This is a genomic window from Alistipes communis (genome assembly GCF_006542665.1).
In the GTDB taxonomy this organism is placed as follows: domain Bacteria; phylum Bacteroidota; class Bacteroidia; order Bacteroidales; family Rikenellaceae; genus Alistipes; species Alistipes communis.
In genome coordinates, this window is the sequence record NZ_AP019735.1 from 1,037,394 (window position 1) to 1,095,064 (window position 57,671).

The 57,671-nt window shown below is 59.5% G+C and carries 41 protein-coding genes, 3 tRNA genes and 3 rRNA genes (2 of these 47 cut by a window edge); 31 read left to right on the top strand and 16 right to left on the bottom strand.

All coding sequences use genetic code 11. From position 1 onward, the window contains the following. The 8 genes from FMF02_RS04160 to FMF02_RS04195 form a co-directional block, all read left to right on the top strand. Positions 1-52 carry the final stretch of a rod shape-determining protein gene (locus tag FMF02_RS04160; protein ID WP_019131593.1) on the top strand. The gene continues 968 nt to the left of window position 1, outside the view, so only the last 52 of its 1,020 coding nucleotides appear in the window; the start codon falls outside the window, past its left edge; its stop codon occupies positions 50-52. A 115-nt stretch (positions 53-167) separates the two neighbouring features. Continuing rightward, positions 168-992 (top strand): rod shape-determining protein MreC, encoded by an 825-nt coding sequence (gene mreC, locus FMF02_RS04165; RefSeq protein WP_141412304.1) that lies wholly within the window; start codon positions 168-170, stop codon positions 990-992. A 40-nt stretch (positions 993-1,032) separates the two neighbouring features. Then, on the top strand, positions 1,033-1,551 hold the full coding sequence (locus FMF02_RS04170; RefSeq protein ID WP_141412305.1) for a rod shape-determining protein MreD: 519 nt from the start codon (positions 1,033-1,035) through the stop codon (positions 1,549-1,551). Continuing rightward, complete coding sequence (gene mrdA, locus FMF02_RS04175; protein ID WP_141412306.1) at positions 1,548-3,383, top strand: penicillin-binding protein 2; 1,836 nt, start codon at positions 1,548-1,550, stop codon at positions 3,381-3,383. Before FMF02_RS04170 ends, mrdA begins: the two co-directional genes overlap by 4 nt. Further along, positions 3,373-4,809 carry a rod shape-determining protein RodA gene (rodA, locus tag FMF02_RS04180; RefSeq protein WP_141412307.1) on the top strand — a complete coding sequence of 479 codons (1,437 nt, stop codon included), beginning with the start codon at positions 3,373-3,375 and terminating at the stop codon, positions 4,807-4,809. Before mrdA ends, rodA begins: the two co-directional genes overlap by 11 nt. Positions 4,810-4,915: 106 nt before the next feature. Beyond that, complete coding sequence (locus FMF02_RS04185; protein ID WP_019131598.1) at positions 4,916-7,507, top strand: calcium-translocating P-type ATPase, PMCA-type; 2,592 nt, start codon at positions 4,916-4,918, stop codon at positions 7,505-7,507. Between the two features lie 121 nt (positions 7,508-7,628). Beyond that, the gene (locus FMF02_RS04190; protein WP_141412308.1) at positions 7,629-8,996 is read left to right on the top strand and encodes an MATE family efflux transporter; all 1,368 of its coding nucleotides are present in this window, start codon (positions 7,629-7,631) and stop codon (positions 8,994-8,996) included. A 157-nt stretch (positions 8,997-9,153) separates the two neighbouring features. Continuing rightward, positions 9,154-11,745 (top strand): hypothetical protein, encoded by a 2,592-nt coding sequence (locus tag FMF02_RS04195; RefSeq protein ID WP_141412309.1) that lies wholly within the window; start codon positions 9,154-9,156, stop codon positions 11,743-11,745. Positions 11,746-11,926: 181 nt separating this feature from the next. Here the strand turns inward: FMF02_RS04195 and gdhA are convergent, their stop codons facing one another. The 3 genes from gdhA to FMF02_RS04210 all read right to left on the bottom strand — a co-directional run bounded on the left by gdhA (position 11,927) and on the right by FMF02_RS04210 (position 17,097). Further along, positions 11,927-13,261 carry an NADP-specific glutamate dehydrogenase gene (gene gdhA, locus FMF02_RS04200; protein WP_141412310.1) on the bottom strand — a complete coding sequence of 445 codons (1,335 nt, stop codon included), beginning with the start codon at positions 13,259-13,261 and terminating at the stop codon, positions 11,927-11,929. 99 nt (positions 13,262-13,360) lie between these two features. After that, on the bottom strand, positions 13,361-14,023 hold the full coding sequence (locus FMF02_RS04205; RefSeq protein WP_019131602.1) for a nitroreductase family protein: 663 nt from the start codon (positions 14,021-14,023) through the stop codon (positions 13,361-13,363). Between the two features lie 77 nt (positions 14,024-14,100). Further along, on the bottom strand, positions 14,101-17,097 hold the full coding sequence (locus FMF02_RS04210; protein WP_141412311.1) for a PEP/pyruvate-binding domain-containing protein: 2,997 nt from the start codon (positions 17,095-17,097) through the stop codon (positions 14,101-14,103). A gap of 497 nt (positions 17,098-17,594) precedes the next feature. On the opposite strand from FMF02_RS04210, the gene FMF02_RS04215 reads away from it, so the two are divergent. The 6 genes from FMF02_RS04215 to FMF02_RS04240 all read left to right on the top strand — a co-directional run bounded on the left by FMF02_RS04215 (position 17,595) and on the right by FMF02_RS04240 (position 22,297). Continuing rightward, positions 17,595-18,803: a hypothetical protein gene (locus tag FMF02_RS04215; protein ID WP_141412312.1), complete on the top strand. Its 1,209-nt coding sequence runs from the start codon at positions 17,595-17,597 to the stop codon at positions 18,801-18,803. A gap of 23 nt (positions 18,804-18,826) precedes the next feature. Beyond that, positions 18,827-19,921, top strand: a complete 1,095-nt coding sequence (gene gcvT, locus FMF02_RS04220; protein ID WP_141412313.1) for a glycine cleavage system aminomethyltransferase GcvT — start codon at positions 18,827-18,829, stop codon at positions 19,919-19,921. 477 nt (positions 19,922-20,398) lie between these two features. Continuing rightward, complete coding sequence (rplS, locus tag FMF02_RS04225; protein WP_019131606.1) at positions 20,399-20,767, top strand: 50S ribosomal protein L19; 369 nt, start codon at positions 20,399-20,401, stop codon at positions 20,765-20,767. 150 nt (positions 20,768-20,917) lie between these two features. Further along, the gene (locus FMF02_RS04230; protein WP_019131607.1) at positions 20,918-21,298 is read left to right on the top strand and encodes a VOC family protein; all 381 of its coding nucleotides are present in this window, start codon (positions 20,918-20,920) and stop codon (positions 21,296-21,298) included. A 10-nt stretch (positions 21,299-21,308) separates the two neighbouring features. Next, positions 21,309-21,896, top strand: coding sequence for an L-threonylcarbamoyladenylate synthase (locus FMF02_RS04235; protein ID WP_141412314.1), 588 nt, complete (start codon positions 21,309-21,311; stop codon positions 21,894-21,896). 2 nt (positions 21,897-21,898) lie between these two features. Next, positions 21,899-22,297, top strand: a complete 399-nt coding sequence (locus FMF02_RS04240) for an acyl-CoA thioesterase (RefSeq protein WP_019131609.1) — start codon at positions 21,899-21,901, stop codon at positions 22,295-22,297. A 21-nt stretch (positions 22,298-22,318) separates the two neighbouring features. Here FMF02_RS04240 and FMF02_RS04245 read toward each other — a convergent pair whose 3' ends face one another. The 3 genes from FMF02_RS04245 to FMF02_RS04255 all read right to left on the bottom strand — a co-directional run bounded on the left by FMF02_RS04245 (position 22,319) and on the right by FMF02_RS04255 (position 25,494). Further along, positions 22,319-23,242, bottom strand: a complete 924-nt coding sequence (locus FMF02_RS04245) for a DMT family transporter (protein WP_141412315.1) — start codon at positions 23,240-23,242, stop codon at positions 22,319-22,321. Positions 23,243-23,359: 117 nt separating this feature from the next. After that, the gene (locus FMF02_RS04250) at positions 23,360-24,781 is read right to left on the bottom strand and encodes a CCA tRNA nucleotidyltransferase (RefSeq protein ID WP_141412316.1); all 1,422 of its coding nucleotides are present in this window, start codon (positions 24,779-24,781) and stop codon (positions 23,360-23,362) included. Next, a complete protein-coding gene (locus FMF02_RS04255) occupies positions 24,778-25,494 on the bottom strand; it encodes a pyridoxine 5'-phosphate synthase (RefSeq protein WP_141412317.1) in 717 nt (238 codons plus the stop codon). Before FMF02_RS04255 ends, FMF02_RS04250 begins: the two co-directional genes overlap by 4 nt. 131 nt (positions 25,495-25,625) lie before the next feature. Between FMF02_RS04255 and FMF02_RS04260 the strand changes: the two genes are divergently transcribed. The 5 genes from FMF02_RS04260 to FMF02_RS04280 all read left to right on the top strand — a co-directional run bounded on the left by FMF02_RS04260 (position 25,626) and on the right by FMF02_RS04280 (position 31,260). Next, positions 25,626-26,507 carry an NAD(+)/NADH kinase gene (locus FMF02_RS04260; RefSeq protein WP_019131613.1) on the top strand — a complete coding sequence of 294 codons (882 nt, stop codon included), beginning with the start codon at positions 25,626-25,628 and terminating at the stop codon, positions 26,505-26,507. Between the two features lie 257 nt (positions 26,508-26,764). After that, positions 26,765-27,484 (top strand): polyprenyl diphosphate synthase, encoded by a 720-nt coding sequence (gene uppS / locus FMF02_RS04265; protein ID WP_141412318.1) that lies wholly within the window; start codon positions 26,765-26,767, stop codon positions 27,482-27,484. A 25-nt stretch (positions 27,485-27,509) separates the two neighbouring features. Next, complete coding sequence (bamA, locus tag FMF02_RS04270; protein WP_141412319.1) at positions 27,510-30,095, top strand: outer membrane protein assembly factor BamA; 2,586 nt, start codon at positions 27,510-27,512, stop codon at positions 30,093-30,095. Between the two features lie 68 nt (positions 30,096-30,163). Then, entirely contained in the window at positions 30,164-30,667 is a 504-nt protein-coding gene (locus FMF02_RS04275; protein ID WP_141412320.1) for an OmpH/Skp family outer membrane protein, read from the top strand. 29 nt (positions 30,668-30,696) lie between these two features. After that, on the top strand, positions 30,697-31,260 hold the full coding sequence (locus FMF02_RS04280) for an OmpH/Skp family outer membrane protein (RefSeq protein WP_019131617.1): 564 nt from the start codon (positions 30,697-30,699) through the stop codon (positions 31,258-31,260). Positions 31,261-31,346: 86 nt separating this feature from the next. Here FMF02_RS04280 and FMF02_RS04285 read toward each other — a convergent pair whose 3' ends face one another. Both FMF02_RS04285 and FMF02_RS04290 read right to left on the bottom strand, forming a co-directional pair. After that, complete coding sequence (locus tag FMF02_RS04285; RefSeq protein WP_141412321.1) at positions 31,347-32,207, bottom strand: alpha/beta fold hydrolase; 861 nt, start codon at positions 32,205-32,207, stop codon at positions 31,347-31,349. 85 nt (positions 32,208-32,292) lie between these two features. Beyond that, complete coding sequence (locus FMF02_RS04290; protein ID WP_019131619.1) at positions 32,293-32,502, bottom strand: hypothetical protein; 210 nt, start codon at positions 32,500-32,502, stop codon at positions 32,293-32,295. 145 nt (positions 32,503-32,647) lie between these two features. Between FMF02_RS04290 and dapF the strand changes: the two genes are divergently transcribed. The 4 genes from dapF (at position 32,648) to FMF02_RS04310 (ending at position 37,763) form a co-directional block, all read left to right on the top strand. Next, positions 32,648-33,670 (top strand): diaminopimelate epimerase, encoded by a 1,023-nt coding sequence (gene dapF, locus FMF02_RS04295; protein ID WP_141412322.1) that lies wholly within the window; start codon positions 32,648-32,650, stop codon positions 33,668-33,670. Further along, on the top strand, positions 33,663-34,409 hold the full coding sequence (locus FMF02_RS04300; RefSeq protein WP_141412323.1) for a nitroreductase family protein: 747 nt from the start codon (positions 33,663-33,665) through the stop codon (positions 34,407-34,409). Before dapF ends, FMF02_RS04300 begins: the two co-directional genes overlap by 8 nt. Positions 34,410-34,415: 6 nt before the next feature. Continuing rightward, on the top strand, positions 34,416-36,791 hold the full coding sequence (gene tamL / locus FMF02_RS04305) for a translocation and assembly module lipoprotein TamL (RefSeq protein WP_019131622.1): 2,376 nt from the start codon (positions 34,416-34,418) through the stop codon (positions 36,789-36,791). Positions 36,792-37,217: 426 nt separating this feature from the next. Then, on the top strand, positions 37,218-37,763 hold the full coding sequence (locus tag FMF02_RS04310) for a hypothetical protein (RefSeq protein ID WP_141412324.1): 546 nt from the start codon (positions 37,218-37,220) through the stop codon (positions 37,761-37,763). A 77-nt stretch (positions 37,764-37,840) separates the two neighbouring features. Here FMF02_RS04310 and FMF02_RS04315 read toward each other — a convergent pair whose 3' ends face one another. The 8 genes from FMF02_RS04315 to FMF02_RS04350 form a co-directional block, all read right to left on the bottom strand. Then, complete coding sequence (locus FMF02_RS04315) at positions 37,841-39,061, bottom strand: MFS transporter (RefSeq protein WP_141412325.1); 1,221 nt, start codon at positions 39,059-39,061, stop codon at positions 37,841-37,843. Positions 39,062-39,419: 358 nt separating this feature from the next. Next, positions 39,420-39,533 (bottom strand): 5S ribosomal RNA (gene rrf, locus FMF02_RS04320). Positions 39,534-39,636: 103 nt separating this feature from the next. Continuing rightward, positions 39,637-42,510 (bottom strand): 23S ribosomal RNA (locus FMF02_RS04325). Between the two features lie 91 nt (positions 42,511-42,601). Continuing rightward, a tRNA-Ala gene (locus tag FMF02_RS04330) sits at positions 42,602-42,675 on the bottom strand. Between the two features lie 9 nt (positions 42,676-42,684). Beyond that, positions 42,685-42,758: transfer RNA gene (locus FMF02_RS04335), tRNA-Ile, on the bottom strand. A 90-nt stretch (positions 42,759-42,848) separates the two neighbouring features. Continuing rightward, positions 42,849-44,390 (bottom strand): 16S ribosomal RNA (locus FMF02_RS04340). Together the 16S, 23S and 5S rRNA genes with 2 tRNA genes alongside form the textbook arrangement of a ribosomal RNA operon. Positions 44,391-44,425: 35 nt before the next feature. After that, positions 44,426-44,695 carry a hypothetical protein gene (locus FMF02_RS04345; protein WP_141412326.1) on the bottom strand — a complete coding sequence of 90 codons (270 nt, stop codon included), beginning with the start codon at positions 44,693-44,695 and terminating at the stop codon, positions 44,426-44,428. Between the two features lie 239 nt (positions 44,696-44,934). Beyond that, a complete protein-coding gene (locus tag FMF02_RS04350; RefSeq protein WP_162502269.1) occupies positions 44,935-46,971 on the bottom strand; it encodes a S8 family serine peptidase in 2,037 nt (678 codons plus the stop codon). A gap of 424 nt (positions 46,972-47,395) precedes the next feature. Here FMF02_RS04350 and FMF02_RS04355 point away from each other — a divergent pair, with 424 nt between their 5' ends. The 8 genes from FMF02_RS04355 to FMF02_RS04385 form a co-directional block, all read left to right on the top strand. Further along, complete coding sequence (locus FMF02_RS04355) at positions 47,396-48,001, top strand: signal peptidase II (protein WP_141412328.1); 606 nt, start codon at positions 47,396-47,398, stop codon at positions 47,999-48,001. 102 nt (positions 48,002-48,103) lie between these two features. Continuing rightward, positions 48,104-49,489: a hypothetical protein gene (locus FMF02_RS13640; RefSeq protein WP_019130949.1), complete on the top strand. Its 1,386-nt coding sequence runs from the start codon at positions 48,104-48,106 to the stop codon at positions 49,487-49,489. Between the two features lie 65 nt (positions 49,490-49,554). Next, positions 49,555-51,675 carry a TonB-dependent receptor plug domain-containing protein gene (locus tag FMF02_RS04360; protein ID WP_162502270.1) on the top strand — a complete coding sequence of 707 codons (2,121 nt, stop codon included), beginning with the start codon at positions 49,555-49,557 and terminating at the stop codon, positions 51,673-51,675. Between the two features lie 7 nt (positions 51,676-51,682). Beyond that, entirely contained in the window at positions 51,683-52,561 is an 879-nt protein-coding gene (locus FMF02_RS04365; protein ID WP_141412330.1) for a DUF4249 domain-containing protein, read from the top strand. Between the two features lie 287 nt (positions 52,562-52,848). Next, a tRNA-Leu gene (locus FMF02_RS04370) sits at positions 52,849-52,933 on the top strand. Positions 52,934-53,202: 269 nt separating this feature from the next. After that, positions 53,203-53,802, top strand: coding sequence for an RNA polymerase sigma factor (locus tag FMF02_RS04375; RefSeq protein ID WP_019130946.1), 600 nt, complete (start codon positions 53,203-53,205; stop codon positions 53,800-53,802). A gap of 69 nt (positions 53,803-53,871) precedes the next feature. Continuing rightward, positions 53,872-54,903 (top strand): FecR family protein, encoded by a 1,032-nt coding sequence (locus FMF02_RS04380; protein ID WP_141412331.1) that lies wholly within the window; start codon positions 53,872-53,874, stop codon positions 54,901-54,903. Positions 54,904-55,017: 114 nt separating this feature from the next. After that, positions 55,018-57,671 carry the 5' portion of a SusC/RagA family TonB-linked outer membrane protein gene (locus tag FMF02_RS04385; RefSeq protein WP_141412332.1) on the top strand. It continues 913 nt past the right edge of the window, so the window shows 2,654 of its 3,567 coding nt (coding positions 1-2,654); the start codon lies at positions 55,018-55,020; its stop codon lies beyond the right edge, outside the window.

The window sequence follows — 57,671 nt, forward strand, 5'->3', positions numbered from 1 at the left end:
AACGGGCATCGCACTGAAAAACATCGACCGCTTCTCGTTCCTGATGAAATAAGCGGTCCGCGGCGACCTCCGGAACAGTTCCCGTTTGCGGGCGGAGGCTGAGGCCCCTGCCGGAAACGGGAATCTTCGTCCGCCGGAGCTCCCGCCGATAAACCCTGACCGGAGAGGTGTACAAACTACTCGAATTCCTGCGGAGCACTTATGTAGCGCTTCTGTTCGTCATCATCGAAGTGGTGGCGATCAATTATTATGCGCACTCCTCCCACTTCACGCAGGCACGTATCCTCACGCAGTCGAACCGGCTGGCGGGCGGAATCCACAGCGCTTTCCGCGGCGTGAAACGCTTCTTCGCCCTGCCCGACGAAAACCGACGCCTGCTCGAACGGGTCGCAGCGCTCGAAAACGAACTGTCGTTCTATCGCGAGCAGGCGCTCTTCGCCGCCCTCGACACGGTGGGATCGCCCTTGGCGGGTCCCTACCGCTACACGACCGCCCGCGTCGTGGCCAACTCGATCAACAAGCAGGAGAACCTGCTGACGCTCAACAAGGGACGCGATTTCGAGGTATCGCCCGAAACGGCCGTCGTCACCCCTTCGGGCGCCATGGTGGGCTACATCGTCAGCTGTTCGGATCGTTATTCGGTGGCCGTGTCGATCCTCAATACCTCGTTCCGCGCCAGCGGCGAGGTGGCGGGCGACGGCCATTTCGGCTCGATCTACTGGGACGGTTTCGACGCGGAGCACGTCCGTATGCGCGATCTGTCGAAATATGCCGCCGTGGAGCGGGGCGACACGATCGTATCGACGAGTTTCTCGCGCTACTTCCCGGCCGGCATCCTGATCGGCACGGTCGAGGAGTTCGAACTCAACGAGACCCGCACGGCCTACGACGTGCGCATCCGCCTGGCCGCCGACATGACGGCGCTGCACGACGTGGTGCTCGTCAAGAATCAGGACTACAACGAACAACGGCAATTGGAAGAGGGAATTTAACACAAACCGGAGGGGCACGCCCCGACTTTTCGACCGAGCTATGTACCGAACCCTACAATACGCACTTCTGTTTCTGGTGGCGGCGCTGTTGCAGATCTTTCTGTTCAACAACCTGTCGCTGAGCGTCTACCTCAACCCGCTGGTCTACGTGGTTTTCATCGCGCTGCTGCCGATGGAGACCACACCGATCCGGATGCTTCTGGCGGGGCTCGCGATGGGGCTCGCGATGGACTGGACGATGGGTGCCGCCGGCGTGAACACGATCGCCACGGTCTTCGTCGCCTTCGTGCGTATCCACCTTCTCAACTTCGTCTGCGGCAAGGAGAACGTCCACGACGGCGGTGTGCCCTCGGCACGGCGGCTGGGCGAAAAGTCCTTCACGGTCTACCTCGCCCTGACGGTCGTCCTCCACAACGCGATCTTCTTCTACATGGAGGCGCTCTCGTGGTCGCACGCGCTGCTGACGCTGCTGCGGCTCGGCGTGAGCGCCGCGGTCGGCGTCTTCTTCTGCTGGCTGATCGCACAGGTATTCACCTCCCGACTCTCGCCGCGCATATGACCGACTCCCGCAAAGGATACGTGCGGATGCGCACGCTGCAAGCGGTGGTGCTGCTGATCTTCGGCGTCATCATCCTGCGGCTGGCCTACATCCAGCTCATCGACCCGAAATACGAAAAACTGGCGCGCGGCAACGCGCTGCGGCACGTCGTCCAATACCCACCGCGCGGAGAAATCTTCGACCGCAACGGCGAGTACCTGGCGCAGAACCGCGCCTGCTACGACCTGATGGTCATCTACCGCGAGCTGCCGCGCGAAGGATTCGACACGCTGCAAATGCTCGACCTGCTGGGAATCTCCCGCACCAAACTCGAACGCGCGCTGCGCAACGCCCGCATGAGCCCCCGCATCCCCTACATGGTGACCAATTTCATTTCCAGCGAAGTGAAACTGCGCTTCGACGAAAACAACTTCCCGGGGTTCTACACCGTCTACCGCACCATACGCAGCTATCCGCGCAAGATCGGCGGCAACCTGCTGGGCGACGTAGGCGAGATCAACGAGAGGCAGTTGAAGATGAAGCGCTATGCCGACTATCGTTCGGGCGACTACGTCGGCCAGAGCGGCGTCGAAAAGGCCTACGAGGAGGAGCTGCGCGGCAAGAAAGGGGTGAAGATCATGGAGAAGGATACGCACGGCGTGGTCAAGGGCTCCTACATGGACGGCATGTTCGATTCACTGCCCGAACCGGGCAGCTACATCGTCACGACGATCGACGCCCGCCTGCAAGCCTTCACCGAAGAGCTGATGCGAGGTAAGGTGGGAGCCGCCGTGGCGATCGAGCCTTCGACGGGCGAGATCCTGATGATGGTCTCCTCGCCCACGTTCGACCCCGATGAAATGGTAGGCCGCCACAGGGGCAACAACTACATGAAAATGCTCTATAACAAACGTCAGCCGATGTTCAACCGCGCCGTGAAGGCGAAATATCCTCCGGGGTCGACCTTCAAGCTGGTGCAGGGGCTCATCGGACTGCAAGAGGGCGTGCTCACGCCGGCGGACCGCTACTCCTGCAACGGCGGATTCCGCTACGGCCACCGCATGATGAAATGCCATGCCCACGCCTCGCCGCTCGACCTGCGCGGGGCGGTGGCCAACTCGTGCAACGCCTACTTCTGCTACGTGCTGCGCAACATCCTCGAAAACCGCCGTTACGAAGACGTCGAACACGGCTTCGACATGTGGAAAACCTACGTCAACAGCCTCGGCTTCGGCCGCAAGCTGGAATCCGACTTTCTGGACGAAGGGGCGGGCTACGTCCCGTCGAGCGAATACTACGACCGGGTCTATCACGGTTCGTGGAACGCACTGACGGTCATCTCGCTCTCGATCGGGCAGGGCGAACTGGGCTGCACGCCGCTGCAAATGGCCAACTTCGCGGCTATCCTGGCCAACCGGGGCTACTACTACATCCCCCACATCGTCAAGCGCATCGAAGGGCGCGATTCGATCGACCGCCGTTTCTACGAAAAGCAGTATACGATGATCGACCCCAAGCACTTCGAACCGATCGTCGAGGGAATGTGGCGCGGCGTGAACGTCGGCGGCACCTCGACCGTGGCGCGGCTCGACGGCTGGGACGTCTGCGGCAAGACGGGCACGGCCCAGAATCCGCAGGGACGCGACCATTCGACCTTCCTGTCGTTCGCACCGAAGGACAATCCCCGCATCGCGATCTCGGTCTACGTCGAAAACGGCGGATTCGGCGCCACGATCGCCCTGCCGATCGCCTCGCTCGTCGAGGAGTACTACCTCACCGACACGATCACCCGCCCGTGGCTCGTCGATAGGGTGAAGAACATGCAAATCTATTATCCCTCCTATGCAAAGTAGAATCAAAGGCGGTCTGTTCCAGGGGGTCGATTTTCTGGCCGTCCTCTACTACCTGCTGCTGGTCGCGGCGGGCTGCATCTGCATCACCGCCGCTTCGTTCGACGAGGAGACGGCCGATTTCTTCGCTTTCTCGCACTTCTACATCAAGCAGTACATGTGGGTGACGGCCGTACTCGTCGTAGCGCTCGTCGTCCTGCTGCTCGACGTGCGCTACTACCACATGTGGGCCTATCCGCTATATATAATAGGTATCGTGGTGATGATCTGCGTATTGATCGCCGGCAAGGAGGTCAACGGCGCCAAGTCATGGATCGAACTGGGGTCGCTGCGCATCCAGCCCGTCGAGTTCGTCAAGATCGCCACGGCGCTGGCGCTGGCGCGCGTGATGAGCAACTACTCCTTCTCGATCAACCGCTTCGGCGATCTGCTGCGCGTGGGTGTGATCGTCGGCATCCCGATGCTGCTCACCATTCTGCAAAACGACACCGGTTCGGGCATCGTGCTGGGTGCATTCCTCTTCGTCCTCTACCGCGAAGGACTCAACAAGTGGCTCTGCATCCCGATTCTGCTCATCGCTGCGCTCTTCATCGTTTCGTTCCTGCTGACGCCCATGACGCTGCTGGTGCTGCTGATCCTGATCTGCGTGGCGTCGGAGGCGATGATGAACGGCCGATGGCGTTCGCGCATCGTCTACCTCGCCTCGCTGGCGCTCTCGGCCATCGTCCTCTCGTCGTTCATGGGACTCATCGCCCCCGGCACGATGGACATCTACCGCAGCCTGCTGACCGTGACGCTCGCTTCGCTGCCGATCGTGGCGGTCTACGCCTACCGCACGCGGCTGATGAACATCCTGCTCATGGCGGGACTCTTCGTCGTTTCGATGGCCTTCGTCCCGGCGACCGACTATATCTTCGAATCGGTGCTCAAACCGCACCAGCAGGAGCGCATCCTGAGCTACCTGGGCATCGTCGACAAACCGCAGGGGATCGACTACAACGTCAACCAGTCGAAAATCGCCATCGGCTCGGGCGGCCTCTTCGGCAAGGGGTTCCTGCAAGGAACGCAGATCAAATACAACTTCGTGCCCGAAAAACACACCGACTTCATCTTCTGCACCGTCGGCGAGGAGTGGGGGTTTCTGGGCGCCGTCGCGGTGCTCGGCGTCATGTGCCTGCTGCTGTTGCGGCTGATGAAAATGGGCGAACGGCAGGAGGAGCCTTTCGGGCGGGTCTACTGTTACAGCGTGGCGGCGATCCTGCTCTTCCACGTGCTGGTCAACGTGGGCATGACGATCGGGCTGATGCCCGTCATGGGTATTCCGCTCCCCTTCATGAGCTACGGGGGATCGTCGCTGCTGGCCTTCACCATCCTGCTCTTCATCGCCATCCGCCTCGATGCTTCGACGCGGCAGTTCCCGTCGACTTAACGATTCGTTAACATACGGCGGATATTAACGAACCGTTAAATCTCGCCCCATGCCGCGCGAATGCACGACGGATCGATTATTTTTGCAAGTCAGAAAACAACCGGATATGATCCCCTACAACCCGCAAGGTCTCACCCCCGAAGAGGTGGCCGCAAGCCGCGCCGCCCACGGCGAAAACATCATCACGCCGCAACGCGACGATTCGGCGTGGCGGCTGCTCGCGGAGAAGTTCCGCGACCCGATCATCATCGTGCTGCTCGTCGCCGCAGCCCTGTCGCTGGCCATGGCCTTCATGGAAGGCAACTTCACCGAAACCATCGGCATTCTCTGCGCCATCCTGCTGGCCACCTGCGTGGGATTTCTCTTCGAGTGGGACGCCATGCGGCGGTTCCGCCGGCTCAACCGTGTAAACGACGAGCAGCCCGTCAAGGTACGCCGAGGAGGCGTGATGCGCGAGATTCCGCGCCGCGAAGTCGTCGTCGGCGACCTCGTAAGCCTCGAAGCGGGCGAGACGGTGCCGGCCGACGGCGAACTGGTCGAAGCGGTATCGCTGCAAATGGACGAGTCGACGCTCACGGGCGAACCCGAAACGGCGAAGTACGTCGACGAGGAGCTCTTCGACCCCGAAGCGACCTACCCCTCCAACCGGCTGCTGCGCGGCACGACCGTGCGCGACGGATACGGCCGCATGGTCGTCACGGCCGTCGGCGACGCCACCGAAGCGGGCCGCGTCACCGAACAGGCGACCGTCCAGAGCGGCGAACAGACGCCGCTGCACCGCCAGCTGACACGCCTTTCGCGGCAGATCGGCAAGGTGGGCATCGCGCTGTCGGTGCTGATCTTCGTCATTCTGATCGGCAAGGCCTTCCTCGTCGAAGGGCTGGCCGATGCGCCGTGGCCCCACGTGGTGCGCATCGTGCTCAACTGCTTCATGGTCTCGGTGGCGATGATCGTCATGGCCGTTCCCGAAGGGCTGCCGATGAGCATCACCCTCTCGCTGGCGCTCTCGATGCGGCGGATGCTCAAAACCAACAATCTCGTGCGCAAGATGCACGCCTGCGAAACGATGGGTGCCGTGACGGTCATCTGCACCGACAAGACGGGCACGCTCACCCAGAACCGGATGCGCGTGCAGGAGATCATCCGCTACGGGCTTCCCGACGAGCGGCTGCTCGGCGAGTCGGTGGCGGCCAACTCGACCGCCTTCCTCGACGCCGACGGCCGTCCGCTGGGCAATCCCACCGAAGGCGCGCTGCTCGAATGGCTCCGGCGCGAAAACGGCGACTACGCCGCACTGCGCGAAGGGGTGCGGATTCTCGACCGGCTGACCTTCTCGACCGAACGCAAATACATGGCCACGCTCATTGAGCGATGCGATACACGGGAGCGGTTTCTGCTCATAAAGGGTGCGCCCGAAGTGGTGCTCGCCCGCTGCGACGCCGCGACGGTTCCCGCCGAAATTCAGGAACAACTGCTGGGTATGCAGCGCCGCGCCATGCGCACGCTGGCGCTGGCCTACGTCCCGACGAACGCCTCGCGGATCGAAGAGGCGGAGGAGCCGTACCGCCTGGCGGCCGTCGCGGCGATCGCCGATCCCGTGCGCGAAGAGGTTCCCGCCGCCGTAGCGGAGTGCATGTCGGCCGGCATCGCCGTCAAGATCGTGACGGGCGACACGGCCGCCACCGCCACCGAAATCGCCCGCCAGATCGGACTGTGGAACGATGCCGAAGATACGGATCGCAACCGCATGACGGGCGTCGAGTTCGAAGCCGCGAGCGACGAAGAGCTGCTCGCCCGCATCGGTTCGCTGAAAATCCTCTCGCGGGCGCGGCCGCTCGACAAACAGCGGCTCGTGCGGCTGTTGCAGCAGCAGGGCGAGGTGGTCGCCGTGACGGGCGACGGCACGAACGACGCGCCGGCGCTCAACTTCGCCAACGTGGGCCTTTCGATGGGTTCGGGCACGTCGGTGGCCAAGGACGCCAGCGACATCACGCTGCTCGACGATTCGTTCCGCTCGATCGCAACGGCCGTCATGTGGGGGCGCTCGCTCTACCGCAACATCCAGCGGTTCATCCTCTTCCAGCTCACGATCAACTTCGCGGCGATCGTCGTCTTCCTCGCCGGCTCGGTCATGGAGACCGAAATGCCGCTCACGGTGACGCAGATCCTGTGGGTCAACATCATCATGGACACGCTGGCGGCCATGGCCATGGCATCGTTGCCGCCGCAGCACGAAGTGATGCGCGAACGCCCCCGCCGGCGCGATGCGAGCATCGTCTCGCGGGCGATGGTGCGCACGATCGCCACCTGCGGCTCGATCTTCGTGGTCGTCCTGCTCGGAATGCTCGGCTGGTGGCTCTACACGACGGGCGAGCCCACCGTGCGCCAGCTCACGGTATTCTTCACGACCTTCGTCTTCCTGCAATTCTGGAACCTGTTCAACGCCAAAGGATTCGAAGCCGGATGCGCGGCGAGCCACGGCATCGCGCACAGCCGGACGTTCCTCACCGTGCTGGCGCTCATCGCGCTGGGGCAATGGCTCATCGTCGAACTGGGCGGCGAGGTCTTCCGCACCGTCCCGCTCTCGTGGCAGGAGTGGGCCTGGATCGTGGGGCTCACCTCGCTCATCGCACTGGGCGGCGAGGCGATCCGCGCCCTGCGGCGACGGCAGACGTGTTCGTGCCGCGACGCACGATAACCTCTGCGGGCGGTTCTGAAAGACCGCCCGCCGTTTTTCGGACGAAATCGCCGGCCGAACGTACCACTTTCGCATCCGTTTGCGTATCTTTGCTGCGGTTTAGGCGAGAGGTTTTTTCACTATGACGACATCCCGGGAGATGACCACGGGGCCGGCGCTGCCCCTGATTCTCAATTTCACGCTGCCCCTGCTGCTGGGCAACCTGCTGCAACAGACCTATTCGCTGGTCGACGCGGCCATCGTGGGCCAGTTTCTGGGGATCGACGCCCTGGCGGGCGTAGGCGCCAGCAGTTCGGTGATCTTCCTCATCCTGGGATTCTGCAACGGCTGCTGCTGCGGATTCGGCATTCCGGTGGCGCAGCGCTTCGGCGCGCACGACTACGCCGACATGCGCCGCTACGTGGCCAACGCCCTGCGGCTGGCCGTCGGCATCTCGGTGACCGTGGCGATCGTCACAAGCATCTGGTGCGCCGACATCCTGCATGCGATGCGCACCCCCGACAACATCTTCCGCGACGCCTACCTCTACCTGCTGGTCACCTTCATCGGCATCCCCTGCACCTTCTTCTACAACCTGCTGTCGAACATCATCCGCGCATTGGGCGACAGCCGCACGCCCTTCTGGTTCCTGCTCTTCTCGACGGTGCTGAACATCGCGCTCGACCTCTTCTGCATCCTCACGCTCGGCTGGGGCGTGCTGGGAGCGGCCGTGGCGACAGTCGTTTCGCAGGGCGTTTCAGCCGCGCTCTGCTTCGCCTACATGCACCGCCATTTCGAGATTCTGCGCAGTACGCGCGACGAACGGCGGTTCCGCTCGCGGCACGCCCGCACGCTGCTGGCGATCGGACTGCCGATGGGATTGCAGTTCTCGATCACGGCCATCGGCAGCATCATGCTCCAAAGCGCCAACAACGCCCTCGGCTCGGCCTGCGTGGCGGCCTTCACGGCCGGCGTGCGCATCAAGATGTTCGTCATCTCGCCTTTCGAGAGCCTCGGCATGGCGATGGCCACCTACACGGGCCACAACTACGGCGCCGTGAAGCCCGAACGCATCTGGCAGGGCATCAAGGTCGCCGCGGGGCTGATGCTCGGCTACGCACTCTTCGCCTTCGTCGTGCTGATGGCCGGTTCCGACCTGCTGGCGCGGCTCTTCATCGATCCGTCGCAGAGCGAGATTCTCGCCGACACGCGGCTGTTCCTCCACGTGGCGAGCTATTTCCTGCCGGTGCTCGGCCTGCTCTGCATCCTGCGCTATACAATCCAGGGCGCAGGCTACACGAATCTGGCGATGCTGTCGGGCGTCTCGGAGATGATCGCCCGCACGGCGGTCAGCCTGTGGGCCGTACCGGCCCTGGGCTACATCGCCGTCTGCTTCGGCGATCCCACGGCGTGGATCGCCGCCGACCTCTTCCTCGTCCCCGCCTTCGTCTACGTCTACGGACGGCTCAAACGCATGACGCCGCCCGAAAAACCGATCGGCGGTCGATAATCGCACGGAGTTCCCGCCGCGCTTTTGCCGCTCCCCGAGGCTGGCGGAGCAAAAGATCACCACGAGCCGCCCCGCCTCTTGCGCTACCGATTTGCACGATCCGCAAATTTTTATTATCTTGCGGATAGTTAGGCAATTCGAACAGCTATGATACGATATGGAGGGGGGGGGCATTTTGAGTGCTGCGGCACTGTTCCTGCTGGGAACGCTCCAAGCGCTGCACGCGCAGAAGAACCCGTTTTTGGAGCAAATCCGTAATTTTCCGCAGGAGAAGATCCACGTGACGACCGACCGCGACGCCTATATCGCAGGCGACACGGTGTGGCTGCGTGCGCACTGCGTCGACGCCGCGACGCTCGAACCGCTCACGGCGAGCCGCTACGTCTACGTGGAGCTTCGCACGACGGACAACCTGCTCGTGCGCCGCATCAAGATTCTGCAACGCGGCGGCGTCTATGCCGGCTACCTGCCCCTGCCCGCGACGCTCGCGCAGGACGAATACGTGCTGTGCGCCTACACGCTCTACATGCGCAACCTCGGCGGCGACTATCTCTTCTCGAAACCCCTTTCGGTCAATCCCTACCGACAACCCGAAAAACGACGGCGCCGCACGGCGGCGGGCCCCTTCGACGTGGCCTTCTTCCCCGAAGGCGGCTACCTCATCGACGGACAGCCCTGTCGCGTGGGGTTCAAGGCCCTGGGCAAGGACGGACTTTCGCGGCAGGTGACGGGAACCGTGCGCGACGACCGTGGCCGCACCGTCGCACGTTTCGCCTCGCGCCACGCCGGCATGGGGTCGTTCGAGTTCACGCCGCGGCCCGGCCGGCGCTACACGGCCGAATGCGTCCAGACATCGGGCGGCAAGGCGCGGCGCTTCGATCTGCCCGAGGCCAACGACTTCACCTTCGTCCTGCGCGTCGAGCCCAACGACACCTCCTTCGTCGTATCCGTCCGTTCGGCTAAAAAGTGGCGGCCGCAGGGATTGAAGCTCCTCGTCCACCGCTGCGGCACGCAGTGCTACTACAAGGAGTGGAACCCGCAGCACGCATCGCTCACCTTCCTGCGCGACGAACTGCCGGGCGGCCTCTACCAGATCCTGCTGCTCAGCCCCACGGGCGAAGCCTACTCCGAGCGGCTGGTCTTCAACCGCCGCGACGAAGAGGCCGAGGTGACGATGCGGCAGGAGGGCACGTTGCGGCAGCGTTCGAAGGTAACGCTGCATTTCGAGGTGCGCGACACCAAACGCCGACCCGCACAGGGCGACTTCGCCGTCGCCGTCACCGACCGCAAGGCGGCGGCTCCCGTAGCGACAGCGGGCATCTACTCCACGCTGATGCTCTCCTCCGAGCTGCGCGGTGTGATCGAAGACCCCGACTGGTACTTCGCGCCCGACAACGCGCAGGGCGACGAAGGGCTCGACGAACTGCTGCTTACGCAGGGCTGGCGCAGGTACGACGTGCCGAAGCTCCTGCGCGACGAATACAAGGAGCCCTATTACCCGATGGAGGCGGGACAGGAGATCGCGGGACGCATCGAGCGCACGGCCATGTTCTCCAAAAAGAAGAAGCTCGACCGCTACACGATGCGGCTGCTGGTACCCCGGAGCGGCTACGCCACCTCGGCTCCCATCGCCGAGGACGGGTCGTTCGCACTCAACGGGTTCGACTTCCCCGACAGCACGACCTTCGTGCTGCGCCCCACCGTCCGAGGGCGGACGATCACCGACGCACGGATTCTCATCACGCCCGATTCGTTTCCCGAATACCGCACGCTGCCGCGCCTGCGGCAGCCCGATCCGACCTACGTGGCGCAGGCGCGAAGGTATATCGAGCAGCGCGGCACGGCAGACATGCGGAATATCGTTATCGACACCGTGGTCGTGACAGCAAAACCCTGGGACGACGACATCGACGAAAACGCGCCGGAACACCGCCTGGCAGCACGGTCGTGGAACGCCGAGCAGATCAAGGAGGTCAGCGCAGGGACGATCCTCGACTTCATCGAGAAGATGCCCGGAATGCAGGTCATGGGACGAAGGGTACTATACCGTGGGCACAAACCGGCCTTTATGGTCGACGGTCGACTGGAGGAAACAATCAACATGTTAAGTAAAACAGAAGATGTAGTCGGAGAAAGTGCGAATTGGGGGTTCGGAAGAATGGATAAAAATGATAAGTTAACAATGAGTTATCAAGTTACACCAAGTTTCCATCTTTGGAGTGATATGACAGGAAAAAACGATATGAATACCAGTTTCGAAAGGGAACGTGCGGGAGAAAAACGGGAGATCGAATATACAGAAGATTTGGATAATGTCCCCGATTGTTTGTATTATCCAATCGAACAGGTAGCACGTATCGACCTGATCGACCGCAACCAGACGAGCTATTGGGGAACGAGTCTCAAAGGCGGCATCATAGCCATTACCATGAAAAAGGGAAAAGCGTTGGCCGAAGCGTATGCCGCTGCACCATCGCCGGACGTAAGCGTAGTGACACCATTGGGTTATCAAACCCCTGCGGAGTTTTACTCTCCGACATACGACACCGAAGAGAAATATAGAGCCAACACGCCCGACTATCGCACGACGCTTTACTGGAATCCTGTCGTCAAGCTCGATGACCTGGGGCAGGCCACCGTCGAGTTCTACACCTCCGATGCACCGACCGACTACGACATCTCTATCGAAGGCGTATCCCGAAGCGGCAAGATTATCCGAAAGCAGCAGCGGTTCCCGCCGGCACCCTGAAATCCGCCGGACTGCGGATCGGCCGACGCACGCACCGGTTCGACCGGATATAAAGAGGCATCCGGACATCGCGCGATGTCCGGATGCGTTTCGTTCAGCCGTCATGTCGCCTGCCGACGGCCAACCGCCGAACGGCAGAAGGCATCTCCGCGGCCGCGGATTCCGCAGGCCGCGGCCGGTATCAGAGCACGCCCTGCTCGACCATCGACTTGGCGACCTTCATGAAGCCGGCGATGTTGGCGCCCTTCATGTAGTTGATATAACCCTCCTCGGTGCCGTATTCCAGGCAGGCGTGGTGGATCGACGACATGATGTGGTGCAGCCGCGCGTCGACCTCCTCGGCCGTCCAGTTGTATTTCATCGAGTTCTGGCTCATCTCCAATCCCGACGTGGCGACGCCGCCGGCGTTGACCGCCTTTCCCGGCCCGTAGGGAATCTTCGCCGCGATGAAGGCGTCGATCGCCTCGGGGCGGCAGCCCATGTTCGAGACCTCGGCCACGACCTTCACTCCGTTGGCGATCAGTTGCTCGGCATCCTCGCCGTCGAGCTCGTTCTGCGTGGCGCACGGCATGGCGATGTCGACCTTCCGCTCCCACGGCTTGCGCCCCGCGAAGAAGGTCGAGCCGGCGAACCTGTCGGCATAGGGGGCCACCACGTCGTTGTTCGACGCGCGCAGTTCGAGCATGTAGGCGATCTTCTCCTTGTCCAGTCCGGCCGGATCGTAGATGTAGCCGTCGGGGCCCGAGATCGTCACGACCTTCGCGCCCAGTTCGGTCGCCTTGGTCGCCACGCCCCACGCCACGTTGCCGAAGCCCGAGATGGCGATCACCTTCCCTTCGATCTCCATACCGGCCGTTTCGAGCATCTGGCGCAGGAAATAGACGGCGCCGAAGCCCGTCGCCTCGGGACGGATGAGCGAACCGCCGTAGGTCATCCCCTTGCCCGTGAGCACGCCCGTATTCTCGCGCGCCAGCTTGCGGTACATGCCGTAGAGGTAGCCGATCTCGCGGCCGCCCACGCCGATGTCACCGGCCGGAACGTCGGTCTCGGGGCCGATGTGGCGCCACAGTTCGACCATGAAGGCCTGGCAGAAGCGCATCACTTCGGCGTCGGACTTGCCCTTGGGGTTGAAGTCCGAACCGCCCTTCGCACCACCCATCGGGAGCGTCGTCAGCGCGTTCTTGAAGATCTGCTCGAAGCCGAGGAATTTCAGGATCGAGGGGTTGACCGAAGGGTGGAACCGCAGCCCGCCCTTGTAGGGGCCGATGGCGTTGTTGAACTGGAAGCGGTAACCGGTGTTGACCTGCACGCAACCCCTGTCGTCGACCCACACCACCTTGAAGGTGAAACTGCGGTCGGGTTCGACGATCCGCTCGGCGATCTTGTTCGCCTCGAATTCGGGATGCCGGTTGTAGGTCTCCTCGACGGTCGTCAGTACCTCGCGGACGGCCTGCAAATACTCGCTTTCACCCGGGTGCCTGCGCTCGAGTTCAGCCATAAGTTTGTTCACATCCATAGTATCATCGTTATTTAGGATTGGTCGGCGAAAATCGTTTTCGATCATTACAAATATAAACAAATTTCCGACGATATGTAACCGACAGAGCTATTATTTTTACGATTTATCGCCGGTTTCCGCCGAATCCGAATCGATAATCAGCTCCTCGGCCCGAATCTTGGGGACATAGTGGACGCCCTCCGAACGATAGTAACGCCGATCGCCGCCGGCGCCGATCTCGACCCGCTCGATCCGTTCGGCGCTCTTCCCGACGGCGAGGATCAGCAGCGGTTCGCAGGGCAGCCGCAGCCTCGTCCGAATCGCATCGCGGTCGAACGCGCCGATACAGAGCCCGTTGAGCCCGATCTCGACGGCCCGGAGCAACATGCTCTGCACGGCGATGCCCAGATCGATGTCGACCCAGCGGTCTTCGGGCACCGTCGAACAGACGACGATGAAGGCGTTGGGTTCCGTGCCCGCCAGCGGCAGATGCAGTTCGGGCAGCGCACCGCCCATGCGGACGTGCGCCAGCACCCCGGGGGCCTCGTCCGCCAGCACGAGCCGGAAGCGCAATACCTGCTGGTTGCGCGCAGAAGGGATTTTCGTACAGACGGAGACGATGCTGCGGAGCTGGTCCGCCCGCACGACGAACCGGGCGTCGTAACCGCGCACGCTGCGGTTCCTGGTCAGCAGCCGTTCCAGCGTCGCCGCCCGACGCGGTTGCGCCGCCGGCTGCGCCCGATAAGCCTCCATTCTTCGTTCGAGATAGTTGTCCGCCATCGTTTTTTCTTCTTTCGTTTCGACCGTTCGATACATTTGCGGAGCCGTCCCGCAGGACGCCCGCCTCCGCGTCGCGTCTACTCCTCCCCGGCGGGAGGTTCGGTGCGCACGATCCCCTTGTTGGAGCGCCCGTCGATATAGACCCACAGCGGCGCGGGGAAGCTCACGCGCCGCAGATATTCGCCCTCCTCGGCCGCCGGCATCGCACCGAGCCGCTCCGCATCGAACCGCCCGTCGCCCATGAAGGGGTTGATCGTCAGATAACCCACGCCCAGCGAAGTGACGTTCTGGAAAAAGTGCGTCCCCTGGCTCGGCTCGACGCGGAAGCGTTCCAATCCGCATTCGACGATCACGCGCGCCTCGGTGATCTGCTGCCACTTGACCGGAATGCCCAGAAAAGGATCGCTCGACCCCCACCGCCCCGGCCCGACGAGGATGTAACCGCGACCGGCTTCGCGCATCCGCGCGTTGAGCGCGTCGAGCTCGCCCGCGATCGCCTGCGTCGAGAGCGAGTCGAAACGTTCGGGCTTCACGTAGACGATGTCGCGGATGTCGCTCATATTTCCCACGCCCAGTGCGTTTCGGGCATAGATGAGCGCATCGTCGGTCGGCACGCGGCGCCAGTCGAGCGCGCGGTTGTCGTTGTTGTCGATGATCGGGCGGATCTGCAACAGATTGAAGATCCGCTGCTGCCCGTAGGGGACGTCCATGTTGACGGCGAACTCCACCTCGACCGGACAGCGCATCTCCTCGACGCCCAGGCGCAGGATGTCGCGCACGATGTCCGCCAGCGGAAAGGTGTTGTATTTGAGAATGGCGTTGAAGGTAATCACCTTGCGCCCCTCGTCCATCGGCGAGTCGGAGATGCGGTCGTTCTCGCGGTCCCACACCGAAGCCACGAAGCGCGTCTGGCGCATCGGAGCCACCTCGCGCAGCGTCAGCCGCCGGATGTTGACCGCATCGTCGGTCGACGTGCGGAACGCTTCGGGGCGCAGGTCGAGCGCCAGCACCTCGTTCTGCGTATCGCGCAGCGCCAGTTCGGGCGTGGAGGTTTGCAGCACCTTCTGCGGGTAGCGGGGCGAGAAACGCAGCGTGCGGCCGCCGTCGACGACCAGCTTGCCCAGTCCGAGGGCGATGTTGCAGACCCCCTCTTCGGGCGTCTCGTCGCCTATGGGGTAGTAGTTGATCGACCGAGCCACGCCCGAGAGCGTGGGGAAGAAGAGCCCGTCCTGCTCCGTGCCGCACACCTCCTGGATCACGACGGCCATCTTCTCCTCGGCGATCAGGTTCTGCGAAGACTGCACGTAGGCCTTCGACGCCGCGAAATAGGTCGATGCGTAGACGCTCTTGATCGCCTTCTGCAACAGACGCAGCTGGCGGTCTTCGTTCCCCTCCGTATAGGGAATCATATAGGTCGAATAGATGCCGGCGAAGGGCTGGTAGTGCGAATCTTCCAGCTTCGACGACGACCGCACCGCCAGCGGCCCGCTCACCGTGCGCACGTAGGCTTTCAGCGCCTCGCGCAGCTTGTAGGGAAGCGTCGAACTGACGAACTCCGAGAGAATCTCCTCGTCGGTCATCTCGGTGGTGAGCACGTATTCCAGCCCGTTGTTGCGGATGAAGGCGTCGAAATAGTCGGTCGCCACCACCACCGTGCGGGGAATCGTCACGCGGACGTTCTCGTATTTGGCGTACTGGCTGTATTTCACCAGCATGCTGTTCATGAAGGCCAGCCCGCGCGCCTTGCCGCCGAGTGACCCCTCGCCGATACGCGCGAAAGCGATGGCGTCGGAGTAGGTCGCGGGATCGAATTTGGCCACCACGCCCTGCCCCAGCAGCGTGCGGTAGTCGCGGATGAGCGTCACGAGCGCCGCGCGATGCTCTTCGGTCGTCCGGAAATGGCTCTTGTTGAGCTGGCGGATCGACGCGGCCAGCGGAAACAGTCCGCGCGAGTAGAGCCATTTCGAAAGGTTGTTCTGCGAGGTGTTGTACTCGAAGACGTCGTCGGGAACCGACGCGACGAGCCGCTGCATCTCGTGGAGATCCTTCGCCCGGCCGATCACACGCCCCGTCGAGAGGTCTTTGAAGAGAAAATCGCCGAAGGCGAACCGAGCGGCGATGAAGTCCGACAACTCCTGCAACAGCGTCTTCGAATTCTTGGCGATGAACCCTGCACCCAACTCGCGCGCCTGCGCGGCGAAGGCCGTCTGCGACGATTGCAGCAGCACCGGCATCAACGGGTTGTCGGCCCTCACCAGCCGGCACAGGTCGATGCCCGCGTCGAGCTTCTCGGTCGAAGGGGAGTCGCCCTTGTGCAGCACGAACCCCACGTCCGAGATGACGCCCAGCAGGTTCTTCTTATATCGCTCGTAGAGCGCCACGGCATCGGCGTAATTGGTCGCCAGCAGGATCTTGGGACGGGCGCGCTTGCGCAGGATCTGCTGCTGTTCGTTGAAGGCGTCTTTCAGGAACTCGGTGTTCTGTTGCAGGATCAGCTTGTAGAGCGCCGGCAGATAGGTCGAATAGAAACGCACCGAATCCTCGACGAGCAGGATGGCCTGCACGCCCCCTGTGAGGATGTCCTCCTCGGCGTTCATCGCATCCTCGATGAGTTTGATGATGCCGATCACCAGATCGGTATTGCCGCTCCACGAGAAGATGTAGTCGATGCCCGAAGCGTCGCGCTCGTCGATACGGCGGTAGATGTCCTTCGAGAAACTGGTCAGCAACACGACAGGGATATGCCGGTGGCGCTCCTTGACGATCTTGGCGAAGTCGAACACGTCGGGTTCGCCCACGTTGTACATCGTGAGGATGAAGTCGAACCGATCGTCCTCGCGGAGCAGGTCGAGCGCCTCGGCCGTCGAGCTGACGCGCAGCAGCGCCGGCGGGTTGGACATGTTCAGGTCGATGTACTCCTGGTTGATCTGCTGCTCGATATGGCCGTCCTCTTCCAGAATGTACCCGTCGTAGCTGCAACATACCAGCAGAATCTTGCGGATGCGGTGCTTCATGAACTCGTAGCCCGATGTCCGTTCGCCGTCCGTCGGCCCTGTCTCTGCGTTGTATTTCATTCGTTCGTTCGTTTTTCGTGAAAAATCCGCCGTTCCCGCTCATGTTCGAATACCAGCGCATCTTTCGAATCCTAAAAGTCGGTAAGCCTCAACAAATATAACGTTTTGTTTCGCATTCTCCAAGGAATTCCCGCCGCAGGGCTCGGGAATCGGACAATTTCCTCCGTGTCGCGTCCGGTCAGACCGCGGCTGAAACTCGCTTCGGGCCGGAGGCCTGCCCGAATGCACCGCGAAAAAAGCGGAAGTAGCGGCGACACCGGCGCGAGAGCCCGGAGCGATCGTGTGAACGACGGGCGTTCCCTCCTTCGTCCGATCCGTTCCCTCCTCCGGTGCAATGCGGAAGTTATGGTGCGCTCCGCGCAACGATGATTTATTCACTTTCCAAACTTTTTCGTATTTTTGACTGCGCCGAAGCTACTTTCGCTCGGCAATCTTCGAATAAATTTGACATTGCCCTCACTTATTCGTATCTTTGTATGATATAAACTTCTTTCCCGATGGCGAACAAGTCGAAATATACCTTGCAGGAGGTAACCTCGCCCCAGTTGGCGCGCGAATTCCTGAACCTGCCCAAACGCATCTACAAAGGCAACCGCAACTGGGTGTGCCCGCTCGACGAGGATATCGAAAAGGTCTTCGATCCCGCCCGCAATCCGCTTTTCGGCGACGGCGAAGCGATTCGCTGGCTGGTACGCAACCGCAAGAACGAGGTGGTGGGACGCATCGCCGCCTTCTACAACCGCGAACAGGCGGCCATCGAGGAGCAGCCGACCGGCGGCTGCGGCTTTTTCGAGGCGATCAACGACCAGGAGGTCGCCGACCTGCTCTTCGACGCGGCGCGCATGTGGCTGGCCAGCCGCGGCATGGAGGCCATGGACGGCCCGATCAACTTCGGCCCGCGCGACACGTGGTGGGGACTGCTCGTCGAAGGCTACGAATTCCAGCCCCTCTACGCCAACCCCTACAATCCGCCCTACTACAAGGAGCTGTTCGAACATTACGGGTTCCGCAACTACTTCAACCAGAACACCTACATCTGGCGTGTGAACGATTCGGAAGCCAACCGTCAGATCTTCGCCCGCACCGAACGGCTCATGGCCACGCCGGGCTACCGCTTCGAAAACATCGACATGCGCAATCTGGAAGAGGCGGCCGAAAACTTCCGCATCATCTACAACAAGGCGTGGGCGCTCTTTTCGGGCGTCAAGCCGATGGACAAGGCGCAGGCGCAGCAACTCATGCAGTCGATGAAATCGATCATCGATCCCGACATCATCATCTTCGCCTACTTCAACGACGAACCGATCGGATTCTTCATCACCGTGCCCGACCTCAACCGCCTGATCGGCAAGTTCAACGGCAAATTCGGCTGGTGGCAGAAACTGCGGCTGATGTGGGATCTGAAAGTGCGCCGCTCGTGCGACCGCATCTTCGGCATCATCTTCGGCATCACCCCCGAATTCCACGGCAAAGGGGTCGAATCGGGCATCATGACCAAATTCTGGCACTTCCTCGAAGAGAGCCAGAGCCGCTACAAGACGATGGAGCTGGCATGGATCGGCGACTTCAACCCCGTGATGAACCGCATGATCCAGACCTACGTCTGCGCATCGCTGCACAAGGTGCATACCACCTACCGCTACCTGTTCGACCGCGAAAAGGAGTTCCACCGCTGTCCGCGGCTGGGTGTCAAACGCAGGGAGTAAACACGAAAAAACACATAACAGCTATGAAAACCACCGCTTTTCACAAGTATCACGTCGCGGCCGGCGCGAAGATGGCCGAATTCGCGGGATACGACATGCCCATCGAATTCACAGGCATCAACGACGAACACCTCGCCGTGCGTAAGTGCGCGGGCGTCTTCGACGTGAGCCACATGGGCGAAATCTGGGTCAAGGGCCCCAAGGCGCTCGATCTGCTGCAACGCATCACCACCAACGACGTGTCCAAACTCTTTCCGGGCAAGGTGCAGTACTCCTGCATGCCCAACGGACGGGGCGGCATCGTGGACGACATTCTGGTCTACAAGTTCACGGACGAGAAATACATGCTCTGTGTCAATGCGGCCAACACCGACAAGGACTGGGCCCACATCTGCCGCGAGGGCGAAGCCTTCGGGATGCGGCCGGGCACCGAACTGGAAAACGCTTCGGACGACATCTGCCAGCTGGCCGTACAGGGGCCGCTGGCGATGAAGATCGTACAGAAGCTGGTCGATCATCCCGTCGAGCAGATGCCCTACTACACCTTCGAACAGACCGAGGTCGCTGGCTGCGAGGCTATCCTCTCGATCACGGGGTACACCGGCTCGGGCGGCTGCGAGATCTACGCCTACAACGCCGACGCCGACCGGTTGTGGGAGGCACTGTGGAAGGCCGGCGAGGAGTACGGACTGAAAAACATCGGATTGGGTGCCCGCGACACGCTGCGGTTGGAAAAGGGGTTCTGCCTCTACGGCAACGATATCGACGACACCACTTCGCCGCTCGAAGCGGGACTGGGCTGGATCACCAAGTTCGCCGAGGGCAAGGAGTTCATCGACCGCGACCGCATGGAACGGCTCAAAGCCGAAGGGGTGAAACGCAAACTGGTCGGATTCAAGCTCATCGACCGCGGCATTCCGCGCCACGGCTATCCGCTCAAAACCGTCGAGGGTGCCGAAATCGGCCTTGTCACGTCGGGCACGATGTCGCCGTCGCTGAAAGTCGGCATCGGCCTGGGTTACGTCGCGGCGGAACACGCCGCACCGGGAACGGTGATCGCCGTCGAGGTGCGCGGCCGTCTGCTGAAAGCCGAAGTCGTGAAGTATCCCTTCGTATAGGCGACGGACGAGGTCGCGGCGGAGCCGAACGCCAAAGTTCCGCTGCGGATCGCCGATGCGACCTGTCCGGCGGACACAGAAACCGAAGCGCCGCTAACGCTACGAAGACCGCAACGGACGGTATATCACCGATTCCGACATAATGCCCGACGACTGCGAACGACCATGCGAATCCGGCCCTGCGGGGTCGGATTCATCGTTCCGGACGGCGGTCGCGGCGCACCGTCCGAAACCGTTTTTCCCGCCGCCGGCGTTTTTCGACGGAAAGATTTGGCGGGAATCGGAATTTTTGTTTACCTTTGCCCTCCCCAAAGGGAGTGTAACAACCTCTTGCATAGGGTGCAGGGTGCGAAGGCGGAGGATTCCGAGGCTGCGGCGGAGAATCCGGATGCGGGATTACCGGACAATGGGCCGGTATGGTAGCCCCGGCACAGCGGCAATGTTGAGCGCTGAAATCATTAAACGAAAGTTGCAGCTATGAACAAGGATGCAATCATCAAGCTCGTAAACGAGCAGTTGTGGACGAAGGGCGAGGCCGACGTGCCCCAGTTCAAGGCAGGCGATACGATCACCGTATCGTACAAGATCGTCGAGGGTAACAAGGAGCGCGTGCAGAGTTTCCGCGGCGTGGTTATCCAGATCAAGGGTTCGGGCAAGACCAAGATGTTCACGATCCGCAAGATTTCCAACGGTGTGGGCGTCGAGCGTATCTTCCCCCTCTATTCGCCCCACATCGAGCACATCGAGGTCAACAAGGTGGGTGTCGTGCGTCGCGCACGTATCTACTACCTGCGCAAGCTGACCGGCAAGAAGGCTCGTATCAAGGAGAAGCGCATGACCAAATAGCGGTCGTCGCACGAAAGAAAAGCCGCCACGGTTGTGGCGGCTTTTCTTTTTGCTTCCGTCCGGGCTGCGGCGGCAACGATTTTATATACCGGCGGCGCGGGATTTGCCGTTTTTTGGCTACATTTGCATCGACCAAAAAGTCTTGTCACTATGGAAATCAAAGGGAGATTCGACCATTTCAACATCAACGTCACCGACCTCGACCGCAGCCTGGCCTTTTACCGCGAGGCACTGGGGCTGCACGAGATCAAACGCAAGGAGGCCGCCGACGGCAGCTTCGTGCTGGCCTATCTGGGCGACGACCGGACGGGATTCCGCCTCGAACTGACGTGGCTGCGCGACCATGCCGGCCGCGCCTACGAGTTGGGCGAAAACGAAAGCCATCTCTGCCTGCGCGTGGAGGGCGACTACGACGCCGTGCGCGAGTACCACCGTTCGCGCGGGTGGGTATGCTACGAAAACCACGACATGGGGCTCTACTTCATCAACGATCCCGACGACTACTGGATCGAGGTACTGCCCGTCAAATAACCGCCGCGCCATGCCTACGCAGAAGAACGATGCGCTGCGGCACGAGATCGACGCCGCAGCGGAGGTACTCCGCAAGGGAGGGCTGATTCTCTACCCGACCGACACGGTATGGGGCATCGGCTGCGACGCCACGAACGAGGAGGCCGTGGCGCGCATCTACGCGCTCAAACGCAGCCAGAACAAGAAATCGATGCTCGTCCTGTGCGCGTCGGCCGATATGACCGTGCGCTACGTCGACCGTGCCCCCGGCATCGCCTTCGAGGTGCAGGAGATGGCCACCTCGCCGCTGACGCTGATCCTGCCGGGCGCCGCGGGCGTGGCCGCGAATCTTATCCCCGAAGAGGGAACGCTCGGCGTGCGTATTCCCGACCATGAATTCTGCCAGGGGCTGTTGCGCCGTTTCGGCCGGCCGATCGTCTCGACCTCGGCCAACATCACGGGCGAGCCGACGCCCAAACGGTTGCCGGAGATCGCCCGCGAGATCGTCGACGGAGTGGACTACGTGGTCAACCCCCGTTTCGAAGGGCGGCCGACCGGAAAGCCCAGTTCGATCATCGCCTTCACCGAAGACGGAGGTGTGAAAGTCATCCGCCAATAGCCATGCCGCGCACGATCCGCACCGAAATACAGAAACGCTTCTCCGACATCGACTCTTTCCGCCACGTGAACAACGTGTCGCAGCAGATGTACTTCGACGTGGGCAAGAGCGACTTTTTCGACCGGCTGCTCGGCCCCGAAATCCTCTTCGCGCCCGTACGGATCATCACCGCCGCGACCGACACCTCCTACATGGGGCAGATCCGGCCCGAAGACCGCATCGCGGTGACGACCTGCGTCGAACGCATCGGCACGAAGAGCCTGACGCTCCTGCAACGCATCGTGGCCGACGACGGCACGGTGCGCAGCCAGAGCCGTTCGGTCATGGTCGCCTTCGATTTCGAGGCGCAGCAGAGCGTGCCGGTCCCCGACGCATGGCGCAGGGCGCTCGAAGCGGAGTGAGCGAACACCGAACATCCGGACCTACGGCTGTTTCAACATTTCGGCACGCTGCTTCCGGCGTGCCAGTACGGTTCCGAGCACCATCAACAATACGCCGCCGAAGATCGCGCCGCCGGCCAGCAGGTGAATCTGATCGACCGTCTCCTGATGCCGCGCCAGGGCGAGCGTCGTAGCCACCAACGGCTGGATGTAGCGATAGAGCGCCGTGTGTACCGACGTAAGGCGCTCCGTGCCGCGATAGAGCAGGTACATCGGCAGTACCGTTCCGAAGATCAGCAGGATACCCGTTTCGGCCAGTGCGCCGGGCGGAAGCGTGTAGAGCCGGTTCAGATCGATATAATCCTTGAAAAAGGGGAAGGTGATCGCCACGCCGATGAGATAATACCACCCCATGACCCACAGCGTTCCGAAACGCTGGAGTTGCGGCTTGATAATCACCGTATTGGCGGCGATCGACAACACGGCGATCAGCACCAGCGCATTGCCCCACCCTTCGCTCCCCTCGACCAGATGGAATCCCCGTTCGAAGAGCAGGATGCCCGCGCCGCAGAGCGCCGCCGCGACACCCAGCGTCCGCACCCATGAAAAAGGCTCGCGGTGCATCCCGACGGCGATCAGCAGCGTGAAGACCGGCCCCAGCGTGGCCAGAATCGATGCGTCGACGGGATTGGTGTAGGTCGCGCCCCACAGCATCGTGTACATCCAGCCGTAGATAATCAGCACCGTCACGATCAGGATGTTTTTCAGATCGGCCCAGCGCATACGGGGCGTGCGGGGCGACAGCAGCGCGAAAGGGATGAAAAAGAGCGCGGCCGCACCGACCTGCAACAGGAAGAGTTGCCGGAAATCGAACCAGTTCCGCACGAGCGAGACGTAGATCGAAAAGTTCGCACCGAACAGCAGGTTCGAAAAGATCAGATTGAGATTATCGCGCAATTTCCCCATCGCCCGTGGAGCGGGCAATTATCAAACCAAAACCGGCGACGCGGCGAAAAGCGGCTCTCCTCCCGGCGCGAAAAGAGCGGAGCACGGACGAGGCCTGCCGGTGGTCCGCAGGACAGTCTATCCGTCCTGCGCCTTCGTCAGCCCCCGTTCGGCGGCCAGCCTCTCCATCAGGGCGTAGGCCTCGTCGTAGTCGTTGCGGATTTCGCCGTCGAGAATGGCGTTCTTGATCCGCTCCTTGATCTCGCCGACGGCGCGGCAGGGCGGCAGGCCGTAGGTCTGCATGATGATCTCGCCCGTGACGGGCGGCTGAAAGTTGCGGATGCGGTCGCGCTCTTCCAGATCGGCCATCTTCTCGCGCACCAGCCGGAAATTGGCCATGTAGCGCTTCACCTTCGCGTCGATGCCCGACGTGATGTCGGCCTCGCACAACGTCATCAGCTTCTCGATGTCGTCGCCCGCCTCGAAGAGCAGCCGCCGCACGGCCGAATCGGTCACCTGATCCTCCGACAGGATGATCGGCCGCAAGTGGAGGAAGACCATCTTCTGCACGAACTTCATGTGTTCGTTCATCGGCAGCTTCATACGGCGGAAAATCTGCGGCACCATCTTCGACCCCAGCGTCTCGTGCGAATGGAACGTCCACCCCGTCTGCGGATCGTAGGCCTTGGTAAGCGGCTTGGCGATGTCGTGCAGCACGGCCGCCCAGCGCAGCCAGAGGTCGTCGCTCTTCGCAGCCACGTTGTCGAGCACTTTGAGCGTATGGTAGAAATTATCCTTGTGGGCATGTCTGCCGACCCGCTCGACCCCTTTGAGGGCCTGCATTTCGGGGAAGATCAGCGCCAGCAGCCCCGACCGTTCGAGCAGGTCGAAGCCGCGAGAGGGCACCGCCGACGCGACGATCTTGTTCAACTCGACGGTGATGCGCTCGCGCGAGACGATGCGGATGCGCTCGCGGTTGCGCCGGATCGCGGCGAAGGTTTCGGGCAGGATGTCGAAACCGAGCTGCGCGGCGAAGCGCACGGCCCGCATCATGCGCAGCGGATCGTCCGAAAAGGTGACGTCGGCGTCGCACGGCGTGCGGATGATCCGCTCGCGCAGATCGCGCAACCCCTCGAACGAATCGACCAGCTCGCCGAAGGTGTCGCCGTTGAGCGACCACGCCAGCGCGTTGATCGTGAAATCGCGGCGGAGCTGGTCGTCTTCGAGCGTCCCCTCCTCCACGGCGGGCTTGCGCGAATCGGCCGAATAGGACTCCTTGCGTGCGCCGACGAACTCGACTTCCATACCTCCGGTGCGCAGCATCGCCGTGCCGAAGGTTTTGAAGACCGACAGACGCGTATGCAGTTCGGCGGCCAGCGCTTCGGCCACGGCGATCCCGCTCCCCACGACCACCACGTCGATGTCCGTCGAAGGACGCCCCAGATAATAGTCGCGCACGTAACCGCCCACCACGTAGGCGCGCACGCCCATCGCATCCGCAAGGCGCGAGATGCGGCGGAAAATCGGATCGGAAAGCGGATTGCGGCTGTCGTCGTTCATCGATGCAGGCAGCGTTTATAGAGTCCGACCGTGTTTTCCAGCCCCAGATAAAGGGCGTCGCAGACGAGCGCATGGCCGATCGACACCTCGTCGGTCCACGGAATGCACTCGACGAAATAGCGCAGATTCTCCAAATCGAGGTCATGGCCGGCATTGAGCCCCAACCCGCAGCGGCGCGCCTCCTCGGCGGCGGCGGCGTAGGGCGCGATCGCCCGCGCGGGATCGGCGGCGTATCCGCGCGCATAGGCTTCGGTGTAGAGCTCCACGCGGTCGGCGCCGCACGCGGCGGCGCCCCGCACCATCTCGGCCACGGGGTCGACGAAGATCGAAACGCGGATTCCGAGACGCTTGAACCGTTCGCAGACCGTTTGCAGGAACCCGAGGTGCGCGACCGTATTCCAGCCGGCATTCGACGTGACCGCATCCGCGGCATCGGGGACGAGCGTCACCTGCGTGGGACGCACCTCCTCCACCAGCGCGACAAAGCTGTCGATCGGATTGCCTTCGATGTTGAACTCGGTGGCGAGCACCCGTTTGAGCGCCCGCACGTCGTCGTAGCGGATGTGGCGGGCGTCGGGACGCGGATGCACCGTAATGCCGTCGGCACCGAAGCGTTCGATGTCGAGCGCCGCACGCACCACGTCGGGCCGGTTGCCGCCGCGCGAATTGCGCACTACGGCAATCTTATTGATGTTCACACTCAACTTTGTCATAATTTCGCTATATTTGCCTCAATAAATTCCAGCTCGGACAGGCGCGCCCCGACGGAACGGCCCCGCCCGGTTCCGTATCCGGCGCGTGCCGTCTCGGCGTGGTAAAGTTACTAATTTTTCGGGACCCAGAGATGAAATTATTGCTTTTTTCCCGCAGGGGCGTCGTCCACGCGGCCGACGAACTGCGACGCACGTTCGCCGCGATCGCCCGTTACGGATTCGACTTCGTTGTAAACAAAGAGTTTGCCGAAACGATCCGTTCGCTGGGCGTAGCGCAGATTCCCGCCGAAAAGGAGTACGGCTGCAACGCCTGTCCCCCCGTCGGCGACGGGGCGGTCATGGTCTGCTACGGCGGCGACGGTACGCTGCTCGACGGCGTCCGCCTGCTGGGCGGAGCGCCCGTGCCGGTGGTGGGGATCAACGCCGGCCACATGGGATTCCTCACCGGCGGCCGCAAGGAGGCGATCGAGGAGCTTTTCGCCGAGATCGCGCGCGGTACGCTGCGCATCGAACAGCGGACGATGCTCCGCGTCGAGGGAGCCGTCGAAGGAATGCCGCAGGGGGCGCTGGCGGTCAATGAAGCGGCCGTGCAACGCAGCGGCGCGGGGATGATCTCGGTGGAGTGCCGCGTCGACGACCAGCAGGTGGCCACCTACTACGGCGACGGCGTGATCGTCTCCACGCCGACGGGGTCGACGGCCTACTCGCTCAGCGCCGGAGGGCCGGTCGTGGCGCCGGGATGCCGCTGTCTGGTGATCTCGCCGCTGGCCCCGCACAACCTCACGATGCGTCCCGTCGTCGTCCCCGACACGAGCGACGTCGCACTCCGTGTGCGCACGCGCCGTTCGGCCGTGACGCTCTCGCTCGACAACACCGCCTACGACGTGGCCGACGACACCGAAATCCGCGTCTCGCTCTCCGAAAAACGGATCTTTCTGGGGCAGGCGCACAATATATCGTTTTACGACACGTTAAGAGACAAGATGATGTGGGGAGTCGACATTCGGGACTGACACCGCTCAAAGCAAAATTTATTACAGCTCGATGTACCGGCAATATCCGACACGTTTTCCGTTCCCGACCGCCGTTGTCCGCGGACTCCGGACCATTTACAGATCCCGCTCTCCCCGAATCCCCCGCGGGAGGGGACTTCGAGTCTCTTTATCGAACGGAACCGCGACTCGTAACCGCCGGCATGTTCATGTAATCATGCAAAATAAAAAACAGGATTGCTTTATTTCGGATTAAATTCCCTATATTTGTGGCTTATATGAGCGAATCGAAACTCACACCCCGACACGTCGCGATCATCATGGACGGGAACGGCCGCTGGGCGCAGCTGCGCGGCAAGGAGCGTTATTACGGTCACATGCAGGGCGTTGAACCCGTGCGTGCCGCCGTGCGCGCCGCCATCCGCCGCGGGGTGCGTTACCTGACGCTCTACGCCTTTTCGACCGAAAACTGGGGACGGCCGGCCGAAGAGATCGACGCGCTGATGGAACTTTTCTGCCGGAGTGTCGCCAGCGAAACGCCCGAACTCTGCAAACAGGGGGTGCGCATCGCCATGATCGGCGACCGCAGCCGTTTTCCGGCCAAGGTGCAGGAATATCTCGCGCAAGCCGAGCGGGAGACCGCCGGCGGCGAGCGGCTGACGCTCATACTGGCGCTCAACTACTCGTCGCGCAGCGAACTGGTACGCGCCGTGCGCCTGCTCGCCGGCCGGGTCGCGGCAGGGGAATTGCCGGCCGAAGCGATCGACGAACAGACCGTCGGCAGCGCGCTCTACACGGCCCCCTATCCCGATCCCGATCTGGTGATCCGTACCAGCGGGGAGATGCGGCTCAGCAACTTCCTGCTGTGGCAGTCCTCCTATGCCGAACTTTATTTCCCCGACGTGTTGTGGCCCGATTTCACGGAGGCCGACTTCGACCGTGCGATGGAGGTCTTCGCACGACGCGACCGCCGTTTCGGATTAGTCCAAGAGAATTAGGAACAAAAGAGTTACAAGAAAATAGATGAATCGTTTACGGAAGATATGCCTGGCAATCGCAGCGCCGCTGTTCTGCGTGAGCGGCATATTCGCACAAGAGAAGAACCCGGCGGATACCACTGCCGTCACGACGCCGGCCGCACCGCAAGACGCCGCGTCCGACGACACGGAGGAGACGCTGCCGCCCTTCGACGAGAAGGCTCCGATCATGAAGGGGAAGCCCAAACGCTACTTCATCCGCAAAATCAACCTGCGCGGTATCGAATACCTCAACAAGACCGTCGTACAAGCCTCTACGGGACTCGTGCCGGGCGATTCGATCTATCTGCCGAGCGAGAACATCGCGGACGTGATCGCCAAGCTGTGGAACCAACGTCTGTTCGCCGACGTCAAGGTCGGCGCCACGATCGACGGCGACAGCGTGGACATGGAGATCTCCGTGCGCGAACGGCCGCGCGTCTACCGCTGGCTCTTCGAAGGCGAGGGGGTCGGCAAAGGCCGCCAGAAGGACATCATCGAGAAGCTGCAACTCAAAACGGGCGGAGAGCTGTCGGACTACGTGATCGACAAGAATACGAAGCTCATCAAGAAATATTTCGCCGAGAAGGCTTTCCGCAATGCGGAGGTGAGCGTGCGCATCGAGAACGATCCCGTCATCCAGAACGCCGTGAACGTCACCTTCGTGATCGACCGCAAACGCAAGGTCAAGATCGGCAAGATCAATTTCCACGGCAACGAACAGTTCAAGGACAAGCGCCTGCGCCGCACCTTCAAGAAGACGCACCAGAAGAGCATCAACTTCTTCAAGTCGTCGAAACTCAAGGAGGACGACTACGAAACGGACAAGGAGAACCTCATCGACTTCTACAACTCGAAAGGCTACCGCAACTTCACGATCCTGAGCGACTCGATCTACCCGATCAACGACCGCCGACTGGGTATCGACCTCTCGGTGTCGGAGGGCAACAAGTACTACATCCGCAACATCACATGGGTCGGCAACTCGGTCTACCCGACCAGCGACCTGCAACGCATGTTCGGCGTCAAATCGGGCGACACCTACGACAAGAAGACGATCAACAAGCGGCTGGGCTACGGCAAGGAGGACAACCCCGAAGACATGTCGATCAAGTCGCTCTACCAGAATAACGGCTACCTGATGTCGCAGATCGAACCGGCCGAAATCATCATCGGCGCCGACTCGATCGACATGGAGATGAAAATCTTCGAGGGCAAGCAGTTCTCGATCAACAACGTGGGCATTTCGGGCAACATGCGCGTCAACGACGAGGTGATCCGCCGCGAACTCTACACCCTGCCGGGCGAGTTGTACAACCGCGCGCTGTTGATGCAGACGATCCGCCAGCTGGCCGGCATGGGACACTTCGACCAGGAGAAGATCATGCCCGACATCAAGCCCGTATCCAACGAGCTGGTGGACATCAACTGGCCGCTCGAAGAGCAGGCCAGCGACCAGTTCAACATCGCCGGCGGCTGGGGTTCGGGCACCTTCGTCGGCTCGGTCGGCATCACGCTCAACAACCTCTCGGTCCGCAACTTCTTCAAGAAAGGGGCGTGGCGTCCCTACCCGATGGGGCAGAACCAGAAGTTCTCGATCTCGGCGCAGACCAACGGAACCTATTACAAGGCGCTGGCCATGAGTTTCACCGACCCGTGGCTGGGCGGGCGCAAGCCCAACTCGTTCACGCTGTCGGTACACCTCTCGGAACAGAACAACGCCTACTATTTCTGGCAGACCTCCACGCAGCACTTCCGCACGACGGGCGTCGCCGCCGGTCTGGGCAAGCGCCTGCGGTGGCCCGACCCCAACTTCTCGTTCTACGCCGAGGCCTCCTACGAACGCTACGCGCTGAAAAACTGGGACTACTTCGTGATGAAGAACGGCGCGGCCAACACGCTGGCTTTGAAGTTCGTGCTCTCGCGCAGCACGGTCAGCCAGCCGATCTACCCGCGCAGCGGTTCGGAGTTCACCGTCTCGGTTCAACTCACCCCGCCCTACTCGCTGTGGGACGGCAAGGATTACGCCGACGCCAATCTGCCGGACGAGGAGCGCTACCACTGGATCGAATACCACAAATGGCAGTTGAAGAGCAAGTGGTTCTTCCCGCTCACCAACAACCAGAACCTCGTGCTGATGGCCGCCGCCGAAATGGGCTATCTGGGTCACTACAACAAGAACAAAGTGTCGCCTTTCGAGCGGTTCGAAGTCGGCGGCGACGGCATGTCGGGATACAACATGTACGGTATCGACATCATCGCCGTGCGCGGTTACGAGGAGGGTGCGCTCGACCCGTCGAACAACTATTCGGTGGCCTACAACAAATACACGATGGAGCTTCGTTACCCCGTGATCCTGAAACCTTCGTCGCAGATCTACGTGTTGGGCTTCCTCGAAGGAGCGAATGCCTTCGACTCGTGGAAACAGTTCTCGCCCTTCAAGATCAAGCGCGCGGCGGGTTTCGGCGTCCGCCTCTACCTGCCGGTGGTGGGTATGCTGGGTATCGACTGGGGCTACGGCTTCGATGCTCCGGCCAACCAGACCGGCAAGAGCGGCAGCCAGATCCACTTCATGATGGGACAACAATTCTGAGTGGTGTTGGCAATAAATTTGGAAGAAATTTGTTATATTTGTATAACAATGCTTAAAACGGGAAAAGAATGAAACGTCTGTTTTTAACCGTCGTACTGGCCGCAGCCGGATGGTGCGCCTACGCACAGAACTACATGATCGTCGACAGCGAGAAGATCTTCAAATCGATCGATGCCTACAATACCGCCATCAAGGATCTCGACAAGATGGCCGAAGATTATCAGAAACAGGTGGACGACAAATTCGCCGAGATCGAAACGCTCTACAACAACTATCAGCAGCAGAAAGCCTCGCTGTCGGCCACCACGCGGCAGGTACTCGAAGATACGATCCTGAGCAAGGAGAAGGACGCCACGGCATTGCAGGAGTCGCTCTTCGGCAAGGACGGCACGCTGATGAAGAAACGTCTGGAACTGATCCAGCCGATCCAGAAAAAGGTCTTCGACGCCATCAACGCCTACGCCCAGAGCCACGGTTACGATCTGGTGCTCGATTCGGCATCGAACCCCACGCTGCTGTACAACGCCCCGAAACTCGACCAGACGGAAGGGGTCATCAAAAGTCTGAAATAACATCAAAAATCAATCACATCTAAACTCTCATGAAAAAAATTCTTAAAATCGTTCTGACGGTCGCCTTCGTTGCGGGTTCGACCTCGGTCTTTGCGCAGAAACTCGGCCGGATCAACATGCAGGAGCTGGTTTTCGCAATGCCGGAGACCGCCGAAATGCAGAAAAACCTCGAAGCCTACCAGAAAGAGTTGCAGGACCAGCTCGAAACCATCGGCGTGGAATTCAACAATAAGCTCAACGAATACACCAAGCAGGTCAGCGACAAGAATTCGACCATGTCGGATTCGGTCCGTCAGCTCAAAGAGAAGGAACTGAACGACCTGAAAACCCGTTATGACGAATTCGTGCAGGTTTCGCAGCAGGACATGCAGAAAAAGCAGGGCGAGTTGCTCGAACCGATCATCGTCAAGGCGCAGGATGCCGTGAAAGAGGTATCGAAAGCAGGCGGCTACACCGTCGTATACGACACTTCGGTCAATGCCGTAGCCTATTTCGACGAGGCCGTGGTGACGGATATTCTGCCCGCCGTGAAGACGAAACTGGGCATCAAGGATACGCCCGCCGCAGCTCCCGCAGCTCCGGCCGCCAAATAGGCGTTCCGACAAAACGAATTACGGGGCGGCTCCTTCTCGGAGCCGCCCCGTTCGCGTTTCATGCAGAGACGGAGAAACCGCGGCGGCTACGCTTCGGCGGCAGGCATCTCCGAAGCTCCGGCAACGGACGCTGCGGTCTGTCCGTCCGGCTCTGCCCCGACGAATCGCAGCAGCGCTTCGGCCGCAGCTTCCGGCTCCTCCAAAAATCCCATGTGTCCCGAATCGGCGAGCCACACCACCTGTGCCTGCGGATGGGCGGCAGCCAACTGCTCGGCGACCGCGGCGGGAATGTATTCATCCTTGCGGCCGAAGACGAAGAGCTGCCGCACGGGCGAACGGCGCAGCATCTCGTTGCGGTCGGGGCGAGCGATCATCCCGTTGAGAAGCGCCACGATCCCGTCGTCCTCCGTAAGATATACCTGTTCGGTCAAATCCGCGATGGCATCGGCCATCCGCTGCCGGTTGTCGGCGGCGAATCCGGCACCGGGCGCAACGCGGGCCAGTTGTTCCTTCTTGCCGGCCCGCACGAGCGCGATTTCGCGGCGGCGATTCTCGCGCTTCTCCTCCGTGTCGGCGTTCGGCGTCGAAGAGAAGAGCACCAGACCGTCGAGCATCTCGGGATGACGTTCGCAAAAGGCCAGCGCCACGTAGCCGCCCATCGAATGTCCCACGAGCGTACAGCGCGCGATACCGAGCGCCTGCAACGCATCGCGGACGACGTCGGCCAGATACTCCATCGAGTGGCACTCGCCCCGCACCTCCGAAATGCCGTGCCCCGGCAGGTCGAGCGTCACGACCCGCACCCGTTTGTACAGCAACGGGACGAAATCGTCCCACACGAACATCGATTCCAGATAGCCATGCAGCAATACGACGCATCGTTCGCCCTGCTGCGAATCGCAAACGTGCAGGGCCGTCCGCCCTGCCATGATAAACTTTTCGATCATAGATAATCAGATAACGGCACCACCCCGCCGACCGTCACACCTTCGCACCGCGGCCGGCAGCGCACCTCGCCTGATCCGCGGACGATCACTCCTCCCCGTCGTCGTAATAATCGAGTACGGACTCCTGTTTGGCCTTATAGCCGAATGCGGCGTCCTCCTCTTCCTCGTCGAACTGCGTATAGAGCGAATGGCGCTCCTTGCCGCTTTTACGGTTGGGAGCGAGTTTCGTCGCCCGCTTGAAAACCTCTTCCGCGTCGGCCGAACCGTTACGGCGGAAGTTCCTGTCAGCTTTCATTGCCGGTGTAAATCGAATAAATGGTTAAACGTAAATTCGTTTTCGCTTTCGCAAAGTAAGATATTTTTTTCAAATAGCGTGCAGTTCCCGCGAGAAATTTGCCGGATCGGCGATTTATTCGTAATTTTGAAGGGTAAACAGGGTTATGAAAATCTACGACTACATCCTCTGTTCCGGCTCCGGAAACCGGTTCCTGCTGTTCGACACGTTGCGGTCGGATCTTTCCGGCCTGAATATTGCCGCCTTCGCCGCAGAAGAGCTGCACCGGTTCGGCGTCGACGGCCTGCTGCTGCTCACACGCGACGGGCGGGGACGTTTCGGAATGCGGATGTTCAACACCGACGGTTCGGAGGCGGAGATGTGCGGCAACGGCATCCGCTGCGTGGCGCGGCTGGCGCGGGAGCGTTATCCGGAAGCGACGGGCGAACGATTCGCCGTCACCTCCGGCGGCCGGGAATACCGCATCACGTGCGAGGAGCCGATCTTCGGCGCGCTGCCCACCTTCGGGGCGGAGATTCCGCTGTCGCTGCACGGCGACGACTTCCCGCCGTCGCTCCCGGCCGAAGGATTCGTCGGACAGCCCGTTCCCGAATTGGACGAAGGGCTGGCCTTCACCTTCTTGCAGCCGGGCAATCCCCACATCGTCGCCCTCGTCGCACCGGACAGCGCATGGCTTTTCGGCAGCGACGGGCGGCTCGATACCCGACGGCTCGCGGAGCTGGGCGAACGGGCCAACCGGATGCGCGGGGTATTCCCCCGGGGAATCAACGTCAGCCTCTTCTGCCGACTGGACGAGGGACGCATCTTCGCGGCGACCTACGAGCGCGGCGTTGGCATCACCTCCTCCTGCGGCACGGCGATGACCTCGTGCGCCACGGCCGCCGCATTGCTCGGACTCGCCGGCTTCGACACGACCGTCGAGGTCTGGAACCGCGGCGGCCGCGTGCGCTGCCTGCCGCGCCGCACGCAGCAGGGAATCGTCACCCGCCTGACGGGCGACGCCTCTTTCGAAACGGCGGGACGGCTCCGGCTCGACGGGAAAGAGTGCATCGCCACGGGCGACGCTTCGCCCCTCGACCCGCCCTGCGACCGGCTGCGGCTGACCGAAGAGACCCTGCGCGAACTACACGAAAAATACGGTTTAACAATAGCTGACGACCATGATTAAAGAGATTGCGAATCATCGTTCGATCCGAAAATACAAATCCTCCCCGATCGACGAGGAGGTACTCTCAGACATCCTGCATTCGGCCGCGCGCGCTTCGACCTGCGGCAACATGCAACTGTACAGTCTCGTCGTGACGCTCGACGCCCGCGTGAGGGCCGAACTGGCACCGTGCCACTTCAATCAGGCCATGGTCACCGAGGCCCCCTGCGTGGTGACGGTCTGCGCCGACGTCCACCGCTTCTCGAAGTGGTGCGAGCAGCGCGACGCCGAACCCGCCTACGACAACTTCGAATGGTTTCTCAACGCCGCCACCGATGCCCTGCTCGCCGCCGAGAATCTGGCGCTTGCCGCCGAAGCGCACGGGCTGGGCGTCTGCTTTCTCGGCACCACGCTCTACACGGCCCGCGACATCTGCCGCATCCTGCACCTGCCCAAGGGGGTGATCCCCCTGACGACGGTCGTCATCGGCCATCCGGCCGAGCAGCCGCCCCTGACCGACCGCCTTCCGCTCGACGCCGTAGTGCACTACGACCGCTACAAGGACTACACCGACGCCGAGATCGACGAACTGTGGGCCGAAAAGGAGGCTTCGCCCGAGACCTCCGCGCTGCTGGCGGAAAACGGACTGCCCAATCTGGCGCAGATCTTCACGCGCAACCGCTATCGCCGCGAGGACAACATAGCGATCTCCCGTGCCTATTTCGAACTGCTGCGGGAGCAGGGATTCTTCAACCAGTAACCTCCGATGCGCCGTCTGTACCCCATCGCCGTCGCGGCGCTGTGCATCCTCTGCACGGCGTGCAGCGTCGTGCGCAAACTGCCCGAAGGGAGCTATCTGGTACAGAAGGTCACGATCGAGGACGACCGGAACGTCCCCAAAAAGGAGCGTATCACGGCTTCGGAACTCGACCGTTACGTGTGGCAAAGCCCCAACAAGCGCTTCCTGGGAACGAATTTCTACGTTTGGGTCTACAATCAGTCCAACCCCGACAAGGACAACTGGTGGAACCGCTTCAAACGCAAGATCGGCGAGAAACCGGTCGTCTACGATCCGGCGCTCACCCTGAAATCGGCCGAGAACCTCAAAGCCTACATGGAGTCGCACGGATTCTTCTCGTCGCGCGTCCGTTACCACGTCGACACGACCTCCCGGCGCAAACGGGCCATTATCACCTACCGCACCGAGCAGGGCCCTCCCTCGCGGTACGGAAAGATCAACTACGAATTCAACGACAAGTTCATCGAGAAGATCATCCTGCAAGATACGGCTTCCACGCTCATCCGCCCCGGCGGGATTTTCAACAGCGCGACGCTCGACGCCGAACGCGAACGCATCACCCGCTACCTGCGCGATCGGGGATATTACAACTTCTCGGTCAACAACATCTCCTACCGCTATCCCTACGACACGGTCGGCAGCCGCGTCGGCGACCTGACGATGGTCGTCAAACAATACCTCACGGGCTACAACGACCGCGGCGAACCCGTCATGGAGAACAACAAGGTCTACCGGATCAGCGAAATCAACATGCTGCCCGGATACGATCCCACGGTCAGCTTCACCGATCGGGAGGTTCGCTACGATACGGTGGCTTACCGCGGCCTGAACGTCGTCTACGACGGGAAGCACAACGTCCGCCCCCGTGTGCTGCGCCAGGCGATTCCGCTCTATCCCAACTACCTCTACAACGCGGAGCAGATCAACCGCACCTACAACAACATCATGTCGCTGGGCTACTTCAAGAGCACGCGCATCACCTTCGACGAACTGCCGGCGCCCGACAGCACGAACCTCGTCTCCTACATCGGCAACGCCGACGACTCGCTGGCCACGCAATATACGCAGGAAGGCTATCTGCGTTGCAACATTCTCGGCACGCCGCAGCTCAAACAGAGTTACAAGATCGACCTGGAAGGGACGACCACTTCGAGTTTCTACGGATTGAAGGCCTCGGTAGGCTATCAGAACCGGAACCTGTTCCGGGGGATGGAATCGTTCGACATCGCATTCAGCATCGGCCACGAGTTCATGAAGTCGCGCGACAGCGGCAAGCGCAACGCCAAGGAGTTCGGCGTCACGGCGGGGCTGGCTTTCCCGCGTTTCCTGCTGCCCTTCTTTTCGAGCCGTTACCGGCCGTCGCTCGTGACGCCGCGCACGCGGCTCGAACTGTCGTTCAACTATCAGGATCGACCCTACTACCGCCGTACGCTGACCAGTATGACATGGACCTACTCATGGAGCAACGAGAAATACTCGTCGTTCGCCGTACGGCCCGTCGACCTGAATCTGGTCGACATGAGCTACATCAATCAGGACTTTTTCGAGAAATTGCAGAATCTCTACCTGCGCAACAGTTACACCTCGCAGCTCGTGGCCGGAATATCGGGAAGCTACACCTACAACAACCAGTTGAAGAATCCGGGACGCAACGCCACGCTCGTGCGGTTCAACTGGGAGACGGCGGGCAACCTCATCGGGGGGTTGGAACACCTCTTCTCGTCGCCGGCCAAAGGCAAGGACTACTACGAAATTTTCGGTATTCAATACTCCCAGTATTTCCGCGTCGATCTGAGTGCCAGCCGCAAGATCATGCTGGGCGAAAAAGCGGCCATCGCAGGGCGGCTCTACGCCGGTTGCGGACTGGCCTACGGCAACTCGACCTCAATTCCCTTCGACCGTCTCTTCTACTGCGGCGGCAGCAATGGGATGCGCGGCTGGATCCCCCGTATGCTCGGCCCCGGATCGGTGCCGGTCGACCCCGACAAGGTGACCTATCCGGTCCAGTTGGGAGACATGAAACTCGAAGCGAACCTCGAATTCCGCTTCCCGATCTGGGGAATCTTCCACGGCGCCACCTTCTTCGACGTGGGAAACATCTGGTTCATGGGAAACAGCGCCGAGGAGTATCCGCCCGAAGCGGTCTTCCACATCCGCGACTTCTACAAACAGCTGGGATTCAACACCGGCCTCGGCATCCGGCTCGACATCAAGTTCGCCGTGCTGCGCCTGGACTGGGGTATTCAGCTGCACAATCCCAACAATCCGGCCGGCAAGCGGTGGATCCACGACTTCAAGTGGAGCAACACGGCGCTCAACTTCGGCGTGGGATATCCGTTCTGACGAAGCGGTCGACAGACGGCAAACGCCTCCGATTTGTATTTCAACCGAAATATGCTTATTATTGCAATGAAAATCAAAAACAATCCGCCTATGAAGAACTGACCCCATTCTAAACGCATCGTCACGATGTGAAAATCCGATCTTTCGGTGCCGTCACCGCACGAAAAGCGCCGGCACAAACATATAAAAAGCGTTAGCTTTGCATCTTTGCATATCGAAATCTGGAAAATTTCAACCTGTGGCAAAAGAAGTGAAGTCGATGCTCACGTTTCCAACGTGGGCTTCACTTTCGTTTATTGCCACAAGGTATTCCAGAACCTCGATATGCGATAATGAGAGTTATGTCCCACGTTTTTTATATGTCCTGTTTTCCTTAAAACGTATTTACGCCCGGGACAGGCGACATACAAACACTTATCAAAATCCATGAAATTGTTCCACTATCTGCCCGTCGGGGCATACGCCGCTGCGGCCGCCCTTCTGCTCGCGTCGTGCGGCGTCTCGAAAAGGAGTCTCAAACAGAGCAACCGCGCATTGACGGCGGCATTGCAGGCTTCCGCTCAAAAAGAACAAGCCGAAGCGTTGAAACTCTACTCCGACACCTCGATTCCGCAGGGCGAAGCACGCAAAAGCGTCAGCCGCGACAACCCCGGCCAAACCGCTCTCGAACAGACGATCATCCGCTGGGCGATCGACTCCGACCCGCAAGGTGCGCGCGTCTTCTACCGCGTGCTGTCGAGTATTCCGGCCGTGGTGAAAAATACCAACGAAACCTACCTCATGACCACGCCTTACGAAGAGACGCGCGCCTTCAACATCCTGGGGCTGACCTATGAGAACTCACGCGACGTACAAATCGAAATCAAGGTCGTCAAGACGGGCTACGAAGCGCAGGTCAAACGGTTCAACGTCCGACAGGCCATCGACCAGCAGGAAATCAGCAGCTTCTTCATGCTCGTTCCCAAAGAGTAAGGAGCCTCAATCCCTCGAAAACGAATAGGACTGCCGTACGGAACGGCAGTCCTATTTTCATGCGGAACGCTTCGCCGCTACCGATTGCGCGGCGCGATGCAGTAGGTCATCACGGCGCTCAAAATATAAAGTCCCGCCATAAACCAGACGATACCGACATAGCCGATCGCATTCCGGAACAGCGCCACGATCAGCGGGCCGACGAAGGCCGCCAGTCCGGCTCCCAGATTCAGCACCGACACGGCGGCGCCCTTATCCTTGTCGACCAGCGAAGGAACCAATGCGCTCAGCGGCACGTAACCGGCCAGCATGATGCACCACAAGGCCCCGCAGGCGAGAATAAACCAGAAATTATTGCAGATCACCGGCGCATAGAAGAATAGCAGCACGCTCACGGCGCACCCCACGCCGCCGAACCACACGATCGTCCGCCCCCAGCCGATGTGATCGCCGACGATCCCGAAGATCAGATTGAAGAGGATGTTGAACAGAAAGATCGAACCCCAGATCGACGCCCACTGGGTGTCGCCGATCCCGTAATCCTTCAAATAGAGCGGCATGAAAACGACGAAGGCGAATTGCGACGTGGTATTGATGACGCGCACGATTCCGCCGACGAGCACCTTGGGTTCGCGCTTCATAATAGCCAGGCCGCTCAGCAACTCCCTGAACTTCGACGTGCCGGAACTCGGCCTCTCCGCCCCGACGAAGAGGTTCCGGTCGTCGCACTTATTGACCCACAATGCCAGCACCGCGCCGACCGATGCGAAGACAAGCGAACTCCACAACGTCGGGACCACGCCGATACGCTCCATCGCATAAGCGCCGTAATAGGCTCCCAATACGTTCAAACCGCCCGTAAAGACGAACCAGAACCATCCCTGCGCGGAACTCAGCCGGCTTTTGTCCACGCGATAGGCGATCCAGACGATAAACGTATAGGCGAAAAGCGGATAACCCAGTCCTTTGATCGCATAGGTAACGAGCAACACCGGGTAGTTCAGCCCCATCATACCGATTCCCGCGAATCCAGCCATGCCGACAAGGTAAACCAGGTAGCCGAGCAGCATCGTCCGGCGCACGCCGATCGTTTCGGCGATCACGCCCGAAAACCAGGCGGACAAAGCCACCGAGATTCCGTAAACGGTGAACAGGACTTCGTGGTCGAGTCCCTGTGATGCGATGTAGCGGCTCAGCCAGGTCTGCTCGATACCGTCGCCCATCATGAAGATGAGCACACCGATAAAGCCCCATGCCAACGACTTGGGCAAACCGGTTTTGTCGTAAAAGGTCGTCATTGAAAAGTTCGGTTAGTATGTTTTCATTTATTTTCGTATTCAAAGTTATAAAAAGTTTTTCGTTTCAGGCCATGAGAAGTAACTATTTTCGTTCAACGGGAGATTCTCAGGGGCCGTTTCCGTATCGGAGGGAGATTTTATCAAAGAAGCCCGGCGGTAAGGAGGGCTGAGAACCAGACCCGACAGCCTCTCGCCCCTTTCCCTCGCAGTCATCTTCCCTCCGCAGCGGAGCGGACTCCGTGAAGGGAATGGTAGTAAATGCGATGCGAGGGAAAGGAACGAGAAGGAAAGGGGCGAAAACGAGTGCCGCGGGAAACCGCGGAAAACAAAAAAGGTCAGACCATAAGGTCTGACCTTGAAGAGGCGGCTACCTACTCTCCCACACGATAAGTGCAGTACCATCGGCGTTAGTGAGCTTAACTTCTCTGTTCGGAATGGGAAGAGGTGGAACCTCACCACTATAACCACCTAAGAACCTTCTCTTCTCTAAGCAGATTTATCTGCCAGAAGACGGGTATTTATAAACCGGACCCCTCCGATAAAACTTGACATAATCCGGAAAATGAGATAACTTTTGAAAAAAGCCTTTCGGGTAATTAGTATTGCTCGACTTTGACATCACTGTCTTTACATCTGCAACCTATCAACGTAGTAGTCTCCTACGCCCCTCAAGGGAAGACTCATCTTGGGGATGGCTTCGCGCTTAGATGCTTTCAGCGCTTATCCAAACCGAACGCGGCTACTCGGCGGTACACTTGGCAGCATAACCGATACACCGGAGGTTCGTCCAACTCGGTCCTCTCGTACTAAAGTCAGGACCCCTCAATCTTCCTACGCCCGCAACAGATAGAGACCGAACTGTCTCACGACGTTCTGAACCCAGCTCGCGTGCCACTTTAATCGGCGAACAGCCGAACCCTTGGGACCTTCTCCAGCCCCAGGATGTGACGAGCCGACATCGAGGTGCCAAACCGCCGCGTCGATATGAGCTCTTGGCGGCGATCAGCCTGTTATCCCCGGAGTACCTTTTATCCTTTGAGCGATGGCCAGTCCACACAGAACCACCGGATCACTATACCCTACTTTCGTACCTGGTCGACTTGTATGTCTCACAGTCAAGCGCCCTTATGCTATTGCACTCTGCGCACGGTTACCATTCGTGCTGAGGGCACCTTGGGAAGCCTCCGTTACGCTTTTGGAGGCGACCACCCCAGTCAAACTACCCACCAAGCGGTGTCTCCCTCGCGGGGTTAGAACTCAGATACACAAAGGGCAGTATTTCAACGTCGACTCCACGAATACTGGCGTACCCGCTTCAGTGTCTCCTGCCTATCCTACACATTGTGTACCCAAATTCAGCGCTAAGCTGCAGTAAAGGTTCACGGGGTCTTTTCGTCCCGTTGCGGGTACCCGGCATCTTCACCGGGACTACAATTTCACCGAGCTCACGGTTGAGACAGTGTCCAGATCGTTACACCATTCGTGCAGGTCGGAACTTACCCGACAAGGAATTTCGCTACCTTAGGACCGTTATAGTTACGGCCGCCGTTTACTGGGGCTTCGATTCAATGCTTCTCTTGCGATGACATCCCCTCTTAACCTTCCAGCACCGGGCAGGTGTCAGGCCCTATACTTCTTCTTTCGAATTTGCAGAGCCCTGTGTTTTTGATAAACAGTCGCCTGGACCTCTTCGCTGCGCCCTACTCGCGTAGGGACCCCTTTTCCCGAAGTTACGGGGTTAATTTGCCTAGTTCCTTAACCGTGATTCACTCGAGCACCTTAGGATACTCTCCTCGACCACCTGTGTCGGTTTACGGTACGGGTGACATATACTATAACTTAGAAGATTTTCTCGGAAACATGCTTGGGTACACTATCAAATTGCCCGTAGGCTCTCTGTACTGTCGGGTTTCAGCAAGGACTGACTCTTAATCTGCCCCTATACATACGCCCTTTAACCTCCTATTCCGTCAGGAGGCGGTACTTACGCGATTTCGTCTCTCCATCGAGGTATATGTCAGTATCGGAATATTAACCGATTATCCATCGAGATCGCCGTTCGGCTTACCCTTAGGACCCGACTAACCCTGATCCGATTAGCGTTGATCAGGAAACCTTGGTCTTGCGGTGTGCGGGTTACTCTCCCGCATTATCGTTACTCATGCCTACATTTGCTTTTCCATACGCTCCACAACATCTCACGACGCTGCTTCGACGCTGAATGGAATGCTCCCCTACCGCGCTTTCGCGCCCAGAACTTCGGTGGTATGCTTGATGCCCGTTTATTATCCACGCTTTGTCGCTCGACTAGTGAGCTGTTACGCACTCTTTGAATGAATAGCTGCTTCCAAGCTAACATCCTAGCTGTCTATGCAACAAAACATCGTTAGTTCAACTTAGCATACGCTTGGGGACCTTAGTTGCTGGTCTGAGTTGTTCCTCTTTTGTCACCGGACATTAGCACCCGGTGGCTCACTGCTGTAAATCATACTACTGGCATTCGGAGTTTGTCGGGATTTGGTAGGCGGTGAAGCCCCCGCATCCAATCAGTAGCTCTACCTCCAGTAGACTCTTTATTACAACGCTGCCCCTAAAGGCATTTCGGGGAGTACGAGCTATTTCCCAGCTTGATTGGCCTTTCACTCCTACCCTCAAGTCATCGAGAAGCTTTTCAACGCTTATTCGTTCGGACCTCCAGTTGGCTTTACCCAACCTTCATCCTGCTCAAGGGTAGATCGCAAGGTTTCGCGTCTACAACCACTGACTAAACGCCCTGTTCAGACTCGCTTTCGCTTCGGCTCCGTGCTTCCTAGCACTTAACCTCGCCAGTGATTAGTAACTCGTAGGCTCATTATTCAATAGGCACGCCGTCACGGCACGAAGCCGCTCCGACAGGTTGTAAGCGTATGGTTTCAGGTTCTTTTTCACTCCCCTGTTCGGGGTTCTTTTCACCTTTCCTTCACAGTACTGGTTCACTATCGGTCTCTTGGGAGTATTTAGCCTTACCGGGTGGTCCCGGCAAATTCTGACTGGATTCCTCGTGTCCCGCCATACTCAGGATACTGCTATCTTTGAACTTAATTACCTGTACGAGACTTTCACTCTCTATGGTCGACTTTTCCAAATCTTTCCAGTTCTTTGTCCTTCGAATCTCGCAGTCCTATAACCCCGGCATTGCCGTAACAATACCGGTTTGGGCTCCTTCCATTTCGCTCGCCGCTACTTTGGAAATCGATGTTTCTTTCTTCTCCTCCTCCTACTTAGATGTTTCAGTTCAGAGGGTTAGCCCCCATTGCTGGGTGACAGGCCTTCTGCCTGCCGGGTTGTCCCATTCGGATATTCGCGGATCAATTCTCGTTTGCAAATCCCCGCGACTTTTCGCAGCTTACCACGTCCTTCTTCGCCTCCAAGAGCCTAGGCATCCCCCATACGCTCTTTATTACTTTCTTCTTTCATACCGACCCCCTATTGTAAGTCGGTACGCTTATCTCATTTCCCTTAATTATGTCAATGAACGATGATCGAAAATTCGATCGGCAGTGGAGGATAAGGGAGTCGAACCCTTGACCCCCTGCTTGCAAAGCAGGTGCTCTAGCCAACTGAGCTAATCCCCCGGTCTCGTGTAGTCCCGTGCGGACTTGAACCGCAGACCCCTACATTATCAGTGTAGTGCTCTAACCAACTGAGCTACGGGACTGTGCCGCAGGAAACCCCACTGTATAACATAAAAATTACCGGTTTTGAGAAAAAGCTCGCATCTAACTGTCGAAGCAGTCATACTCTCCAGAAAGGAGGTGTTCCAGCCGCACCTTCCGGTACGGCTACCTTGTTACGACTTAGCCCCAGTCATCGGTTTTGCCCTAGGTCGCTCCTTTCGGTCACGAACTTCAGGCACCCCCAACTCCCATGGCTTGACGGGCGGTGTGTACAAGGCCCGGGAACGTATTCACCGCGCCATGGCTGATGCGCGATTACTAGCGAATCCAACTTCATGGAGGCGAGTTTCAGCCTCCAATCCGAACTGAGATAGGCTTTCGAGATTCGCTCCCCATCACTGGGTGGCTGCCCTCTGTACCTACCATTGTAACACGTGTGTCGCCCCGGACGTAAGGGCCGTGCTGATTTGACGTCATCCCCACCTTCCTCTCGGCTTACACCGGCAGTCCCGATAGAGTGCCCAGCTTGTTTGATCGCTCAAACGCTCTGATGGCAACTATCAGTAGGGGTTGCGCTCGTTATGGGACTTAACCCGACACCTCACGGCACGAGCTGACGACAACCATGCAGCACCTAGTTTCCTGCCCCGAAGGGAAATCCTGTTTCCAGAATCGTCAGTAACTTTCAAGCCCGGGTAAGGTTCCTCGCGTATCATCGAATTAAACCACATGTTCCTCCGCTTGTGCGGGCCCCCGTCAATTCCTTTGAGTTTCATTCTTGCGAACGTACTCCCCAGGTGGATAGCTTATCGATTTCTCTTAGTCACCGACTGTGTATCGCCGACAACGAGCTATCATCGTTTACTGCGTGGACTACCAGGGTATCTAATCCTGTTTGCTCCCCACGCTTTCGTGCCTCAACGTCAGATATAGTTTGGTAAGCTGCCTTCGCAATCGGTGTTCTGTATGATCTCTAAGCATTTCACCGCTACACCATACATTCCGCCTACCGCAACTACTCTCTAGCCCAGCAGTATCAACGGCACGTTTGGTGTTAAGCACCAAAATTTCACCGCTGACTTACTAAACCGCCTACGCACCCTTTAAACCCAATAAATCCGGATAACGCTTGGATCCTCCGTATTACCGCGGCTGCTGGCACGGAGTTAGCCGATCCTTATTCGTACGATACTTTCAGGCAGATACACGTATCTGCGTTTACCCTCGTACAAAAGCAGTTTACAACTCATAGAGCCGTCTTCCTGCACGCGGCATGGCTGGTTCAGACTTCCGTCCATTGACCAATATTCCTCACTGCTGCCTCCCGTAGGAGTTTGGTCCGTGTCTCAGTACCAATGTGGGGGGTTAACCTCTCAGTCCCCCTATGTATCGTCGCCTTGGTAAGCCGTTACCTTACCAACTAGCTAATACAACGCATGCCCATCCTTTACCACCAAAGCTTTCAACTCCGAAAGATGCCTCCCGGAATATTATGGGGTATTAGTACCGATTTCTCAGTGTTATCCCCCTGTAAAGGGTAGGTTGCATACGCGTTACGCACCCGTCCGCCGGTCGCCATCAATAGTATTGCTACCATTATGCTGCCCCTCGACTTGCATGTGTTAAGCCTGCCGCTAGCGTTCATCCTGAGCCAGGATCAAACTCTCCATTGTATAATTTAATGTTTTGTTAGAGTCCTGACTGTTTCTTATTTCCTAAAAGGAAATTGACAGATAAATACTACACTTTTTCTCAAGTTTACCAGTAATTCAAAGAACCATTTTTCGGAAACCTTTCCGCTTATTTTCGGAGCGGAAAGTGGTGCAAAGGTAAAACCTTTTTTCGAATCCGCCAAATTTTTGAAGAACTTTTTTCGAAGCTTTTTCAAAACCTCTCCGCCTGTTTTCGGGGCGGAAAGTGGCGCAAAGGTAAAACCTTTTTTCGAATCCACCAAATAATTTTCCAAGAACTTTTGCAACTTCGAACCTCCGTTTCCGCCTGCCGCGGGTTTACGGCTGTAAACCTGAGACTTCGATAAGAACGTCGATTTTCTGATTGCGGGTGCAAAGGTAGCGACAATTTCGGAATCTGCAAATATTTCGCGGTTTTTTTCTCGAAATCGGCCTATTTTTCTTCGACAGGGGAATCATACCTTTTATATATATAAGCGACGGGCCTCCCTCCGCGGAAGACCCGTCGCACGGAACCCGGAAACGGCTACAACCAGCCGTCGGCGGAATTGCTCTGCGAGCGGACGGTCACATAGAAACTCTGCGACACGACCGTGCCCTCGAATCCCCTGGCCGAAACGGTTACCCTGGCCTGCCCTACCTTCTTGGGCAGCATCCGCAGAACGCCGTCGCTGACATTCACCCGCACGACCGACTCGTCGTTGGCCACGGCATCGTATTGCGAAACCGCATCGTCGGTAAAGTAATCGGCCAGCGCGACGCTGCTCGTCGGCGTATCGGTCTTCAACAACCGGTTGGCGATCCGCGCCGTGACCCGAGGCGGCGTCTTTTCGCCGAACGCGACCTTGATATTCTCCAACAGCAGGTTGGCGTCGAGGTAACCCGCCCCCATTTTCCCTTTGTATTCGTCGAGCAAAAGCGTCGGCCCATCATAACGCTTGGTGCCCGTCAAGTAAGGATCGATCGGATGGACGCTTTCGAGCAACAGCTTCTTGTATGCGTCGGCCGTCATGCGGTAGCCCAGCTGCGAAAGATAGGAGAGTCCCAGCGCCGCAACGCCCGACACATGGGGACAAGCCATCGACGTACCCTGCATATAGCCGTAGACATTGCTATCGGTCAACCCCTGCCGGCGCTCGTCGTCGTAATAGGTCACCGACGGATCGCTCAGGATAGTGCTGAGCACGCCGCCGTTATCCGTTCCCAAACTCGAATTGTAGAGATCGCCGCCCGGCGCCGTAATGTCGACCTCGTCGTTATAACAGGTATAATAGGCCGGCAGAAAATCCGATCCCATGGCCGCCACCGAGACGACGGCCTCGTAACTGGCCGGATATTCGGAGACGTCCCCGAACAGATCGCCGTCGTTACCGGCGGCAAAAATCACTACTCCTCCTTCGATCGGCGAATCGGGATCGTTCTTGCCGGCGTTGGCGATAAAGTAGTCGATCGCCGCCTTCTCGGAAGAATTCATGAACCACTGCCGCATGGCCTCCATCTCATCCCTGCTGCCCGTCGAATAAGAATATCCATAGCTGCACTGACAGATCAGCGCACCGTTGTCGGCCGCATAGCGGAACGCGTCCTCGGTGGGATAGCTTCTCTTGTCGGGATCGCCAAAGATCTGGCACGACATGATCTTCACGCCGCCTGCGCCGTTACGGCCCCCGGCGATGCCGCAAACGCCCCGATCGTTGTCGTTGACCGCCGCGATCGTGCCGGCCACATGCGTTCCGTGGTCGGCGTTGGAGTAGTAGATCTGCCCCTGATACTCCTCCCTGTCCGCATACGACCAGTCGAGCTCCGCCGTGTTGTTGACGAAGTTGTATCCGTGCAGATCATCATCCTCCGGGTTGGGATTGACCCAGATATTGGCTTGCAGATCGGGGTGCGTATACTGGACGGCCTGGTCGATCACCGCCACGACAATGTCGCTGCTGCCCTGATTTTTCTTCCACGCGTCGAACAGGTTGACGTCGGCGCCCGCCTGAGTGACAAGCACCTGATAACCCGTATTGTCGTAATGCCACTGCGCCGGCAGGAGCGGATCGTTCATCGGCATCGACGCACGGGTCGCAGCCGCCGCGGCGCTCCGCAGCGGCCGGGCCGGAAAACGGTTTTTCAACCGCGGGCAACGCGCATATTCGAGCACCTCGATCCGGCCGTCGTGGCTCAATTCGCCGACCATTTCACGCAGGGGAAGCGACTCGTCGAAGGTAACCACGTACCATTGGTGCAGACCGAAAGCGCGGTGGCGCTCCTCGAAGCGGGGATCGGAGCCGAACAGCGGCCGGATGCCGTCGACCCCCACGGCCGCGAGCAGCTCGTCGGCCGTGGCGAATCCCGCACGGGTCGCCGAAGCCGAAGCCAGCGCGGCGGCCAGCGAATCGGCGGCCGACGGACGGAACTTGACGATCAGCTGTCCCTCGACGGCGCCTTCGGCGTCGTAGATGACCTTCACGCCCGCGGACGAGCCGCCGCCCTGCGAAAAAGTCTCCTCCGGATCGTTCGTACATGCCGCCAGCGACACGATACCTGCCAGCAACAGAATCTTTTTCATCATATACATTCTCAATTATAGCTTTCAAAGATACGAATAAGCGAGGGCAATGTCAAATTTATTTGAACATTGCCGAGCGGGAGTATCTTCGGCACAGCCAAAGATACGATTAAGCCGAGCGCAATGCAAATTTATTCGAACATTGCCGAGGCGAAGTATCTAAGACGAAGTCAAAGATAGTAAAAGTCGAGACAAGTTTTGCAATCGAAGATAAAAAACAAATCCGGATTCGACTTATCCGACGACGGGCAGGCATCTCCCCCGACGCAGACGCGAAGAACGGCGACGCCGCACGCCGGTCGCGCGATTCTCAGGAATCGACCGGAGGGGCAGCTCGCGAACAGACCGGACGAAAATCCGGGGAATACGATCCGCAGCACGGGAAAATTCGGATTTTTTGCTACTTTTGTCGAAAATTGTACGAACGATGAATTTCAAGAAAATCACGATACTGCTCCTCGTGCTCCTCGTGGCGGATCAGGCGCTCAAAATCTGGATCAAGACCCACATGACGCTCGACGAGGCGATTATGGTCGTCCCCACGTGGTTCCAGTTGCGTTTCATCGAGAACAACGGCGCGGCGTTCGGCATGCGGCTCGCGACGGGCGGAGCCTTCGACTGGGGGAAACTGGCGCTGAGCCTCTTCCGGCTGGCGATGATCGGTCTGCTGGGATACTATCTCCGTTATCTGGGCAAACGGAAAACACCCGCCGGCGTACTGGTGGGACTCACGCTGATTCTGGCCGGAGCGATCGGCAATATGATCGACAGCGCATTCTACGGTCTGATCTTCTCCGCCTCGACTCCGACCGAAGTGGCGCACTTCGGCGGCAGTTATGCACCGCTGATGATGGGGCGCGTGGTGGACATGTTCTATTTCCCGCTCTTCCAGTGGAACGGCGTGCCGGGCTGGCTGTCATTTCTGGTCGACAGCCGCAACTACTTTTTCGGCGCCATCTTCAACCTGGCCGACGCCTACATCTCGGTGGCAGTGGTCTATCTGCTGATTTTCCAGTACAAATTCTTCAAATAGGGTCGTCCCTGCAAAAAAATCCCGCCAAAATTTGCGGGGGGGGGATTTTGCGTATCTTTGTGCGCACAAACAGTTTAGTTAACGCATAAACACACGTAGACCATGAAAAAGATCTTACTTTGTCTGGCGCTTTTCTGTCTCGCAACGGGTCCCATCTCGTGCGGCGACAGCAATACCGACGACGGCACGGAACAGGGCGGCGGCGGCAACGGCGGCGACGGAGGAGGAACCGGACCTGAACCCGAGCCCGGAAATCCCGAAATCACACCCGAGCAGCACAAGGCCAAACTCGAAACGATCGGCAAGGAGGTAGCCGCCCAGTTCAACCCCGAAGACAGCAAAGCGGCCATCGAATCGCTCACGGCTCTCGAAGAGCTGCTCGCATTCGATGACGAGGACGTAGCCCCCTCACCCGCTCCGAAGACGTATGCGGTCGCAACGGCCAAGTCGCTGGCAGCGGTCGCCGCAGGGCCCGACGTCCATGCGCTCACTTCGCTGATCGTCCGCGCGACGACCACCGAAAAGTACACGCTCGACGAATGGGCGGGCGACTACGTGATCGAAGACGGCGAACCCGTCAAGAAGGGCGAATTGGCGAACCAATACCGCCTGACATGGGCCGACGCGGCCGGCACGCAGTCGGAGGCGCTCTTCACCTATTCGGCGGGCGGTGTGGAATACACCCGCGTGGACGGCTATGCGATCGTCATTCCGCAGGATTGGAACCTGTCGCTCAAAGTCGCCGGCCACGAAGAGCTGAGCGTCGTGGGCAAGAGCAACGTTTCGGCCGACGGCCTGACGCTCGCCCCCGAAGTGACGGTGACGCTCAACGGCGGCTATGTGGCTGCGGCCAAGGTGAACGCCGACCCGAAGCAGGTGACGGCCAACGCCTCGTTCACGAAGAACGGTACGCAGATCGTCGACGCCTATGCTAAAATGGTATGCGACGGCCTGACCGACCCAGACAACTGGATCGTCGAGGAGGAGTACGACTGGAACGGCGACGGCGTCATCGACGACACCGACACCTACATCGATCCCGAAGATCACATCGTCGATCATGTCAAGACGGGCGAAGGCTACGTGACGGTGATGGGACTCAAACTCACCCTTTCGGGCGACATCGCCAAGATCATTCAGCAGGTGAACGCGATCGCCGACACCAGTACGGCGACAGGTTCGCAGCAGGAGGCCGACGCCTACAACACCAATGCCAAGGCGAAACTCGCCTACACGGCCGACAACTCGACGATGGCCGACGTCAAGATGCAGAGCTACTCCTACAAGGATTACATCTACGTCTGGAATCCCGACACGCAGACCGGCGACAACCAAGTCGTCACCCGTTACGACATCGAACCGGTGCTGGAATTCGCCGACGGCTCGAAGATCGCTATCGAGGAGTATGTGGAAACCGGATTCGACTCGCTCACCAAAACGTTCGAAGATCTGGCCGACGCCTACATGGACCTCATCGACGGGAAATAAACCCTGAACCCCGCCAACAAAGAAGAGGGAACGGCTCGTGCCGCGTCCCTCTTCTTTTGCCCGTTATGACGAATACGCTGACCCGACTGCTGCTCACCGCCGCGCTCTGCGGGCTGTTCCTGCTTTCCGAAGCACAGGAACGGAACGCCGTGTCCGCGCCCGATCCGGCTGCACCCCGAATGCCGGCCGACAGCATCTCGCGCGACTACCGGCTCGACGGCGTCGTGATCGGGACGCAGCGTCCTCCCTCGCCGCTGGGAAGCATCGCCGAAGGACGGTTCCGGCTGCTGATGCGCAACAGCAGCGCACTGCCGCGCTTCGCGGGAAGCATCGACCCGATGCGCATTCTGCAACTCATGCCGGGCGTGCAGACCGCCGCCGAGGGAAACAGCGGACTCTACGTGCGCGGCAACGACGCCGGTCAGAACCTCATCCTGCTGAATCAGGCACCGCTCTACGCCCATGCGCATCTGCTGGGATTCTTTTCGGTCTTCAATCCCGGACAGGTGGCTTCGTTCGAGCTCTCCAAGACGGGCGGCGGACGCATCGAAACGGCCATGCAGCCCGCGACGGTCGTCGTGCAGAGCCGCGAAGAGACCGGCGTCCGATGGGGCGTCGAAGGCGACCTGGGAATCATCGCCTCGCAGGCGACCGTCACGGCTCCGCTCACAGACCGCGCGGCGCTGTTTCTCTCGGGACGCCGCTCTTACACGGGATGGCTCATCGGCGCCCTTTCGCCGAAAGGCGAAGACGACCTGAATTACCGGCTCCAAGATTACGACGCCACGCTCGCATGGCAGATCGATGACCATAACAAACTGATCGTCAACAGCCACTACGGCGACGACCGCACGCACATCACCTACAACGAAGGGTTGCTCGGCGGGCGGCTGCAATGGTATGCCTCCGTCTCGTCGGCCACGCTGCGCAGCGAACTTTCGCCCACGACGCACATGGAGAACGCACTCTACTATTCGCGTCTCGACACCCGTCTGACCGCCTCCACGACGGGTATTTCGGCCCAAGCGCCCTCGTCGATCGGCGACCTGGGATACAAACACAGCACCCGTTGGCACATCGGCCGCCTGCAACTGGCCGCAGGTCTGCAATATGCCTACCGCCGCATCCGCCCGCAGCACATCGCCTCCGACTACGGAGGGATCGCCGACGCCGGACGGGGGCCTCGCTACGACACGCACGAATTGGCGCCCTTCCTGGCCGCAACGATTCCGCTGACGCACAGCCTCACGTGCGACGCCGCACTGCGCTACGGGTTCTATCTCCTGCAAGGAGACGGGCGAATCGCCTCCTACCGCCACGCCTCGCCCCAGCCGAGCCTCTCGCTCGACTGGCAGGTCGCACGCGGCAGCCGGCTGCGGGCCTCCTACAACTACATCACGCAGTACATCCACAAAGTCCCCTCGTCGAACATCAGCTTCTCCACCGACTTCTGGATGGCGCCGACCCGACGCACGCCGCCGCAGCATACCCATCATGCGGCGCTCGGCTACTTCGCCGAAGCGGCCGGCGGGCGGCTCAACTTCTCGGCCGAGGCCTATTACCAGCGCATGTACCGCGTATTGGAGTACAACGCGCCGCTCACGGGTATGGTCAACAACCGTTACGAACTGGAACAGTACCTCCATTCGGGCGACGGCGAAGCCTACGGCATGGAGTTCATGGTCTCTTACGCCGGTCGGAAATTCAACGGATGGATCAGCTACACGCTGGGGAAATCGGTGCGTCAATTCGCCGCCCTCAACAACGGACTGCCCTTCCCCGCTTCGCTCGACCGGCGGCACGACCTCTCGCTTGCGGCGAGTTACATGCCGGGCGAACGCTGGGAGTTGTCGACGGTCTTCGTCTACGCTTCGGGCGGCGCCTATACCCCGACGCGCGACCTCTACATCGCCGGCGGTTCGTTCGTCCGCGGACACGGCTCCTACAACGGCGCCCGCCTGCCGGATTACCACCGGCTCGACCTGTCGGTCACCTACTGGCTGCGGCGGAAACCGTGGCGCAGCGGCATCAATCTCTCCCTCTTCAACCTCTACGCCCACCGCAACCCGCTCTACATCTCGTGGCCGGTGCTCGTCGACGAAGAGAAGCACGAATACCAGATCCATCCGCGTCGGCATTACCTCTACACCGTCATCCCCTCCGTAAGTTGGATTTTCAAATTCTGAACGCACCGTGAAACGATCCGTCATCCTGCTGTTTACGCTGCTGGGCAGCTGCCTGGGCAAGGTCTCGACCGATACGGAATACCATCGTCAGCTGGTAGTCGAAGGGAGAATCGAAGCCGGCGGGCCGGCCGAGGTGATGCTCTCCGAGAACCTTCCTTTTCTGGATGTCATTACCGAACAGACGCTCGAAGCGGCCGTCGTCCGCTATGCGAAGGTGACCGTCACCTCCGACGACGGACAGAGCGAAATCCTTACGGGCTACTACGACCGCAACTATCCGACCCGCTTCGTCTACCGATCGGCACGCCTGCACGGCCGCACAGGCGGCACCTATACGCTCACGGTCGACTATCGGGGACGAACCTGCACGGCCGTCACGACCGTCCCCGAACCGATCCCCCTGCGGGAACTGCGCGCCGAACCGGTCTGCGACTCGCTCTTCACGCTGCAAGCCCTCTTCGACGATCCTCCGGCCAAGAACGCCTACTTCGCCGAGTGCCGCACGACGGATCCCGGCGCCTACTCCCCTGCACTGATGGGCGTGGTCGACGACTCGGTGCTCGACAACGGCGGTTCGGTGACGCTGACCGTCAACCGGCCGCTCCAATACCTCAAAATCAAGGATTACAAACAGTATTTCCGGCCCGGCGAGACGGTCGACGTCCGTTTCAGCCATATCTCCTCCCCGACATTCAATTTTTGGAGCCGGCTCGAAAACGAGATGCTCAACGCCATGAACCCCGTCTTTCCGGCCTACGAAAACCTCCCGTCGAACATCAAGGGCGACGCCCGCGGCATTTGGAGCGGATACGGCAGCTCCTACTACCGCATTACGATGCCACAGAAAAACGATTGCAAAGAAACGACCGTTTTTCCGCCGGCATAGCTCGAACGAGTTCGTCCCTGTACGCGGTTTGGAGCAAACGATCCGAGAAATCCGCCGCTCCCTTCGCGGAAGCACACCCCCGCAGACCCCTCCGCACCGGCGGACGGCAGCGACCGACCGCCGTTCGCCGATGCCCGCTGACGAGCGCAGACACGCTCTACCGCAGCCTTGAACCGGCAAACGGCAGGAGATTATTGCAGACCGTCAATTTTTTTCGCGGAAAATAGCGGAAGTTTCCAAAAAAGTATTACCTTTGCACCACGCAAACCAACAAGGTGCGTACCCATGCCCAGGTGGCGGAATAGGTAGACGCGCACGTTTCAGGTGCGTGTGCCGCAAGGCGTGCAGGTTCGATTCCTGTCCTGGGCACCAGATATCCTGCTGATTCGTCAGCAGGATATTTTTTTCGATCCCCGTGAAAATCCCGTATCCGTTCCGAACGCCCTTTCCCGACAATCCGCAACTGCACTCCTTCGAGTCCGAATCCCGATTCCACCATCGACAGGTATACTGTTTCGGCGCCCCCTTTGGCCGAAACCGCCGCCCCGATCAAAACAACGGTGCTCCCGCCGTCCCGCGAAGAGTCCCTCCCCTCTTGCAGTATGGCGGAATAGTATTATATTTGTAAGGATTTTAGACCAATGAAGGCAGAGGAATCGATACTGATCGAACGATTGAAGAAGGGCGAACGCACGGCTTTCAACGAACTCTACGGCATATTCTGGGCACCATTAGTCAATTATGCGGAGCTCATCGTCGGCGACGAAAACGCGGATGACGTCGTACAGGAGGTTTTCGTCCGCATCTGGGTCGGCCGCGACAAACTGCGCAACGACGGTTCGCTGCGCGGCTATCTTTTGCGTGCGGTCTACCGCACCGCGCTCAACGTACTACGGTCGAAAAACTATGCCTCGTCCTACCGGTCGCAGACAAAACTGCAAATCGAACAGCAACTCTGCACCTATTACGACCCCGACGAAAACGAAATTATCAGGAATCTTTACGCACGGCAGATCGCCGACGAACTCGACGCAGTCGTCGAAACGCTCTCGCCGAAATGCCGCGAAGTATTCCGTATGAGCCATTTCGAGGGGCTGTCGAACAGAGAGATCTCGGAGCGGCTGAATATCAGCGTTTCGACCGTCGAGAATCATATCAACAATGCGTTGCGGCAATTACGCGGCAAACTGGGCCATCTGAAAATGTTTTTGCTGTTGACGATTTACATCTTGGGACAATAAAAGCGGTCGACGAATAGGTGCTTTCCCCGACTCGTGTGTATTATAATCGGAAAGTCAATACGCACGACCGTGAAAAACGAAGACTCGCAACATCCGTTCGACGAACGGATCATTTGGAAATATTTCGACGGGACAGCTACTTCCGAAGAGGAACAGGAACTGTCGCAGTGGTTAGCAACCAGTGAAAAACACCGGTGCGAAGTTGCCGAACTACGCGCCGTCCGACAACGATTCGCAAAGTGGCGTTCGACCCTCTACGGTCCGGCGCGTTTCATCCGTTCGCTCAACCGACTCAACAGTCGGATCGATGCGCTCGAAAACGCTCCCTGCACGGCGCAACGGCCCCATCGTCTCTCGAACCTTTTCGGACACATTCGTATACACTCCCTGCTCCGAACGGCTGCGGTCGTCGCAGTCGTGGCCCTGACCGGTATGTTCGCATGGCGTACCGCCCTGATGCCCGCGCCGATCACTTACTTCAATGCCGACACGACAATCATGCACGTAGCGATGCCCGATGGCTCCGACATCTGGCTTACACCCGGATCGACGCTCTGCTACGACGAGACATTTCCCACCGACGAACGCCGCGTACATCTCGACGGCGAAGCCTATTTCGACGTCGAGCACGACGCCAAGCATCCATTCGACGTCGTTACTCCCAATCTGCGCGTGCGCGTGCTCGGTACGGTTTTCAGCGTCCGATCGCTGCGCGGCGACCACATGGCCGAGACGACGCTGGCCGAAGGCGCCGTATCATTGCAGCGCGCCGACGGCAGCAATCTGATCCGGTTGCACCCCGGCCAGCGCGCCATCTACGATACGCAGGACGAACAACTCGAAATCAAGGAGGTCCCCGTCGGAGATCATCTGGCCCTGAGCTACGGTATCATCACACTCGACGGCGTTCCGCTCCGGCAAATCGCCGACCGCATCGAGGAGCTCTACGGCGTGAAACTGCGTCTGGTCGACGACGATGCACCCGATGCCAACTACAATTTCAGTTTTCAGAAAGACACCCCGATCGAAGACGTGATCGAATTGTTACAATTCATCTCAGGCACACGCTTCGAAATCCTGCGGTATCCCGATTCCGACTGAATCCGCGCGCCGGAATCGGTTGCGATCCCTGTCGGCTACCGCAAGGGAACAGGAACAGACGATTGCCCAAACTCATACAAACTTTCATACTAACAACCTAATCACTACTCATCCATGAAAAAAATCGGTTTATCCCTGACGGGATGGTGTCGGATGCTTCTGTGCGTCGGGTTGGCTGCATTGCCGTCGGCGTCGCTCGGTGCAAGGGGCGAGTTACTCGCCGACCAGCGTCTCAACCTGAACTTGTCGTTCAGCAGCGCATCGCTGCGCGAAGTGGTCTCGGCATTCACCGAGCAGACAGGAGTGGTCTTCTCCTACGAAACCTCGCTCGGCAAACGGACGCTCTCCGACGTGCATGTCGTCATCCAAGACGCTTCACTCGAAGAGATGCTCAATACGCTGTTCTACGACACGGGCATCTCCTGGAAGATCAAGGATCACGTGGTGGCTCTCACCGCCATACCCTCGTCGAAAAAAAACACGTCGACAGGCCCCGCCCCCTCTCCCTCCGCCAACCGTAAGCCGGTCGTGACAGGGCGCGTGGTCAATGAAGAAGGCGAACCCCTCGTCGGCGTGAACGTATTGGTGAAAGGCACTACGCAAGGGACGTCGACCGATATCGACGGAATCTATTCGATCGCCGTTGCGGACGACGACGTGCTCCAATTCACCTATTTGGGTTACGGTTCAGCCGAATGGCGCGTAGGCACGCAGACCCGCATCGACGTCGTTCTGAAAGAGGACAAACAGATGCTCGACGAAGTAGTAGTAGTCGGCTACGGTACAGTGAAGCGTCGCGATCTGGTCGGCGCCGTCGATCAAGTCGACAGCAAGGTTTTCTCCGAACGTTCGAATCCGAGCATCTCGCGGTCGCTGCAAGGCGCCATTCCCAACCTCAACATCTCGATGCGCGACGGCAAACCCTCGCGTGCAGCAACGATCAACATCCGCGGTACCGGTTCGATCGGTTCGGGTGGCGGGGCACTGGTGCTCATCGACGGCGTGGAAGGCGACCTGGAAACGGTCAACCCTCAGGACATCGCCAGCGTCTCGGTGCTCAAAGATGCCTCGTCGGCTGCGATCTACGGAGCACGCGGCGCATTCGGAGTGATTCTGGTAACGACCAAATCGGCCGAAGAGGGCGAAACGAAAGTCACTTACAACGGCAGTTTTTCGCTTCACGCGCGCACGGTCAAGCCACAGCTGGTAACCGACGGCTACGAATGGACGACCGGCTATATAAACGCATGGAACGGCTATTACAACGGACAGAATCCGCTGCCATCCTACATCAACAACATCGCCCCCTATTCCGATAGCTGGTACAAGGAACTGGCACGCCGCAGCACCGATCCGTCGCTCGAACGCGTGCGCATCAACGACAAGAATCAGTACGAATACTTCGCCAACACCGACTGGATGGACGCTTTCTACAAGGATTTCAACTACTCGCACGAGCACAATATCAGCGTATCGGGCGGCAATCAGAATGCGGACTATTATGTATCGGGCCGTTTCTACGATCAGGACGGCATTTACCGCGTGGGCGACGAACGTTATAAACAGTACAACGTCCGCGCCAAAGGCAACATCCGCATCCGTCCCTGGCTGCGGTTGAATAACAACATGGATTTCACGGTGGTGGACTACCACCAACCGATGCTCTATTACAGTCTCCAACTTCCGCAGCGCATGATCGAACACGGAGGACAGCCGATCAACCCCATCACCAACCCCGACGGGACGTGGACTTATGCCGCCGTACTGAACGGTTACGCAGGCTTCGCCGAAGGATCGAGCTACCAGCAGGACGACAAATTCACCATGAAAGACAAACTGGGCATCGAGATCGACGTGGTGAAGGACGTACTGAAAATATCGGGCGATCTCTCCTACCTTTTCGCCCGCAACAAACGCGAGCGTGTGACCAACATGTATACCGGTTACCGAGGCCCCGACACTCCGATCACGGTTAACGAAAGTCAAGGCAGTACGCTGGAAAATCTGCGCCAGGACACGAACTACCTGTCGAGCAACATTTACGGAGAATACACGCCGAAACTCGGCGACGACCATACGCTCAAGCTGCTCGCCGGCTGGAACCTCGAAACGAAGAAATACCGCGGAACGACCATCAAGCGCGAAGGGCTGACCGTACCCTCGAAACCGAGTTTCGGTCTGATGGACGGTCTTACCAGCGATCCCGTCGTTTCGGGATACGACTGGAGTTACGTGGGCGCCTTCTTCCGTGCCAACTACGGCTATCAAGGCAAATATCTGGCTGAATTCAGTTGCCGCTACGACGGCTCTTCGAAATTCCCCGAAAACTCGAAATGGGGCTTCTTCCCCTCGGCTTCGATCGGCTGGCGCCTGTCGGAAGAGAAATTCATGGAGTGGTCGCGCAACTGGCTCGACAATTTCAAGATACGTCTCTCGGCCGGTTCGATGGGCAATGGCAACATCGACCCCTACAAATACATCGACTACATGACCATCAAAACCTCGACGGTCGTCATCGGCGACGCACTGGGCTCCTATACGACGGCTCCCGGAGCCATTCCGCTCTCGCTGACGTGGGAGACGGCGACCACCTACGACGTAGGCTTCGACATGGATCTGTTCCGCAACCGGTTGTCGATCGGATTCGACTGGTACCGTCGCTATACCACCGACATGTACACCGTCGGCGTGAGCCTGCCCTCCGTTTACGGCACCGACGCACCCAAAGGCAACAACGCTTCGCTCAAAACCAACGGCTGGGAACTCTC

What these genes read in the sequence shown, in the direction of transcription:
- FMF02_RS04170 (WP_141412305.1), top strand. Translation starts at nt 1,033, where the DNA reads ATGTACCGAACCCTACAATACGCACTTCTGTTTCTGGTGGCGGCGCTG.
- mrdA (WP_141412306.1), top strand. Translation starts at nt 1,548, where the DNA reads ATGACCGACTCCCGCAAAGGATACGTGCGGATGCGCACGCTGCAAGCG.
- rodA (WP_141412307.1), top strand. Translation starts at nt 3,373, where the DNA reads ATGCAAAGTAGAATCAAAGGCGGTCTGTTCCAGGGGGTCGATTTTCTG.
- FMF02_RS04185 (WP_019131598.1), top strand. Translation starts at nt 4,916, where the DNA reads ATGATCCCCTACAACCCGCAAGGTCTCACCCCCGAAGAGGTGGCCGCA.
- FMF02_RS04190 (WP_141412308.1), top strand. Translation starts at nt 7,629, where the DNA reads ATGACGACATCCCGGGAGATGACCACGGGGCCGGCGCTGCCCCTGATT.
- FMF02_RS04195 (WP_141412309.1), top strand. Translation starts at nt 9,154, where the DNA reads ATGGAGGGGGGGGGCATTTTGAGTGCTGCGGCACTGTTCCTGCTGGGA.
- gdhA (WP_141412310.1), bottom strand. Translation starts at nt 13,261, where the DNA reads ATGGATGTGAACAAACTTATGGCTGAACTCGAGCGCAGGCACCCGGGT.
- FMF02_RS04205 (WP_019131602.1), bottom strand. Translation starts at nt 14,023, where the DNA reads ATGGCGGACAACTATCTCGAACGAAGAATGGAGGCTTATCGGGCGCAG.
- FMF02_RS04210 (WP_141412311.1), bottom strand. Translation starts at nt 17,097, where the DNA reads ATGAAATACAACGCAGAGACAGGGCCGACGGACGGCGAACGGACATCG.
- FMF02_RS04215 (WP_141412312.1), top strand. Translation starts at nt 17,595, where the DNA reads ATGGCGAACAAGTCGAAATATACCTTGCAGGAGGTAACCTCGCCCCAG.
- gcvT (WP_141412313.1), top strand. Translation starts at nt 18,827, where the DNA reads ATGAAAACCACCGCTTTTCACAAGTATCACGTCGCGGCCGGCGCGAAG.
- rplS (WP_019131606.1), top strand. Translation starts at nt 20,399, where the DNA reads ATGAACAAGGATGCAATCATCAAGCTCGTAAACGAGCAGTTGTGGACG.
- FMF02_RS04230 (WP_019131607.1), top strand. Translation starts at nt 20,918, where the DNA reads ATGGAAATCAAAGGGAGATTCGACCATTTCAACATCAACGTCACCGAC.
- FMF02_RS04235 (WP_141412314.1), top strand. Translation starts at nt 21,309, where the DNA reads ATGCCTACGCAGAAGAACGATGCGCTGCGGCACGAGATCGACGCCGCA.
- FMF02_RS04240 (WP_019131609.1), top strand. Translation starts at nt 21,899, where the DNA reads ATGCCGCGCACGATCCGCACCGAAATACAGAAACGCTTCTCCGACATC.
- FMF02_RS04245 (WP_141412315.1), bottom strand. Translation starts at nt 23,242, where the DNA reads ATGGGGAAATTGCGCGATAATCTCAATCTGATCTTTTCGAACCTGCTG.
- FMF02_RS04250 (WP_141412316.1), bottom strand. Translation starts at nt 24,781, where the DNA reads ATGAACGACGACAGCCGCAATCCGCTTTCCGATCCGATTTTCCGCCGC.
- FMF02_RS04255 (WP_141412317.1), bottom strand. Translation starts at nt 25,494, where the DNA reads ATGACAAAGTTGAGTGTGAACATCAATAAGATTGCCGTAGTGCGCAAT.
- FMF02_RS04260 (WP_019131613.1), top strand. Translation starts at nt 25,626, where the DNA reads ATGAAATTATTGCTTTTTTCCCGCAGGGGCGTCGTCCACGCGGCCGAC.
- uppS (WP_141412318.1), top strand. Translation starts at nt 26,765, where the DNA reads ATGAGCGAATCGAAACTCACACCCCGACACGTCGCGATCATCATGGAC.
- bamA (WP_141412319.1), top strand. Translation starts at nt 27,510, where the DNA reads ATGAATCGTTTACGGAAGATATGCCTGGCAATCGCAGCGCCGCTGTTC.
- FMF02_RS04275 (WP_141412320.1), top strand. Translation starts at nt 30,164, where the DNA reads ATGAAACGTCTGTTTTTAACCGTCGTACTGGCCGCAGCCGGATGGTGC.
- FMF02_RS04280 (WP_019131617.1), top strand. Translation starts at nt 30,697, where the DNA reads ATGAAAAAAATTCTTAAAATCGTTCTGACGGTCGCCTTCGTTGCGGGT.
- FMF02_RS04285 (WP_141412321.1), bottom strand. Translation starts at nt 32,207, where the DNA reads ATGATCGAAAAGTTTATCATGGCAGGGCGGACGGCCCTGCACGTTTGC.
- FMF02_RS04290 (WP_019131619.1), bottom strand. Translation starts at nt 32,502, where the DNA reads ATGAAAGCTGACAGGAACTTCCGCCGTAACGGTTCGGCCGACGCGGAA.
- dapF (WP_141412322.1), top strand. Translation starts at nt 32,648, where the DNA reads ATGAAAATCTACGACTACATCCTCTGTTCCGGCTCCGGAAACCGGTTC.
- FMF02_RS04300 (WP_141412323.1), top strand. Translation starts at nt 33,663, where the DNA reads ATGATTAAAGAGATTGCGAATCATCGTTCGATCCGAAAATACAAATCC.
- tamL (WP_019131622.1), top strand. Translation starts at nt 34,416, where the DNA reads ATGCGCCGTCTGTACCCCATCGCCGTCGCGGCGCTGTGCATCCTCTGC.
- FMF02_RS04310 (WP_141412324.1), top strand. Translation starts at nt 37,218, where the DNA reads ATGAAATTGTTCCACTATCTGCCCGTCGGGGCATACGCCGCTGCGGCC.
- FMF02_RS04315 (WP_141412325.1), bottom strand. Translation starts at nt 39,061, where the DNA reads ATGACGACCTTTTACGACAAAACCGGTTTGCCCAAGTCGTTGGCATGG.
- FMF02_RS04350 (WP_162502269.1), bottom strand. Translation starts at nt 46,971, where the DNA reads ATGATGAAAAAGATTCTGTTGCTGGCAGGTATCGTGTCGCTGGCGGCA.
- FMF02_RS04355 (WP_141412328.1), top strand. Translation starts at nt 47,396, where the DNA reads ATGAATTTCAAGAAAATCACGATACTGCTCCTCGTGCTCCTCGTGGCG.
- FMF02_RS13640 (WP_019130949.1), top strand. Translation starts at nt 48,104, where the DNA reads ATGAAAAAGATCTTACTTTGTCTGGCGCTTTTCTGTCTCGCAACGGGT.
- FMF02_RS04360 (WP_162502270.1), top strand. Translation starts at nt 49,555, where the DNA reads ATGACGAATACGCTGACCCGACTGCTGCTCACCGCCGCGCTCTGCGGG.
- FMF02_RS04375 (WP_019130946.1), top strand. Translation starts at nt 53,203, where the DNA reads ATGAAGGCAGAGGAATCGATACTGATCGAACGATTGAAGAAGGGCGAA.